General features: G+C 61.5%; 48 protein-coding genes (2 of these 48 cut by a window edge). 28 read left to right on the top strand and 20 right to left on the bottom strand.

Annotated features, from left to right (window positions below):
- The 3 genes from Q7C20_RS12320 to Q7C20_RS12310 form a co-directional block, all read left to right on the top strand.
- Nucleotides 1–699, top strand: partial view of an efflux RND transporter periplasmic adaptor subunit gene (locus tag Q7C20_RS12320; protein WP_375067663.1) — the 3' portion only. It extends 468 nt beyond the left edge of the window; the window shows 699 of its 1,167 coding nt (coding positions 469–1,167); its start codon lies beyond the left edge, outside the window; the stop codon is at nt 697–699.
- The gene (locus tag Q7C20_RS12315; protein ID WP_375067662.1) at nt 683–2,101 is read left to right on the top strand and encodes an efflux transporter outer membrane subunit; all 1,419 of its coding nucleotides are present in this window, start codon (nt 683–685) and stop codon (nt 2,099–2,101) included. The genes Q7C20_RS12320 and Q7C20_RS12315 overlap by 17 nt, the downstream gene beginning before the upstream one ends.
- A 222-nt stretch (nt 2,102–2,323) precedes the next feature.
- A complete protein-coding gene (locus Q7C20_RS12310; protein WP_375067661.1) occupies nt 2,324–2,782 on the top strand; it encodes a transposase in 459 nt (152 codons plus the stop codon).
- A 128-nt stretch (nt 2,783–2,910) separates the two neighbouring features.
- Here the strand turns inward: Q7C20_RS12310 and Q7C20_RS12305 are convergent, their stop codons facing one another.
- Entirely contained in the window at nt 2,911–4,194 is a 1,284-nt protein-coding gene (locus Q7C20_RS12305) for a Zn-dependent hydrolase (protein WP_375067659.1), read from the bottom strand.
- A 167-nt stretch (nt 4,195–4,361) separates the two neighbouring features.
- Complete coding sequence (locus Q7C20_RS12300) at nt 4,362–5,849, bottom strand: NCS1 family nucleobase:cation symporter-1 (RefSeq protein ID WP_375067657.1); 1,488 nt, start codon at nt 5,847–5,849, stop codon at nt 4,362–4,364.
- Nucleotides 5,850–6,440: 591 nt separating this feature from the next.
- On the opposite strand from Q7C20_RS12300, the gene hydA reads away from it, so the two are divergent.
- The 3 genes from hydA (at nt 6,441) to preA (ending at nt 10,675) form a co-directional block, all read left to right on the top strand.
- Nucleotides 6,441–7,880, top strand: a complete 1,440-nt coding sequence (gene hydA / locus Q7C20_RS12295; protein ID WP_375067655.1) for a dihydropyrimidinase — start codon at nt 6,441–6,443, stop codon at nt 7,878–7,880.
- A gap of 153 nt (nt 7,881–8,033) precedes the next feature.
- Nucleotides 8,034–9,401: an NAD(P)-dependent oxidoreductase gene (locus Q7C20_RS12290; RefSeq protein ID WP_375067653.1), complete on the top strand. Its 1,368-nt coding sequence runs from the start codon at nt 8,034–8,036 to the stop codon at nt 9,399–9,401.
- On the top strand, nt 9,401–10,675 hold the full coding sequence (gene preA, locus Q7C20_RS12285; protein ID WP_348060453.1) for an NAD-dependent dihydropyrimidine dehydrogenase subunit PreA: 1,275 nt from the start codon (nt 9,401–9,403) through the stop codon (nt 10,673–10,675). Before Q7C20_RS12290 ends, preA begins: the two co-directional genes overlap by 1 nt.
- 121 nt (nt 10,676–10,796) lie before the next feature.
- Here preA and Q7C20_RS12280 read toward each other — a convergent pair whose 3' ends face one another.
- Nucleotides 10,797–11,417 carry a TetR/AcrR family transcriptional regulator gene (locus Q7C20_RS12280; protein ID WP_375067651.1) on the bottom strand — a complete coding sequence of 207 codons (621 nt, stop codon included), beginning with the start codon at nt 11,415–11,417 and terminating at the stop codon, nt 10,797–10,799.
- Between the two features lie 156 nt (nt 11,418–11,573).
- Between Q7C20_RS12280 and copC the strand changes: the two genes are divergently transcribed.
- From copC to Q7C20_RS12235, 9 genes are all read left to right on the top strand, one after another.
- Nucleotides 11,574–11,939, top strand: coding sequence for a copper homeostasis periplasmic binding protein CopC (gene copC, locus Q7C20_RS12275; RefSeq protein ID WP_375067649.1), 366 nt, complete (start codon nt 11,574–11,576; stop codon nt 11,937–11,939).
- 3 nt (nt 11,940–11,942) lie between these two features.
- Nucleotides 11,943–12,800, top strand: coding sequence for a copper homeostasis membrane protein CopD (gene copD, locus Q7C20_RS12270; RefSeq protein ID WP_375067647.1), 858 nt, complete (start codon nt 11,943–11,945; stop codon nt 12,798–12,800).
- Nucleotides 12,801–12,994: 194 nt separating this feature from the next.
- Nucleotides 12,995–14,257 carry an OprD family porin gene (locus Q7C20_RS12265; protein ID WP_375067645.1) on the top strand — a complete coding sequence of 421 codons (1,263 nt, stop codon included), beginning with the start codon at nt 12,995–12,997 and terminating at the stop codon, nt 14,255–14,257.
- Between the two features lie 230 nt (nt 14,258–14,487).
- Nucleotides 14,488–15,312 (top strand): NAD-dependent epimerase/dehydratase family protein, encoded by an 825-nt coding sequence (locus Q7C20_RS12260; RefSeq protein WP_375067643.1) that lies wholly within the window; start codon nt 14,488–14,490, stop codon nt 15,310–15,312.
- A gap of 30 nt (nt 15,313–15,342) precedes the next feature.
- Complete coding sequence (locus Q7C20_RS12255) at nt 15,343–16,218, top strand: SMP-30/gluconolactonase/LRE family protein (protein WP_375067641.1); 876 nt, start codon at nt 15,343–15,345, stop codon at nt 16,216–16,218.
- Between the two features lie 51 nt (nt 16,219–16,269).
- Nucleotides 16,270–17,232, top strand: coding sequence for a TRAP transporter substrate-binding protein (locus tag Q7C20_RS12250; protein ID WP_375067639.1), 963 nt, complete (start codon nt 16,270–16,272; stop codon nt 17,230–17,232).
- A gap of 64 nt (nt 17,233–17,296) precedes the next feature.
- Complete coding sequence (locus tag Q7C20_RS12245; RefSeq protein ID WP_348058069.1) at nt 17,297–17,824, top strand: TRAP transporter small permease; 528 nt, start codon at nt 17,297–17,299, stop codon at nt 17,822–17,824.
- Nucleotide 17,825: 1 nt separating this feature from the next.
- On the top strand, nt 17,826–19,106 hold the full coding sequence (locus Q7C20_RS12240; RefSeq protein WP_348058067.1) for a TRAP transporter large permease: 1,281 nt from the start codon (nt 17,826–17,828) through the stop codon (nt 19,104–19,106).
- Nucleotides 19,107–19,267: 161 nt separating this feature from the next.
- The gene (locus Q7C20_RS12235; RefSeq protein ID WP_375067637.1) at nt 19,268–20,173 is read left to right on the top strand and encodes an aldose 1-epimerase; all 906 of its coding nucleotides are present in this window, start codon (nt 19,268–19,270) and stop codon (nt 20,171–20,173) included.
- Between the two features lie 72 nt (nt 20,174–20,245).
- On the opposite strand, the gene Q7C20_RS12230 is transcribed toward Q7C20_RS12235, so the two are convergent.
- The 5 genes from Q7C20_RS12230 to Q7C20_RS12210 all read right to left on the bottom strand — a co-directional run bounded on the left by Q7C20_RS12230 (nt 20,246) and on the right by Q7C20_RS12210 (nt 25,640).
- Complete coding sequence (locus Q7C20_RS12230) at nt 20,246–21,388, bottom strand: HlyD family secretion protein (protein WP_375067635.1); 1,143 nt, start codon at nt 21,386–21,388, stop codon at nt 20,246–20,248.
- Nucleotides 21,385–23,028, bottom strand: a complete 1,644-nt coding sequence (locus tag Q7C20_RS12225; RefSeq protein ID WP_375067633.1) for an MFS transporter — start codon at nt 23,026–23,028, stop codon at nt 21,385–21,387. Before Q7C20_RS12225 ends, Q7C20_RS12230 begins: the two co-directional genes overlap by 4 nt.
- 175 nt (nt 23,029–23,203) lie before the next feature.
- Nucleotides 23,204–24,010: a sulfite exporter TauE/SafE family protein gene (locus tag Q7C20_RS12220; RefSeq protein WP_375067631.1), complete on the bottom strand. Its 807-nt coding sequence runs from the start codon at nt 24,008–24,010 to the stop codon at nt 23,204–23,206.
- The gene (locus tag Q7C20_RS12215) at nt 24,011–25,255 is read right to left on the bottom strand and encodes an FAD/NAD(P)-binding oxidoreductase (protein ID WP_375067629.1); all 1,245 of its coding nucleotides are present in this window, start codon (nt 25,253–25,255) and stop codon (nt 24,011–24,013) included.
- 49 nt (nt 25,256–25,304) lie between these two features.
- Nucleotides 25,305–25,640: a helix-turn-helix transcriptional regulator gene (locus tag Q7C20_RS12210; protein ID WP_005789341.1), complete on the bottom strand. Its 336-nt coding sequence runs from the start codon at nt 25,638–25,640 to the stop codon at nt 25,305–25,307.
- A 94-nt stretch (nt 25,641–25,734) separates the two neighbouring features.
- On the opposite strand from Q7C20_RS12210, the gene Q7C20_RS12205 reads away from it, so the two are divergent.
- A complete protein-coding gene (locus tag Q7C20_RS12205) occupies nt 25,735–26,598 on the top strand; it encodes an MBL fold metallo-hydrolase (protein WP_375067627.1) in 864 nt (287 codons plus the stop codon).
- Nucleotides 26,599–26,728: 130 nt separating this feature from the next.
- Here Q7C20_RS12205 and bkdR read toward each other — a convergent pair whose 3' ends face one another.
- Nucleotides 26,729–27,217, bottom strand: a complete 489-nt coding sequence (gene bkdR, locus Q7C20_RS12200; RefSeq protein ID WP_375067626.1) for a Bkd operon transcriptional regulator BkdR — start codon at nt 27,215–27,217, stop codon at nt 26,729–26,731.
- 195 nt (nt 27,218–27,412) lie between these two features.
- Here bkdR and Q7C20_RS12195 point away from each other — a divergent pair, with 195 nt between their 5' ends.
- The 5 genes from Q7C20_RS12195 (at nt 27,413) to Q7C20_RS12175 (ending at nt 33,474) form a co-directional block, all read left to right on the top strand.
- Nucleotides 27,413–28,648 carry a 3-methyl-2-oxobutanoate dehydrogenase (2-methylpropanoyl-transferring) subunit alpha gene (locus Q7C20_RS12195; protein ID WP_375067624.1) on the top strand — a complete coding sequence of 412 codons (1,236 nt, stop codon included), beginning with the start codon at nt 27,413–27,415 and terminating at the stop codon, nt 28,646–28,648.
- Nucleotide 28,649: 1 nt separating this feature from the next.
- Nucleotides 28,650–29,708, top strand: a complete 1,059-nt coding sequence (locus Q7C20_RS12190) for an alpha-ketoacid dehydrogenase subunit beta (protein WP_375067622.1) — start codon at nt 28,650–28,652, stop codon at nt 29,706–29,708.
- Complete coding sequence (locus Q7C20_RS12185; RefSeq protein ID WP_375067620.1) at nt 29,709–30,968, top strand: dihydrolipoamide acetyltransferase family protein; 1,260 nt, start codon at nt 29,709–29,711, stop codon at nt 30,966–30,968.
- Between the two features lie 3 nt (nt 30,969–30,971).
- Nucleotides 30,972–32,348 (top strand): dihydrolipoyl dehydrogenase, encoded by a 1,377-nt coding sequence (gene lpdA / locus Q7C20_RS12180; RefSeq protein WP_375067619.1) that lies wholly within the window; start codon nt 30,972–30,974, stop codon nt 32,346–32,348.
- A 106-nt stretch (nt 32,349–32,454) separates the two neighbouring features.
- The gene (locus Q7C20_RS12175) at nt 32,455–33,474 is read left to right on the top strand and encodes a branched-chain amino acid aminotransferase (RefSeq protein WP_375067617.1); all 1,020 of its coding nucleotides are present in this window, start codon (nt 32,455–32,457) and stop codon (nt 33,472–33,474) included.
- A gap of 142 nt (nt 33,475–33,616) precedes the next feature.
- Here the strand turns inward: Q7C20_RS12175 and Q7C20_RS12170 are convergent, their stop codons facing one another.
- The 5 genes from Q7C20_RS12170 to Q7C20_RS12150 all read right to left on the bottom strand — a co-directional run bounded on the left by Q7C20_RS12170 (nt 33,617) and on the right by Q7C20_RS12150 (nt 38,913).
- The gene (locus Q7C20_RS12170; protein WP_375067615.1) at nt 33,617–34,510 is read right to left on the bottom strand and encodes a GNAT family acetyltransferase; all 894 of its coding nucleotides are present in this window, start codon (nt 34,508–34,510) and stop codon (nt 33,617–33,619) included.
- Between the two features lie 137 nt (nt 34,511–34,647).
- The gene (locus Q7C20_RS12165) at nt 34,648–35,481 is read right to left on the bottom strand and encodes a TIGR03915 family putative DNA repair protein (RefSeq protein ID WP_375067613.1); all 834 of its coding nucleotides are present in this window, start codon (nt 35,479–35,481) and stop codon (nt 34,648–34,650) included.
- Nucleotides 35,478–36,698, bottom strand: coding sequence for a putative DNA modification/repair radical SAM protein (locus Q7C20_RS12160; RefSeq protein ID WP_375067611.1), 1,221 nt, complete (start codon nt 36,696–36,698; stop codon nt 35,478–35,480). The genes Q7C20_RS12165 and Q7C20_RS12160 overlap by 4 nt, the downstream gene beginning before the upstream one ends.
- A gap of 66 nt (nt 36,699–36,764) precedes the next feature.
- The gene (locus Q7C20_RS12155; protein WP_375067609.1) at nt 36,765–38,102 is read right to left on the bottom strand and encodes a lysine N(6)-hydroxylase/L-ornithine N(5)-oxygenase family protein; all 1,338 of its coding nucleotides are present in this window, start codon (nt 38,100–38,102) and stop codon (nt 36,765–36,767) included.
- A 328-nt stretch (nt 38,103–38,430) separates the two neighbouring features.
- Nucleotides 38,431–38,913: a sigma-70 family RNA polymerase sigma factor gene (locus Q7C20_RS12150; RefSeq protein ID WP_348058035.1), complete on the bottom strand. Its 483-nt coding sequence runs from the start codon at nt 38,911–38,913 to the stop codon at nt 38,431–38,433.
- Between the two features lie 256 nt (nt 38,914–39,169).
- Between Q7C20_RS12150 and Q7C20_RS12145 the strand changes: the two genes are divergently transcribed.
- The 4 genes from Q7C20_RS12145 to Q7C20_RS12130 all read left to right on the top strand — a co-directional run bounded on the left by Q7C20_RS12145 (nt 39,170) and on the right by Q7C20_RS12130 (nt 44,574).
- Nucleotides 39,170–40,342, top strand: a complete 1,173-nt coding sequence (locus tag Q7C20_RS12145; RefSeq protein WP_375067607.1) for an efflux RND transporter periplasmic adaptor subunit — start codon at nt 39,170–39,172, stop codon at nt 40,340–40,342.
- Entirely contained in the window at nt 40,326–42,317 is a 1,992-nt protein-coding gene (locus Q7C20_RS12140) for a MacB family efflux pump subunit (protein WP_375067605.1), read from the top strand. Before Q7C20_RS12145 ends, Q7C20_RS12140 begins: the two co-directional genes overlap by 17 nt.
- The gene (locus tag Q7C20_RS12135) at nt 42,310–43,710 is read left to right on the top strand and encodes an efflux transporter outer membrane subunit (RefSeq protein WP_375067603.1); all 1,401 of its coding nucleotides are present in this window, start codon (nt 42,310–42,312) and stop codon (nt 43,708–43,710) included. The genes Q7C20_RS12140 and Q7C20_RS12135 overlap by 8 nt, the downstream gene beginning before the upstream one ends.
- A 102-nt stretch (nt 43,711–43,812) precedes the next feature.
- Nucleotides 43,813–44,574, top strand: coding sequence for an alpha/beta fold hydrolase (locus Q7C20_RS12130; protein WP_375067601.1), 762 nt, complete (start codon nt 43,813–43,815; stop codon nt 44,572–44,574).
- A 745-nt stretch (nt 44,575–45,319) separates the two neighbouring features.
- Here the strand turns inward: Q7C20_RS12130 and Q7C20_RS12125 are convergent.
- The 5 genes from Q7C20_RS12125 to Q7C20_RS12105 all read right to left on the bottom strand — a co-directional run bounded on the left by Q7C20_RS12125 (nt 45,320) and on the right by Q7C20_RS12105 (nt 51,014).
- Nucleotides 45,320–45,697: a hypothetical protein gene (locus Q7C20_RS12125; protein WP_375067600.1), complete on the bottom strand. Its 378-nt coding sequence runs from the start codon at nt 45,695–45,697 to the stop codon at nt 45,320–45,322.
- 2 nt (nt 45,698–45,699) lie between these two features.
- Nucleotides 45,700–46,689: a hypothetical protein gene (locus Q7C20_RS12120; protein WP_375067599.1), complete on the bottom strand. Its 990-nt coding sequence runs from the start codon at nt 46,687–46,689 to the stop codon at nt 45,700–45,702.
- 138 nt (nt 46,690–46,827) lie between these two features.
- On the bottom strand, nt 46,828–47,892 hold the full coding sequence (locus tag Q7C20_RS12115) for a lipocalin-like domain-containing protein (protein WP_375067597.1): 1,065 nt from the start codon (nt 47,890–47,892) through the stop codon (nt 46,828–46,830).
- Nucleotides 47,882–50,344, bottom strand: coding sequence for an FtsX-like permease family protein (locus Q7C20_RS12110; RefSeq protein ID WP_375067595.1), 2,463 nt, complete (start codon nt 50,342–50,344; stop codon nt 47,882–47,884). The genes Q7C20_RS12115 and Q7C20_RS12110 overlap by 11 nt, the downstream gene beginning before the upstream one ends.
- Before the next feature lies 1 nt (nt 50,345).
- The gene (locus tag Q7C20_RS12105) at nt 50,346–51,014 is read right to left on the bottom strand and encodes an ABC transporter ATP-binding protein (protein ID WP_348059789.1); all 669 of its coding nucleotides are present in this window, start codon (nt 51,012–51,014) and stop codon (nt 50,346–50,348) included.
- A 273-nt stretch (nt 51,015–51,287) separates the two neighbouring features.
- On the opposite strand from Q7C20_RS12105, the gene Q7C20_RS12100 reads away from it, so the two are divergent.
- The 3 genes from Q7C20_RS12100 to Q7C20_RS12090 all read left to right on the top strand — a co-directional run bounded on the left by Q7C20_RS12100 (nt 51,288) and on the right by Q7C20_RS12090 (nt 55,354).
- Nucleotides 51,288–51,962 carry a histidine phosphatase family protein gene (locus tag Q7C20_RS12100; protein WP_375067594.1) on the top strand — a complete coding sequence of 225 codons (675 nt, stop codon included), beginning with the start codon at nt 51,288–51,290 and terminating at the stop codon, nt 51,960–51,962.
- A gap of 191 nt (nt 51,963–52,153) precedes the next feature.
- Nucleotides 52,154–53,809: a lipid IV(A) 4-amino-4-deoxy-L-arabinosyltransferase gene (gene arnT / locus Q7C20_RS12095; RefSeq protein ID WP_375067592.1), complete on the top strand. Its 1,656-nt coding sequence runs from the start codon at nt 52,154–52,156 to the stop codon at nt 53,807–53,809.
- Nucleotides 53,810–53,836: 27 nt separating this feature from the next.
- Entirely contained in the window at nt 53,837–55,354 is a 1,518-nt protein-coding gene (locus Q7C20_RS12090; RefSeq protein ID WP_375067590.1) for an ArnT family glycosyltransferase, read from the top strand.
- Between the two features lie 417 nt (nt 55,355–55,771).
- Here Q7C20_RS12090 and Q7C20_RS12085 read toward each other — a convergent pair whose 3' ends face one another.
- On the bottom strand, nt 55,772–57,671 hold the 3' end of the coding sequence (locus Q7C20_RS12085) for an amino acid adenylation domain-containing protein (RefSeq protein WP_375067588.1). It continues 4,370 nt past the right edge of the window; 1,900 of the gene's 6,270 nt are visible here — the last part of the coding sequence; its start codon lies off the right edge, out of view; the stop codon is at nt 55,772–55,774.

Here is a 57,671-nt window from a genome sequence, read left to right as displayed (position 1 = left end):
GATGAAAAAACCTCCAACGCCGCCGCTGCCAAGGCTAACGCCGAAGCCGCCGCTGCCGACTACGCGCGGCTGTCGGCGCTGGAAAGCTACAAGACGATTCGCGCGCCGTTCGCCGGCACCATCACCGCGCGCAACACCGACATCGGCCAGTTGATCAAGGCCGATACCGACAGCGACCCGGAGCTGTTCAACATCGCCGACACCCACCAACTGCGCCTCTACGTACCGGTGCCGCAGAACTACGCGGCCGTTATCCACCCAGGCCTGGAGGCCGAGCTGACCGTGCCCGAGCACCCCGGCGAGCACTTCAAAGCGCGCTTGATTGGCGATTCCACCGCCATCGACCGGCGCTCCGGCACCTTGCTTGCGCAGTTCGTCGCCGACAACCCCAACGGCGAATTGCTGCCCGGCGATTACGCCGAAGCCACCCTGCCGATTCCGGCGGACACCCACGGCGTGAGCATCCCCGCCAGCGCGCTGATCTTCCGCGCCCAAGGCACTCAAGTTGCGGTGCTGGACGCGCAGAACCACGTGCACCTGCAAGACATTCACATCGGCCTCGACCTGGGCGAACGCCTGGTGATCGACCAAGGCCTGAAACCCGCCGACCGCGTGGTCGATAACCCGCCGGATGCGCTGCGCGAAGGTGACCCCGTGCAACTGGCTGACGCCGGAGGTGCGCATGCGCCCAAGGCTTAAACCCCTCGCGGCGTTGATGCTGCTCGCGTTGCAAGGCTGCTCGATGGCGCCCACCTACAAGGTGCCGACGGTCAACCTGACGGCGGGCTATCGCGAACAGACCAGCGATGGCCCGTGGCACAGCGCGCAACCGTCCGACCAGCTGGCGCCCGACTGGTGGAAGCTCTACAACGACTCGCGCCTGAATGACCTGCAACAGCAACTGCTCAAGGCCAACCCGGATTTGGCGGCGGCGCTGGCGCACTTCGATGCGTCCCAGGCGTATGCCAGCCAACTGCACGCCGGGTTGTTCCCGCAGATTACCGCCGGCGTACAGCCGTTACGCCAGCGGCAATCGGATTCACGGCCGTTGCGCGGTAATACGCAGCCCTCGGTGTACAACAGCAACACGGCTCAGTTTTCGTTGAGCTACGACCTGGACCTGTGGGGCAAAATCCGCAATCAGGTGGCGGCCGGAGATGCCCAGGCGCAAGCGTCCGGGGATGATCTGGCGGTGGCGCGCTTGAGTCTGCAGCACCAGTTGGCAACGCTGTATGTGCAGCTCAACGGGCTGGATGCGCAGAGCCGCATTCTCAACAGCTCGCTGGATGACTTCAGCCAGGCCCTGCAACTCACGCGCAGCCGCTATGAAGGCCAGATTGCTTCGGAGCTGGACCTGACCCGCGCGCAAAATCAAGTCGCCGAAGCCAAGGCCCAACTGGATGAAGTGCGCGCGCAACGCAACCTGACCGAGCACGCAATTGGCGAGTTGGTGGGTGTATCGGCGAGCGATTTCTCCGTGCCGCCAAGCCAGCATTTGATCGCGCTGCCCGGCATTCCTTCGCAGTTGCCAAGCCACCTGCTGCAACGTCGACCCGACATCGCGGCGGCAGAACGGCGGGTGTTTGCGGCCAACGCAAACATCGGCGTGGCCAAGGCGGCGTGGTACCCGGACTTCAGTCTGACCGGCTTGATTGGCGGGCAAACGCAGGGCGTCGGCAATCTGCTTTCAGCGGGCAATCGCTATTGGGCGCTGGGGCCTTTAGTCAATCTGCCGATCTTCGATGGCGGCCGCTTGAGCGCCAATGAGCGCCAGGCCAAAGCCGAGTTTGAAGAAGCGTCGGCGCAATACCGCAGCCATGTGCTCAAAGCCATCCGCGAAGTCGAAGACAACCTGGCGCAACTGCGCGACTTGCAGCAGGAAGCACAGGACGAACAAGCGGCGGCGGATGCGGCGCAGCACACGCAGTCGCTGGCGATGAACAGCTATCAGGCGGGGGCAGTGAGCTATCTGGATGTGGTGACCGCGCAGACAGCGGCGTTACAGGCGCAGAGGACATTGCAGGCGGTGCAGACGCGGCAGTTGCAGGCGAGTGTGGGATTGGTCACCGCCCTCGGCGGCGGCTGGCAACCCGGCGCCTGACATCCGTCTCAAACACAGCCCAAGTCTAAATGTGGGAGGGGCTTGCCCCCTCCCACACTGACCCTGCGCAAGACACACATTGTATGAACACCGGAGAACCCCTGTGGGAGGGGGCTTGCTCCCGATAGCGCCCTTCCAGACACATCCTGCCAAAAGTCAGCGGACCCACTCAAGGAATCCCGACCTAGCCTCTCAATACCCCCACAGGAGAGAGGCCAGGGAATGCCTGATCTACCCGCGTCACACCGTCTGCGCATCGGTCGATACAGCGAACCGAATCGCATCTACCTCATCACCACCAATACTCACGAACGCCTACCGATATTCAGCGACTTCCACCTCGGTCGCCTGGTTGTCTGGCAGCTTCGATTGGCCCAATACCAAGGGCTGGCGAACTCCCTGGCATGGGTGATCATGCCCGACCACTTTCATTGGATTGGCGAACTACAGAAAGGCTCGCTCGCGGACCTGATGTGCCAAGTAAAATCCAAGAGCACGCGGACTGTTAACGGCGCATGCGGCCGCCGGGGACGGCTTTGGCAGGAAAGCTTCCATGACCGGGCACTGCGTAAGGAAGATGATCTGGTAAAAATGGCCCGGTATGTGGTGGCCAATCCATTGCGGGCAGGGCTGGTGGAGCGGATTGGTGACTATCCGTTGTGGGATGCGATTTGGGTGTAGATTTCAGGCTGGAACAACTCAGTCAAATGGGGGAGGGCTTGCTCCCGATAGCGGTGGGTCAGTAGATCCTTGTGTCGCTGACCCACCGCTATCGGGAGCAAGCCCCCTCCCACATTTTTAAGCGCATTTCAGGCAGCGAGTTTGCCGCTGGCGATTGCGGCCGAAGCCGCCACCATCGCCCGCAACAACACCGCACACCCGGCGGCCAGGTCATCCGGCGCGGCATTCTCGATTTCGTTATGGCTGATGCCGCCTTCACAGGGTACGAAGATCATCCCCGCCGGGCCCAGCTCCGCGACGAAGATTGCGTCGTGCCCTGCCCCGCTGACGATGTCCATGTTCGACAGGCCCAGCCCATTTGCCGCATCGCGCACGGCGTCCACGCAGCCTTTGTCGAAATACAGCGGCGGGAAGTCTGCCGTCGGTTCCATCTCAAAACTCAACCTGTGTTTGGCACAGGTGTCGTCGATGACCTTGCGCACCTGGGCAATCATCGAGTCCAGCCGCGCCGGTTCCAGATGGCGGAAATCCAGGGTCATGCGCACTTCGCCAGGAATGACATTGCGTGAGCCGGGATAGGCTTGCAGGCAACCAACGGTGCCACACGCATGGGGCTGATGACCGAGCGCCGCCGCATTCACGGCTGCCACAACCGCTGCCGCACCCACCAGGGCGTCCTTGCGCAGATGCATGGGCGTCGGCCCCGCATGCGCCTCGACACCGCGTAATTTCAAGTCAAACCACTTTTGCCCAAGGGCGCCCAACACCACGCCGATGGTTTTTTTCTCGTCCTCAAGAATCGGGCCTTGTTCGATATGCGCTTCAAAGTAGGCGCCCACCTTGTGCCCACTCTCGGCCCGCGTGCCCGCGTAGCCAATGGCATTCAGCGCATCGCCCACCGAGACACCGTCGGCGTCCACCTTGGCGAGTGTCTCCGCCAGTGTGAATTTCTCGGCAAACACCCCCGAGCCCATCATGCACGGTGGAAAGCGCGAGCCTTCTTCGTTGGTCCACACCACCACTTCCAGCGGCGCCTCGGTCTGGAGGTTGAGGTCATTGAGGGTGCGCAGCACTTCCACACCGGCCAACACGCCAAAGCAACCGTCAAATTTGCCGCCGGTGGGCTGGGTGTCGATGTGGCTGCCGGTCATCACCGGTGGCAGGTCGGGATTGCGCCCAGGGCGGCGGGCGAAGATGTTGCCGATGCCGTCAATGGTAACCGTGCAACCGGCTTCTTCGCACCACTTCACAAACAGGTCACGCGCCTTGCGGTCTAGGTCAGTGAGGGCCAGGCGACACACGCCACCCTTGGGCGTGGCGCCGAGTTTGGCCAGGTCCATGAGTGACTGCCAGAGGCGGTCGCGGTTGATGTGCTGATCGGTGGATTGCAGAACGTCAAGGGCAGCGTTCATGGGGATCTCCTCAGGCTGAGTTTCTTATGTTGAAACTGGCGCAACTCGGTCCAAATGTGGGAGCGGGCTTGCTCGCGAAGGCGGTGTATCAGTCACCAAAAATGTTGCCTGAAAGACCGCTTTCGCGAGCACGCCCGCTCCCGCATTTGGATTGCATTCCACTTGCGTCACAACGGTGATTTGGCGGCGACGGGGCTGATGCGGCGCTTGGCATTCAGGCCGTAGTACAACAACCCGCCCAACGCCGAACCGGTAAACCAGCCGTAGCTGTAGAACCAGCTGAACGCATCACTGCCCAGGGACAGCAAGGTCAGCACCACCGGTACGCCGAAGGCGATAAAGCCGCTCCAGTTCCACGCCGGGTACACGTCGTCGCGGTACAAACCGGCCAGGTCGAGTTGCTGTTTGCGGGTGATGAAGTAGTCCACCACCATGATCCCGGCGATCGGCCCCAGCAGGCTTGAGTAGCCCAGCAACCAGTTGGAATAGACGGTTTCCAGGCTCACATCGGAAACGATCAGCCCCAGTTTTTTCAGCAGTTCATGGCCCATCAGTACCAACCCCACCACGCCGGTGAGAATCACCGCGGTGGTGCGGTTGATCAGCTTGGGCGCGATGTTCTGGAAGTCGTTGGTCGGCGAAACAATGTTCGCCGCGGTGTTGGTGGACAAGGTGGCGATGATGATCAGCGCCATGGCGATGGCCACCCATACCGGGCTCTGGATATGCCCGATCAGGGTGACCGGGTCGGACACGCTGACGCCCACCAGTTTCACCGACGCGGCGGTCATGATCACGCCGAGTGCAGCGAACAGGAACATGGTCAGCGGCAGGCCGAAAATCTGCCCGAGTATCTGGTCTTTCTGGCTTTTGGCGTAGCGGCTGAAGTCCGGAATATTCAGCGACAAGGTGGCCCAGAAACCCACCATCGCGGTCAGGCCTGCCATGAAATAACCGGTCAGGCTTGCGCCTTCGGGGCGTTTGGGCGGGATCGCCATCAACTCGCTGATCGACACGTTGGGCATCGCCCACACCAGCAGGCCGATGCCGACGGCCACCAGCAACGGCGCCGAAAGGGTTTCCAGGCGCTTGATCGACTCGGCGCCACGCAGTACCACCCACAAATTCAGGCACCAGAAAATCATGAAACCGATCACTTCACCGGTGCCGCCGAGGGATTTCCACCCGTCGAAAATCGAACCGAGGAACAGGTGAATCGCCAGCCCGCCAAACATTGTTTGGATACCGAACCAGCCGCAGGCCACCAGCGCCCGAATCAAGCACGGCACATTTGAACCGAGAATGCCGAACGAGGAGCGCAGCAACACCGGAAACGGTATGCCGTACTTGGTGCCGGGGAACGCGTTGAGGGTCAGCGGAATCAGCACGACGATGTTGGCGAGCAGGATCGCCATCAGCGCCTCGCCCACCGACAGCCCGAAGTACGCAGTAAGCACGCCGCCCAGGGTGTAGGTGGGCACGCAGATCGACATGCCGATCCACAACGCGGTGATGTGCCATTTGTTCCAGGTTCGTTCGTGCACCCTGGTCGGTGCCATGTCGTGGTTGTAGCGAGGGCTGTCGAGGACGTCGGGGCCGGCGTCGAGTTCGTACAGGCCGTTGCGCTCAATGACTTGCGATCTGTTCTGTTGCATGGCCGCTCCACGGTTTTTTCGAATTATTGTTGCTCATCCAACGCGATGCGCTGGATGGCCGGAGTACCTCGTAAACAACATGACATTACGGGCCCGGCCAGCCGCCACTGCACTCAATAACCGTGCCGACAAACTGGCTTGAACCCTCACCGCTTAACTAAGGTGCTGATGTTAATCAGCTTTCCGATTGCGCCTGCGGTACTTGCCACGTTAATCAGGCTAATTAACGTGGAAGTTATCCGAACCGTCAGGACTCAATCTGGTGCAACACAATTATTTTTATTTCCCGCCCCCGTCAAGAGGCACGTCTCAAGCATCTGATTTGCAATAAGAAATGTTGCTCAGTTTAAGAACCTGTCAAGTGCGTCAAAATGGTGAGGCGCCGCTACATTTTGGGGATTTATAATAATTATCCATATTTATCAGTAATTTGATCACGCTATAAGCTTATAAAAAATCTGCTTGCTCAATCTAAAAACTCGGGCTAGCTTCTATTCCTGTCACCGATGACAGGTTTTAATCCATCATCGGCAAGAGGCATTACAACACTTAGAACTGGCACAAGCCGGTCAAGCCTGTGAGGAATTCGACATGTCGCTGTTGATCCGTGGCGCCACCGTTATTACCCATGATGAAAGTTACCGCGCCGATGTTTTATGCGCAGGCGGTCTGATTCGCGCTATTGGTACGGAGCTGGATGTTCCCGCCGGCACACAACTACTCGACGGCAGTGGCCAATACTTGATGCCCGGCGGCATCGATCCCCACACCCACATGCAACTGCCCTTCATGGGCACCGTGGCCAGTGAGGACTTTTTCAGCGGCACGGCGGCAGGTTTGGCGGGAGGCACCACATCGATAATCGACTTTGTGATTCCCAACCCGCAGCAATCCTTGATGGAAGCGTTTCATCAGTGGCGCGGCTGGGCTGAAAAATCCGCATCCGACTACGGTTTTCACGTGGCGATCACCTGGTGGAGCGAGCAGGTACGCGAGGAAATGGCCGAGCTGGTCAGCCATCACGGCATCAACAGCTTCAAGCATTTCATGGCCTACAAGAACGCGATCATGGCGGCGGATGACACGCTGGTCGCCAGTTTTGAACGCTGCCTCGAGTTGGGCGCGGTGCCCACGGTGCATGCGGAGAACGGCGAGTTGGTGTATCACCTGCAGCGCAAGTTGATGGCCCAAGGCATTACCGGGCCGGAAGCGCACCCGCTGTCTCGCCCGTCCCAAGTGGAAGGCGAAGCCGCCAGCCGCGCGATTCGGATCGCCGAGACCATTGGCACGCCGCTGTACCTGGTCCACGTGTCGACCAAGGAAGCCCTCGACGAAATCACCTACGCCCGGTCCAAGGGCCAGCCGGTATACGGCGAAGTGCTTGCCGGCCACCTGTTGCTGGATGACAGCGTATACCGACACCCCGACTGGCAAACCGCCGCCGGCTACGTCATGAGCCCGCCCTTCCGCCCGCGCGGGCACCAGGAAGCGCTGTGGCACGGCCTGCAATCGGGCAACCTGCACACCACCGCCACGGATCACTGCTGCTTCTGCGCCGAACAAAAGGCTGCTGGGCGTGACGACTTCAGCAAGATCCCCAATGGCACCGCTGGTATCGAGGACCGCATGGCGCTGCTGTGGGATGAAGGCGTGAATACCGGGCGCCTGTCGATGCAGGAATTCGTCGCGCTGACCTCCACCAACACCGCGAAGATCTTCAATATTTACCCACGCAAAGGCGCGATTCGCGTGGGCGCGGATGCCGACCTGGTGCTGTGGGACCCCGAGGGTACACGGACTATTTCCGCCAAAACCCATCATCAAAACGTCGACTTCAACATCTTCGAAGGCAAGACCGTACGCGGCGTGCCGAGCCACACCATCAGCCAGGGCAAACTGGTTTGGGCGGACGGCGACCTGCGCGCCGAGCGCGGTGCCGGGCGGTACGTGGAGCGGCCGGCGTATCCGGCGGTGTTTGAGCAGTTGAGCAAGCGGGCGGAGCATTCCAGGCCTGCTGCTGTGAAACGCTGAAACCGCTATCGCGGGCAAGCCCGGCTCCCACAGTTTTGATCTGTGAACACGCTCAAATGTGGGAGCTGGCTTGCCTGCGATGAGGCCCGAACAGACCACACAAAAACCAGTGCCCATCAGAGGCAACACCTCAACCACCGTGAGGCCAACACCGTGATCCAGACCCTGACCCATCTCCCCCATCCCACCGAGGACGGGGCCACGCTCGCCAGCCATTTCACCGACCTGGCGCCGCCCCTCAACGCTCGCCAGGCCCAACTGGAAGCCTCGCGCTGCCTGTATTGCTACGACGCGCCGTGCGTGAATGCTTGCCCCAGCGAAATCGACATCCCCTCGTTTATTCGCAACATTCACACCGACAACGTACAAGGCGCCGCGCAGAAAATCCTCTCGGCCAACATCCTCGGCGGCAGTTGCGCCCGGGTCTGCCCCACCGAGATCCTGTGCCAGCAAGCGTGCGTGCGTAATAACAGCGAAGAATGCGCCCCGGTGCTGATCGGCCTGTTGCAACGCTACGCCATCGACAACGCCCACTTCAGCGAACACCCTTTCCAACGCGCCGCGCCTACCGGCAAGCGCATCGCCGTGGTCGGCGCTGGCCCAGCCGGGTTGGCCTGCGCCCACCGCAGCGCGCTGCATGGCCACGACGTGGTGATTTTTGAAGCGCGGGAAAAAGCCGGCGGCCTGAATGAATACGGGATCGCCAAATACAAACTGGTCGACGATTTTGCCCAGAAGGAACTGGATTTCCTCCTGCAAATCGGCGGCATCGACATCCGTCACGGCCAACGCCTGGGCGACAACCTGACCCTGAGCGAACTGCACCAGCAATTCGATGCCGTGTTCCTCGGCCTGGGCCTTGCCGCCAGCAAACAGCTCGGCCTGCCCCACGAAGACGCCCCCGGTTTGCTCGCCGCCACCGACTACATTCGCGAACTGCGCCAGGCCGATGACCTGACCCAACTGCCTCTGGCCGACCGCTGCATCGTGCTCGGTGCGGGCAATACCGCCATCGACATGGCCGTGCAAATGGCTCGCCTCGGCGCGCGCGACGTGAACCTCGTCTACCGCCGTGGCTTGGCGGACATGGGCGCCACTCACCATGAGCAGGACATTGCCAAGGCCAATCAGGTGCGCCTGCTGACCTGGGCCCAGCCCGAAGAGGTCTTGCTCGACGACAAAGGCCACGTACGCGGCATGCGCTTCTTGCGCACGCGCATGGAAAACGGCCTTCTGCACCCCACCGGTGAAACCTTCGAACTCGCCGCCGATGCCATTTTCAAGGCCATCGGGCAAGGCTTCGATAACGAGGCGTTACACGACCCGTTGGCCCAGCAACTGCACCGCGTGGGCGAACGGATTTTCGTCGATGAGCAACTGCGCACCAGCATTCCCGGCGTGTATGCCGGCGGCGATTGCGTCAGCCTCGGCCAGGACCTCACCGTGCAAGCGGTGCAACACGGCAAGCTCGCCGCTGAGGCCATGCACGCCCAACTCATGCTGAATGTGGAGGCTGCGTAATGGCCGATCTCTCGATTGTATTTGCCGGTATCAAAGCCCCCAACCCGTTCTGGCTGGCGTCCGCGCCGCCCACCGACAAGGCTTACAACGTGGTCCGCGCCTTTGAAGCAGGCTGGGGCGGCGTAGTGTGGAAAACCCTTGGAGAAGACCCGGCGGCGGTGAATGTGTCATCGCGCTACTCGGCCCACTACGGCGCCAACCGCGAAGTGCTGGGTATCAACAATATCGAGTTGATCACCGACCGTTCCCTGGAGATCAACCTGCGGGAAATCACTCAGGTCAAAAAGGATTGGCCGGACCGCGCACTGATCGTGTCGCTGATGGTGCCGTGCGTTGAAGAATCCTGGAAAAACATCCTGCCGCTGGTGGAAGCCACGGGCTGCGATGGCATCGAGCTGAACTTCGGCTGCCCCCACGGCATGCCCGAGCGTGGCATGGGCGCGGCGGTCGGCCAGGTGCCGGAATACGTGGAACAGGTGACGCGCTGGTGCAAGACGTACAGCTCGCTGCCGGTGATCGTCAAGCTCACGCCCAACATCACCGACATCCGCGTGGCCGCGCGCGCGGCCTATCGCGGTGGCGCGGATGCGGTGTCGCTGATCAACACGATTAACTCCATCACCAGCGTGGACCTGGAGCGCATGGTCGCCCTGCCGGTGGTCGGCACGCAAAGCACCCACGGCGGCTATTGTGGCTCGGCGGTCAAACCGATTGCGCTGAACATGGTCGCCGAAATCGCCCGCGACCCACAGACTCAAGGGCTGCCGATCTGCGGGATTGGCGGCATCGGCAACTGGCGCGATGCGGCGGAGTTCGTCGCGTTGGGCTGCGGCGCGGTGCAAGTGTGCACAGCGGCCATGTTGCACGGGTTTCGGATTGTGGAAGAGATGAAGGACGGGCTGTCGCGCTGGATGGACAGCCAGGGCTACACAAGCCTGCAGGAATTTTCCGGGCGGGCGGTGGGCAATACCACGGACTGGAAGTACCTGGACATCAACTATCAGGTGATTGCGAAGATTGATCAGGCGGCGTGTATTGGCTGTGGGCGTTGCCATATTGCCTGTGAGGACACGTCGCACCAGGCGATTGCGAGTGTGAAACAGCCAGACGGGACGCACGTTTACGAAGTGATTGATGATGAATGTGTGGGGTGCAACTTATGCCAGATCACCTGCCCGGTGGCGGATTGCATTGAGATGGTGCCGGTGGACACGGGCAAGCCGTTTTTGAACTGGACGCAGGATCCGAGGAATCCTTATCGGGAGGCTGTGTAATCCTTTAGACCGCTTTCGCGAGCAAGCCCGCTCCCACATTCGACTGCATTCCTTCAGACAAAGCGCGGTCAACTGTGGGAGCGGGCTTGCTCGCGAAGAGGCCCTCAGCCCCACCAAAAAATCAGGGCTCCAACCCAATCCCGCGCAAAATCACCCCCGTCACCGTTTGAATCGCCTTCTCGAACTGCATGTCCGACAACGGCTGGTGATCATTCAAAATCTTCACCTGGTGATCAAAGTCCGCATAGTGCTGGGTCGACGCCCAAATCATATACAGCAGGCTCGACGGTTCCACCGGCAGGATGCGTTTGTCCTCCACCCACTGGCGAATTTTCGCTTCCTTCATCTTGGCCCAGTCGTACAGGCTTGCATCCAGCGCCTCACCGAGCGTCGGCGCGCCGTGGATGATTTCATTCGCCCACACCTTGGACCCATACGGCCGCGTGCGCGAGCGCTGCATCTTGGCGCGGATGTAGCTGCTGAGCACCACACGCGGGTCATCGAAGGTTTCGAAGCTCAGGGCATCCTGCTTCCACACCTCCAGCAGGTCGAACAGCACCGCGCTGTATAGCTCGCTTTTGGTGGTGAAGTAGTAATGCAGGTTGGAGCGCGGCAGTTGCACTTCTTCAGCGATGTCGGCCATGGCAGTGCTGCCATAGCCTTTTTCAGCGAAGACTTTCTCCGCCGCCAGCAGGATTTTCTCGACGTTGGTGCGACGAATTCCGATCTTGTGATTGCCCATGAGGGCTCCCTGACAACAACTTGGGTAAGAGACTACCATCGGCTCCAGATCGCGGCGACAGGCCATAATGAAACTTCCTGCGCGAACCTTCCCCACGCAAATCGGATTGGTTAGCATCGCGGCGCTACCGACTCCTTAACCTGAAGGTATTGAACCATGCGGATCAAGAACACCCTGACCACCGTCGCCCTGCTCGCGTCCCTGTTCGGCGCTTCGGCGGCGTTTGCCCACGCTCACCTCAAAAGTTCGACGCCTGCGGCTGACAGCACCGTGGCTGCGCCCGCCGACTTGCGCCTGACCTTCAGCGAAGGCGTCGAGGCCACTTTCACCAAGGTCTCCCTGAGCAAGGACGGCACCGAAATCGCAATCAAGGGCCTGGAAACCCCGGACGCCGACAAAAAGGTGCTAGTCGTCACCCCTGCCGCGCCACTGGCCGCCGGTAACTACAAAGTGGTGTGGAACGCGGTGTCGGTCGACACCCACAAGAGCAACGGTGAATACAGCTTCAAGGTCGGCCAATAACCCATGGCGACCCTGCTGGTGCTGTGCCGCTTCCTGCATTTCATCGTCGTGCTGCTGATGTTCGGGGCCTGTGTGTTCAGGCCCCTGCTGCTCGGCGCTGAAGTGCAGCCGGCGCTGGACCGGCTGCTGTTGCGCGTCACTCGCGGCCTGGCCTGGATTGGGCTGGGTTCCGGCGTGGCGTGGTTGCTGTTGATCACCGCCAGCATGGCAGGCAGTTGGGACGCGGCGCTGCAACCGCCCACGGTGCAGTTGGTACTGGGCAAAACCTTTTTTGGGCAAGTGTGGGTCTGGCACTTGGTGCTGAACCTGTTGCTGGTGATCACACTGATCAAACCCTGGCCGGCCCTGCGTCTGCCGTTGATCGCAATGTTGCTGGCCACACTCGCGCCGGTGGGGCATGGCGCCATGCTCAACGGGTTGAGCGGGCAACTGCTGATCCTCAATCAAGTGGTGCATCTGGTCTGCGTCGGCGCCTGGCTGGGCGGGTTGTTGTTGCTGGTGTTGATCCTGCGCGAGCCCGCAAGGTATGCGCTGGAGCCGGTGTTGCGGCGTTTCAGTGGCGTCGGTTATGGGCTGGTGGTTGGGTTATTGGTGACCGGGTTGATCAACGTGCGCGTACTCACCGGGCAGATATGGCCCACGCCGTTGTTTGAAGGTTTTGCGTTGATCCTGCTGATCAAGGTGATGCTGGTGCTGGGCATGTTGGCGTTGGCGCTGTTGAACCGCTTGCGGATTGATCACTGCGAAGAGCGCCGGGGCAGTTTGAAGGCCAGCGTGATGCTGGAATGGTTACTGGGTATTTCCGCAGTGGCGGCTGTTTCCCTGCTTGGCACCCTGCCACCGATGCTCGTGGCTAACTAAAATTCCCCCGGCCTAAACACGCTCAACTATGGGAGCTGGCTTCCCCATTAAGCGTGCCCGCTTCTGAATGATGACGAACAAGTCATCGTATAACTTCTACTTGACACCCCGCCAAAACCCCGCAAATATCCGCTCAATGTTGTACGACGACGTACGACAAATAATAAAAACAACAAACGAAAGGGAGCTTCACTGTGAGTCAATTCGCCCGCAATTCCTCCTCGCGTCTCGGCCTTATCGGCCTCAGCAGCCTGGCGTTCACCCTGCCCCTCAGTGCCCAGGCCGACGGTTTTGTCGAAGACGCCACCGCCACGCTCAACCTGCGCAACGCCTACTTCAACCGCAACTTCACCAACCCGACCTTTGCCCAGGGCAAGGCTGAAGAGTGGACACAAAACTTCATCCTTGATGCCAAGTCCGGTTTCACTCAGGGCACCGTGGGTTTCGGGCTGGATGTGCTGGGGCTATATTCGCAAAAGCTGGATGGCGGCAAAGGCACCGGTGGCACGCAGTTACTGCCGATCCACAGCGACGGCCGCCCTGCCGACAATTTTGGCCGGTTGGGCGTGGCGCTGAAAACCAAGTTGTCGAAGACCGAGTTGAAGGTCGGCGAGTGGATGCCGGTGCTGCCGATCCTGCGCTCCGACGACGGTCGCTCGCTGCCACAGACCTTCCGTGGCGGCCAGGTGACCTCGAAGGAACTCGACGGCTTAACCCTCTACGGCGGCCAGTTCCGTGGCAACAGCCCACGCAACGACGCGAGCATGGAAGACATGTTCATGAACGGCAAAGCCGCGTTCACCTCCAACCGTTTCAATTTCGGCGGCGGCGAATACACCTTCAATGACAAACGCACTCAAGTGGGCGTGTGGTACGCCGAGTTGAGCGACATCTACCAGCAACAGTATTTCAACCTGACCCACAGCCAACCCGTCGGTGACTGGACCCTGGGCGCCAATCTCGGCTACTTCACCGGCAAGGAAGACGGCAGCGCACTGGCCGGCGACCTCGACAACAAGACCGCCTTCGCCCTGCTCTCGGCCAAATACAAGGGCAATGCTTTCTACGTGGGCCTGCAAAAGCTCACCGGCGACAGCGTCTGGATGAGGGTCAACGGCACCAGCGGCGGCACCCTGGCCAACGACAGTTACAACGCCAGCTACGACAACGCCAAAGAAAAATCCTGGCAGGTGCGGCATGACTTCAACTTCGTGGTGCTGGGCATTCCGGGGCTGACCATGATGAACCGCTATATCAGCGGCAATAACGTGCACACCGGCGCGATTACCGACGGCAAGGAATGGGGCCGCGAGTCGGAATTGGCCTACACCGTGCAGAGCGGCGCGCTGAAGGATTTGAACGTGCGGTGGCGCAACGCGACCATCCGTCGAGATTTCAGCAATAACGAATTTGACGAAAACCGGATCTTTGTCAGCTACCCGATTTCGTTGTTGTAAGGTTTCGCGCCAAACAGGGGACTCGCAGCAGACGCAAATCCCCTGTGGGAGCGGGCTTGCTCGCGAATGCGGTGGGTCGGTAAGACATCGGGTGATTGACCCACCGCATTCGCGAGCAAGCCCGCTCCCACAATGAACTCATTCGTCTTAAGTAGCGTTGACAACCTGGGGAATCAATAACGATACTTCGAACAAGTCATACGACAACTTACAACAATAATGGAACCCTCATGACCACCACCACCGCCACGCCTGTTCCATTCACTCGCCTGCTGCTCACCGGTGCCGCTGGTGGCCTGGGCAAAGTCTTGCGTGAACGCCTGCGCCCTTACGCCCAGGTGTTGCGCCTGTCGGATATCGCCGACATGGCGCCTGCTGCCGATGAGTCCGAAGAAGTGCAGGTCTGCGACCTCGCCGATAAGCAAGCCGTGCACCACCTGGTAGAAGGCGTCGACGCCATCCTGCATTTCGGCGGCGTGTCGGTTGAGCGCTCCTTCGAAGAAGTCCTCGGTGCCAACATCAGTGGCACCTTCCATATCTACGAAGCCGCGCGCCGTCATGGCGTGAAGCGCGTGATCTTCGCCAGTTCCAACCATGTCATCGGCTTCTACAAGCAGGGCGAAACCATCGACGCCCACTCCCCGCGCCGCCCGGACAGCTACTACGGCCTGTCCAAATCCTACGGCGAAGACATGGCCAGTTTCTACTTCGATCGCTACGGCATCGAGACCGTGAGTATCCGCATCGGCTCCTCGTTCCCGGAACCACAGAACCGCCGGATGATGCACACCTGGCTGAGCTTCGATGACCTGACCCAACTGCTCGAATGCGCGCTGTACACCCCGAACGTCGGCCACACCGTGGTCTACGGCATGTCGGATAACCTCGACACCTGGTGGGACAACCGCTACGCCGCGCACCTGGGCTTCGTGCCCAAAGACAGCTCCGAAGTGTTCCGCGCCCAAGTTGAAACCCAGCCACCCGTGGCCGCCGATGACCCGGCCAAGGTCTACCAGGGCGGCGCGTTCTGCGCAGCGGGCCCGTTCGGTGACTGAGCGCCCACCAACCCAAGGGAATGAGTTGCCATGACCGCAGAATTGATCGTTGACGCCCGCAATGCCGTGGGCGAATGCCCGGTGTGGGTGCCCGAGGAAAACGCGCTGTACTGGGTGGACATTCCTAACGGCGGCCTGCAACGCTGGAGCGCCGCCACCGGGCATATCGCCGCCTGGAAAGCCCCGCAGATGCTCGCCTGCATTGCCCGCACCGACGCAGGCAATTGGGTCGCAGGCATGGAAAGCGGGTTTTTCCAGCTTACCCCGCACAACGACGGCAGCCTCGACACCACGCTGCTGGCCGGTATCGAGCACCCCCGTGCGGACATGCGCTTGAACGATGGTCGCTGCGATCGCCAGGGCCGTTTCTGGGCCGGCAGCATGGTTTTGAACATGGGCCTGAACGCGGCCGACGGCACGCTTTACCGCTACGCCTCAGGGTCGGCGCCTCACGCAGCACTGAGCGGTTTCATCACCCTCAACGGCCTGGCCTTCAGCCCTGACGGCCGCACAATGTACGCCTCGGATTCGCACCCGCTGGTGCAGCAGATCTGGGCCTTTGATTACGACATCGACACCGGCACACCGACCAATCGCCGCGTGTTTGTAGACATGCACAACTTCCTCGGCCGCCCCGACGGCGCGGCGGTGGACGCCGACGGCTGCTACTGGATCTGCGCCAACGACGCCGGCTTGATCCACCGCTTCACCCCCAACGGGCGCCTCGACCGCTCCCTCACCGTCCCGGTAAAAAAACCCACCATGTGCGCCTTTGGCGGCGATCGCATGGACACTCTGTTTGTCACCTCGATTCGCGATGACAACAGCGACCAGTCGCTGTCCGGCGGCGTATTCGCCCTCAACCCCGGCGTACAAGGAATGGCCGAACCCCGCTTCACCCTTTAACTGCATCGCTGTGCCTTGAATACAACAATAAAAACACAGGAGAGACACCCCATGGACTTCAAACGCACCTTGCTGGCCGCTGCATTCTTCACCCTCTCCGGCGCCGCTCACGCGCAGGTAATCAAATTCGCCGACATCCACCCCGCCGGCTACCCCACCGTCGTCGCCGAAGAAAACATGGGCAAGGCCCTGACCAAGGAAAGCAATGGCGAGCTGACCTTCAAGTATTTCCCGGGCGGTGTACTCGGGTCAGAGAAAGAAGTCGTTGAGCAGGCTCAGGTCGGCGCGATCCAGATGACCCGCGTCAGCCTCGGCATCGTCGGCCCGGTGGTGCCGGAAGTAAACGTGTTCAATTTGCCGTTCGTGTTCCGTGACCAGGCGCACATGCGCAAAGTCATCGACGGCGAGATTGGCGATGAGATCCTCGCCAAAATCACCAACTCCGAATTCGGCCTGGTAGCGCTGGCCTGGATGGACGGCGGCACGCGCAACCTCTACACCAAAAAACCGGTACGCAAAATCGAAGACCTCAAGGGCATGAAGATTCGCGTGCAAGGCAACCCGCTGTTCATTGAAGCCTTCAATGAAATGGGCGCCAACGGCATCGCGATGGACACCGGCGAGATCTTCAGCGCCCTGCAAACCGGCGTGATCGACGGTGCGGAAAACAACCCGCCCACCCTGCTTGAACACAACCACTTCCAGAACGCCAAGTTCTACACCCTCACCGAGCACCTGATTCTGCCCGAGCCCATCGTGATGTCGAGATTCGCCTGGGACAAGCTCACCCCTGAGCAGAAAGTGATGGTGAAAAACGCCGCCAAGGTGGCTCAGGCTGAACAGCGCGTGCTGTGGGACGCCAAGTCCGCCAGCAGTGAAACCAAGCTGAAGGCGGCGGGCGTCGAGTTCATCACCGTCGACAAAAAACCCTTCTATGACGCGACGGCTCCCGTTCGCGCGAAATACGGTGCGGCCTACGCCGACATCATCAAGCGCATCGACGCCGTCGAGTAATCACCCTTCCCTCCAGTAAGGCCCGGCGCGGTCGGCATCGACGCGCCGGGTTACGGTGAACGCCATGAAGAATTTAGTGTTGCGCATCAACGACCGCATCTACATGACCTGCATCTGGGTCGCTGGCCTTTCAGTGTTGGGGGTCGCGCTGATCATCCCCTGGGGCATCTTCGCCCGCTACATCCTCGGCACCGGCTCCAGCTGGCCGGAGCCCACTGCCATCCTGTTGATGCTGGTGTTCACCTTTATCGGCGCAGCAGCCAGTTACCGTGCCGGGGCGCACATGTCGGTGGCGATGATCACCGACCGCCTGCCCGACCAACAGCGGCGCATCGTCGGGATTTTTTCCCAATTGCTGATGGCAACCATCTGCCTGTTCATGACGATTTGGGGCAGCAAGCTGTGCCTGTCGACCTGGAACCAGTTCATGAGCGCCATTCCCACCCTGCGCGTGGGCATCACCTATATGCCGATCCCGGTTGGCGGCTTTCTGACGCTGATCTTCGTGGTGGAAAAACTCTTGCTGGGCGACCAGAGCAACCGGCGCGTGGTGCGCTTCGACCTGGTAGAAGAAAGCGAAGGGGCTGCCTGATATGGACGCATTGATTCTGTTGGGCAGCTTTATCGCTTTGATCCTGATCGGCATGCCGGTGGCCTACGCCCTCGGGTTGTCGGCGCTGATTGGCGCGTGGTGGATAGACATTCCGTTCCAGGCCTTGATGATTCAGGTCGCGGGCGGCGTGAACAAGTTTTCGTTGATGGCGATTCCGTTCTTCGTACTGGCCGGGGCGATCATGGCCGAAGGCGGCATGTCGCGGCGGCTGGTGGCGTTTGCCGGTGTGCTGGTGGGCTTTGTGCGCGGCGGCTTGTCGTTGGTCAACATCATGGCATCCACGTTTTTCGGGGCGATTTCCGGCTCGTCGGTGGCCGACACCGCTTCGGTGGGCTCGGTGCTGATCCCGGAAATGGAACGCCGCGGCTATCCCCGCGAATTCGCCACGGCTGTGACCATCAGCGGCTCGGTGCAGGCGCTGCTGACCCCGCCCAGCCATAACTCGGTGCTTTACTCGCTGGCGGCCGGCGGCACGGTGTCCATCGCCTCGCTGTTCATGGCCGGTGTGGTGCCGGGCTTGCTGATGAGCGCGTGCCTGATGGTGCTGTGCCTGATCTTCGCCAAGAAGCGCGACTACCCCAAAGGCGAAGTCATCCCGCTCAAGCAAGCGCTGAAAATCTGTGCCGACGCGTTGTGGGGCCTGATGGCCATGGTGATCATCCTCGGCGGCATTCTCTCGGGCATTTTCACCGCCACCGAATCCGCCGCGATTGCCGTGCTGTGGGCGTTTTTCGTGACCATGTTCATCTACCGCGACTACAAATGGAGCGAGCTGCCCAAGCTGATGCACCGCACGGTGCGCACCATTTCCATCGTGATGATCCTGATCGCCTTCGCCGCCAGCTTCGGCTACATCATGACGCTGATGCAGATCCCGGCGAAGATCACCACGATGTTCCTGACCCTGTCGGACAACCGTTACGTGATTCTGATGTGCATCAACGCCATGCTGCTGTTGCTCGGCACGGTGATGGACATGGCGCCGCTGATTTTGATCCTCACGCCGATTTTGCTGCCCGTGGTGCTGGGCATCGGCGTGGACCCGGTGCATTTTGGCATGATCATGCTGGTGAACCTGGGGATTGGCCTGATTACCCCGCCGGTGGGCGCCGTGTTGTTTGTGGGCGCGGCGGTGGGCAAGGTCAGCATCGAGAAAACCGTGAAGGCATTGCTGCCGTTTTACGCGGTGTTGTTTCTGGTGCTGATGGCGGTGACCTACATTCCCGCGCTGTCGCTGTGGCTGCCGGGCGTGGTCTTGTAAACACTATTTATCGCGCAATGGAGATCTAATGTGGGAGCGGGCTTGCTCGCGAATGCGGTGTGTCAGTAAATACTTACTTAACAGGTACACCGCTTTCGCGAGCAAGCCCGCTCCCACATTTTGATCCCTGGCGTTTGTTCTATTGCACACGGCGGGACACCATGCCTTCTGAATTCATCGAACTCAACGATCAACTCACCCGCCTCACCCTGGCTCCAGCCGTGGGCGGCAGCATCGTCAACTGGACGGTCATCGCCACGGGCCAGCCGCTGTTACGCCACAGCGACGAGCAGGCCGTGAACACCGGTTTGCCGGGCAAACTCGGCTGTTATCCGCTGGCGCCCTGGTCCAACCGGATTGCCGAAGGCGGTTTCAACAATTCTGACGGTTGGCTGCCACTGGCGCCGAACAGCCTTACCGACCCGCTGCCGATTCATGGTTCGGCGTGGCAACAGGCGTGGCAGGTGCTCAGCCAGGCGGCGGACGAAGTGGTACTGGCGGTGGAGTGTGAGACGCCGTTTGCCTATCGCGCCGAACAGCGGTTTCGGTTGAGCAATGGCCAGTTGAGTATTGCCTTGAGCGTGACTCATCTGGCTGAACACCCGGCGTGGCATGGAGTGGGATTGCATCCGTATCTGCCGCGTCGGCCCGGTACACGGCTGCAGGCGAAAGCCTCGCAGGTGTGGATGAGTGACGCGTCGAAGCTGCCCACGGGCCTGGCGCCGCTGCCGATGGAATGGGACTTCCAGCAACTCAAAGGCCTGCCGGAGGGGTTGGTGGACAACGGGTTTTGCCAGTGGGACGGGCATTGCCGGATTGAACAGCCGGAGCTGGGGTATGCGCTGGAGTGTCAGGCCAGCGGTGCCGATTACTTTCTGTTGTACTGCCCGCCAGGGTTGGGGTTCTTTTGTATTGAACCGGTGAGTCATCCGGTGAATGCCCACCATTTGCCGGGAAGGCCCGGGCTGAAGCTGTTGAAGCAAGGCCAGTCGACTCAGCTGGAGTTCAGCCTGAAATACATTCCAACTGTGGGAGGGGGCTTGCTCCCGATGGCGGTGGGTCAGTAACACATCTCCTGTCTGACACACCGCCATCGGGAGCAAGCCCCCTCCCACATGTTGATCTGCATTGTGTCAGTGTCAGGGTGGTGAATTTTTGAGGCGCCCGGCGGTGTCGATGCTCACCACCACCGACAACCCCGGCCGCAGCCGCTCGCTCTCGGCCTGGTCCGGGTCCACCGTGATCCTCACCGGCACACGCTGGGCGATCTTCACGAAGTTGCCGGTGGCATTGTCTGCCTGCAACAGGCTGAACTCCGACCCGGTCGCCGGGGAGATATGCTGCACCGTGCCGTGAAACTTGCGGTGGTTCAGCGCATCCACGGTGAAGGTCACCGGCTGGCCGACCTGCACATTGTCCATCTGGGTTTCTTTCATGTTCGCGATCACCCACAGCTGATGCGGCACCAGCGCCATCAACTGCGCGCCGGAATTGACGTAAGCGCCCAGGCGCACGCCAATCTGGCCCAACTGGCCGTCACGTGGCGCGGTGATGCGGGTGTTGGAGAGGTCAATGCGCGCCAACTCAACGGCCGCATCGGCGCTCGCGACGGAGGCTTCCAGTGAACCGCGATTGACGATCACCGTTTGCAGGTCCTGCCGTGCGATGTCCAGATTGGCTTGAGCCTGGGCAACCGCGGCGATCGTCTGCGCGTTGGCGGCACGGGTCACGTCCAGCTCGCGCCTGGATACCGAACCGTCGCTGATCAGCTCTTCATTGCGACGCAAATCTGCGGTGCTCTTGCGCGACTGCGCTTCGCTGTCCGCCAACGCCGCCTGACGCAACTTGATGGTGGCTTCGGCACTGTTGCGCTGCTGCACCACATTGGCCAACCCGGCCTTCTGCACGGCCAATTGCGCCAGCGCCTGATCAAGGCGTTGCTTGTAAATGCGGTCATCCAGACGCACCAGCAAGTCGCCGGCCTTCACGTACTGGAAGTCCTGCACCGGCACCTCAAACACATAGCCGCTGAGTTGCGGGCCGATGATCGTCACCTGGCCGCGCACCAGGGCGTTTTCTGTGGTTTCAACCGCACTGCTGAACGGCGGCAATTGCCAGGCATACAGCACGATCAGCACGCCGACGATCGCAATCGCGGCAAAGCCCATCGAAGAAATAACGCGCACCCGCAGTGAGCGCGGTTCAGTCACGGTTGACCCTGCAGGTGTCGTGCCTTCAGGGGTGGACGCGACGGCATTAGTGGTCGTGGTCGTTTCAGTCATTGAGTTACGCCGCTGGGTTGAACGGGAGTGGCTGCTTTGGTGGTACTCATCAGCCACAGGCTGCGGATAAAGATCCAGATCATGGTCAGGATCGCGATGATCGCGATCAGCATGAAAACATCGTTGTAGGCCATCACGTTCGCCTCACGGGTCGCCGCCGTGGCCAGGCTGCGGATGCCCATCAGGTTGCGCAACTCCGGGTCGGCAATGATGCCGCCGTAGGCCGAGCCGCCGCTCTGCACGCGCGCGGCCACACGCGGGTCGAGCAGGGTCAGGTGTTCGACGATCATGCTCGAATGGTACTTCTCGCGCACGATCTGGAACGTGCCCAGCAATGCTGCGCCGATCAGGCCGCCGAGGTTCTGGCAAATCCCGAACATCACCGAAAAACTCACCAGGTTGCGCGGGTTGGTCAGCACGTTTCGCGTGCCCAGCACCATGGTCGGCCCGAGGAAAAAGGTGCCGCCAAAGCCCAGCAGAAACTGGCTGATGTAGAGGTTCTGCGGTCGGGTCAGGTTGCTGGAGAAACTGTCCATCACCGAACCCGTCGCCATCAGCGCCAGGGAGATGATCAACGGCATCAGCAAGTGCGCCGGGTTGATCGTCAGCGCACTGACCACCAGCCCGGCAATCGCCCCGGCCAGCATCACCACGTACAGGGTGTGCATTTGCTGGTAACTCATGTTGAGCATTTGCATGAACCCCACGGCGCCAGTGGATTGCTCCGACAGCACCATGCGAATCAGCACCACCGCCAGTGCCAGGCGAATCATCACGCCGCTGCCGAGCCAGCGCGTCATCAACAACGGGTTGGCGCGGTTATGCTCGATGGCCAGGCCGGCCATGATCAACACCAGCGAGAGCGCCGACGCCACGCCGATCCACGGCGCCTCCAGCCACCAGTCGATACGCCCCAAAGACAGCACCGCGCACAACAGCGCGACCCCGCTGGCGAGGATGGCGAAGGTCAGGAAGTCGAGCTTCTCGAAGGTTTTGAAGCGGTCGCCGGGCGGCAGCTTGAGCAGGAACACGCAGCCCAGGCAGATCAGCGCCATGCCCAATTCGAACAGGTAGAGGCCGCGCCATTCGGCGATTTGCAGCAAGTCCTCGGAGAACAGCCGCGCCAGCGGCAACGCGAGTTGCGCTGTGCCCAGGCCCAACACCAACGCCTTCAACCGCCACTTCGCCGGGAACGCCTGGATCATGTAATACAGGCCCAGCGAACTCAGCGCCGCGCCGACCATGCCGTGGGCCGCGCGCACCGCAATCGCTGAGCTGAGGTCGTTGACGAACAAATGGCCGAAGGTCACCAGTGCATACAGCACCAAAAATACCTCGGTAAACGCGCGCAAACCGAACTGCTGGCGAAACTTCACCAGCAGCAGGTTCATGCACACGTTGGTCATCACGTAGGAGGCGGGCAGCCAGGCCATTTCGGCGGTGGTCGCACCGAGTGCGCCTTGCAGGTATTGCAGGTTGGCGATAACCAGCGCGTTGCCCAGGCCCCCGGTAATCGCCACCAACACGCCCACCAGCGCAAACAGCCAGCGCTTGGGCGTGGAATGCAGCGGCGTCGACGGCGAGCCGGGCAGGCTCGGTCGCTCGTGGGGCTGCCAGGTGTGGGGGCTGTATTTATCCATTTGGGAGTAGTAGACCTGAGCGGCGTTCAACTTGCCAAGCCTAAGGCGGCCACGGTGAAAACTGTGGGAGCGGGCTTGCTCGCGAAAGCGGTGGGTCAGGCGACTAATTCGGTGCCTGGCACGCTGCCTTCGCGAGCAAGCCCGCTCCCACATTTGAGCTGTATTCCAACCGGAATCAGAGGGCAGCCTTGAACAGCATGCCGGCGGCCACCAGCACGCACAGGCTGGCGAAACCAACTTGCAGGACGCGCGCCTTGATCACGGTACACAGGCGACGCCCAAGCAACATGCCGAGGATGCTCGCGCCGATAAACACCCAGCCCATGGGCTCGATGCTGATACCGGCACGAAACGCGCCGACCACGCCCACCAACGAGATCAGGCTGATCACCATCAGTGAGGTGGCGACGATGCCGCGCATCTGCACGTCGGTGAGTTGCTTGAACGCCGGCACGATCAAAAAGCCGCCGCCCACGCCGAGCAGGCCCGACACCGCGCCGGTCACCGCGCCCAACGCCGCCAGGGTGGCGCTGCATTTGGCGGTCCAGTCGAAGCGACCGGTCTGCTGATCCAGCATGCAGTTCTTCTGGCCCCAGGACGCAGTGCCATGATCACTCGGACCGGCTTCAACCTTTTCGCGCTGCAACATGCGCCAGGCCACCAGCACCATCAGCGCGCTGAACAGGCCCATCAGCAGTTTTTCCGGCAACTGATGGGCGACATACACTCCCAGCGGGGAAAACAACGCGCCCAGCAGCGCGATCAACAACGCCGCGCGATAACGCACCAGGCCATGGCGCAAGCCGTCGATCGCTCCGACCGCCGCCGCCGCGCCCACCGCGAGCAATGACACCGGCGCGGCCTGGGTCATGCTCAAGCCCAACCCCAGCACCAGCGCCGGCACCCCGAGGATGCCACCGCCCGCGCCGGTCAGGCCCATGACCAGCCCCATCAATAATCCCAACACACCTGCCAGCAGCATTTAATCCACCTTGCTCAGGCGCGTCAGCCATTCGCGGCCCTTGAGCATGCCGTTCCAGTAGAACCACGGCAGCAGCGTGGCCTTGAGGAACCACATCGAGCGTCGCGCTATGGTCGGGTCAAGGGGAAAAGTCGGCAGCAGCTTGCCGCCGTAGCCGAACTCGGCCAGTACCACCTTGCCCTTCTCTACCGTCAGCGGGCAGGAACCGTAGCCGTCGTATTTGAGCGGCAGCGGCGCCTGTTTACGCAGGGCCAGCAGGTTTTCGGCAACCACCACAATTTGCTTGCGCACCGCCGCAGCGGTTTTCGCGTTGGCGGTGCCGCACACATCACCCAGGCCAAAAATGTGCGGGTAGCGCAGGTGTTGCAGGCTTTGCGGGTTCACTTCACACCAGCCGGCAGCATCGGCCAGCGGGCTCTGGCGGATGAAATCCGGGGAGACTTGCGGCGGGACCACGTGCAGCAGGTCGAAGGATTTTTCTTCGACGGCAACGTTGCCCTCGGCATCCTTCACCTCGAACCACGCCTTGCGCGCCGGGCCGTCAACCTTGACCAGGTTGGAATTGAACGCCAGGTGCGCGTTGTATTTCTCGACGTACTTCATCAAGGGCGGCACAAAGGTCGGCACGCCGAACAGTGCGGCGCCGGCAAGGTTGAATTCCACATTGATGTCTTTCAGAACGCCCCCTTTGAGCCAGTGATCGCAGGAGAGGTACATCGCTTTTTGCGGTGCGCCCGCGCATTTGATCGGCATGGCTGGCTGGGTGAAGATCGCCTTGCCGCCCTTGAGTTGCTGCACCAACTGCCAGGTGTACGCCGCATGCTGGTAGCTGTAGTTGGACGTGACGCCGTTTTGGCCGAGGGTGTTTTCCAGGCCTACGACCTTCTCCCAGGCCAGGCGCAGACCGGGGCACACGATCAGGTTTTTCCAGCTGACCCGCTGGCCGCTGTCGAGCACCAGGCTCTGTTCGTCGGGCAACAACTCGCTGACAGCGGCCTGCACCCAGGTCACGCCATTGGGCAGCACATCCGCCAGGGCGCGTCGGGTCTTTTTCAGGTCGTAGGCGCCGCCACCCACCAGCGTCCAGGCCGGCTGGTAATAATGAAATTCGTTGGGTTCGATCAGGATGATGTTGAGGTGAGCGTCGCGCTTGAGCAGGCTGGCCAGCAGGCCGATGCCCGCCGAGCCGCCGCCGATGACTACGATATCGCCACTGATGGTCGGTCCACCGTGTTGCTCATTCATGGTCAGTCGCCTTTCTTATCGTGCACACAAGGGTCGCTGCCGGATGGCGTCACGCCCAACTTTTAATAACCGCGCCGCAGTAAAGCCCGGACAGGGTTTTCATTACTTGAATCACTTCGTGGCTGGCCAGCCCGTAGAAAATGTATTTGCCTTCCCGACGGGTGGCGACCAACCCTTCATCCCGCAAGATGCCCAACTGTTGAGACAGCGTGGGCTGACGTACGCCGGTGAGCGCTTCGAGCTCGCCAACGTTGCGCTCGCCCTGCGTCAACTGGCAGAGGATCAGCAAACGGTCTTCATTGGCCAGCGCCTTGAGCAGGGAACAGGCCTTGGACGCCGACGCCCGCAACTGGGCGACTTCGCCTTCACTCAGAGTAGATTCCATTTGCTTCGGGTCCTTTGTGTCACTTAAGCTCAAAACATTATGTGTAAACGTAAACTGATTGTAACCACTTTTTTCGCTATCGGGGACAGCCGCCATGCCAGCGTTGATTCAAGCTTTTCTGGACGAGGCATCGTCGACCTATACCTATGTCATTTATGAACACGACAGCGGCCCGTGCGCCATTGTCGATTCAGTGCTCAATTACGACCCGGCTTCCGGGCGCACCGAGACGACCGGCGCAGATAAAGTCATCGCGTTTGTGCATGAGCACGGTTTGCAGGTGCAGTGGCTGCTGGAAACCCACGCCCACGCCGATCACCTGTCGGCGGCGCCGTATTTGCGCCGCGCGTTGGGCGGCAAGATTGCGATTGGTCAGTCGATCAGCAAGGTGCAGGGTGTGTTCAAGAGGTTGTTCAATCTGGAGCCGGAGTTTTGCGTGGACGGCTCACAGTTTGATCACCTGTTTGCGCCGGATGAGGTCTTTCACATCGGAAATTTGAAGGCTCAGGCGCTGCATGTGCCGGGGCATACGCCGGCGGACATGGCCTATCTGATTGAGGATCGGTTGATTCTGGTGGGCGACACGCTGTTTATGCCCGATGTGGGAACGGCGCGTTGCGATTTCCCCGGCGGCGATGCGCGGCAGTTGTATGCGTCGATGCGCAAGTTGCTGGCGTTCCCTTTGGAAACCGAGCTGTACGTGTGCCATGACTATCCCCCCGAGGGCCGTGAGGCCAAGTGCCTGACGACGGTGGCCGAGCAGCGGGCGGGGAATATTCATGTGCATGACGGGGTGGATGAGGCGGCGTTTGTCGAGATGCGCACCAACCGTGATGCCGGGCTGGGAATGCCGACATTGTTGTTGCCGGCGATTCAGGTGAATGTGCGGGCGGGACATATGCCGCCAGCAGAAGACAACGGTGTTGTTTACCTCAAGATCCCACTCAACCAACTGTGAAAATGTGATTTAACTGTGGGAGCGGGCTTGCTCGCGAATGCGGTTTGTCAGACCCACATGAATCGACTGACACACCGCATTCGCGAGCAAGCCCGCTCCCACAGTTTGGATTGTGTGAACCTGTTGGGTTTCAGGTGCCCAGGTTGATGCCATTCGCCGGCAGTGGCAGCGCGGTTTTGTAGCGCACTTGCTTGAGCGCGAAGCTGGAGCGGATGTTGGCCACGCCGGGCACCTTGGTTAAAAAATCCATCATGAAGCGTTCCAGCGACTGGATCGTCGGCACCAGTACCCGGATCAAATAATCCGGGTCGCCCGCCATCAGGTAGCACTCCATCACTTCCGGCCGGTCCGAGATCGCGCCTTCGAACTGCTGCAGCGCCAGCTCGTTCTGCTTTTCCAGGCTCACATGGATGAACACGTTAACGTGCAGCCCCAGCAAATCGGCGTCGAGCAGCGTGACCTGTTCGCGGATCAGGCCCAATTCCTCCATCGCCTTCACCCGGTTGAAACACGGCGTGGGCGACAGGTTGACCGAGCGGGCCAGGTCGGCGTTGGTGATGCGCGCGTTCTCCTGCAAGGCGTTGAGAATGCCGATATCGGTACGGTCCAGTTTGCGCATGAGACAAAATCACCTGTTTATTATGTTTATGCAGTTTTTTTATCCGCAAATGATCCACAGCGCAATGAAACAGAGATAAATATTCTTCTACGCCACGCCTATGATTGTTGTAGGACAAGATTTCTTCTACCCGAAGACGGACTGTCAGCTAGCGCGCCCACTACAAGAAATTCACAAGATAGAGCGTAGAAAGCCATGACTCAGCAGTACGAACCACTGCGCCTGCACGTCCCCGAACCCTCGGGCCGCCCAGGCTGCAAAACCGACTTTACCTACCTGCGCCTGACTGACGCAGGTACGGTGCGCAAACCCGCCATCGACGTAGAACCCGCCGACACCGCCGACCTGGCCAAGGGCCTGATTCGCGTGCTCGACGACAAGGGCCAGGCCCTCGGCCCGTGGGCTGAAGGCGTCAACGTCGACATCATGCGCCGTGGCATGCGCGCCATGCTCAAGACGCGGATCTTCGACAACCGCATGGTGGTCGCCCAGCGTCAGAAGAAAATGTCGTTCTACATGCAAAGCCTTGGCGAAGAAGCCATCGGCAGCGCCCAGGCGTTGGCCTTGAACATTGACGACATGTGCTTCCCTACCTACCGCCAGCAAAGCATCCTGATGGCACGCGAAGTGCCGTTGGTGGACCTGATCTGCCAACTGCTGTCCAACGAGCGCGACCCGCTCAAGGGCCGCCAGTTGCCGATCATGTATTCGGTCAAGGACGCCGGCTTCTTCACCATTTCCGGCAACCTTGCCACCCAATTCGTACAAGGCGTGGGCTGGGGCATGGCCTCGGCAATCAAGGGCGATACCAAAATTGCCTCGGCCTGGATCGGCGACGGTGCCACGGCTGAATCCGACTTCCACACCGCCCTCACCTTCGCCCACGTCTACCGCGCGCCGGTCATCCTCAACGTGGTGAACAACCAGTGGGCGATTTCGACGTTCCAGGCCATCGCCGGTGGTGAAGCCACCACCTTCGCCGGACGCGGCGTCGGGTGCGGCATTGCTTCCTTGCGGGTGGACGGCAACGACTTTATCGCGGTGTACGCCGCTTCCGCCTGGGCTGCCGAGCGCGCGCGCCGCAACCTGGGGCCAACCTTGATTGAGTGGGTTACCTACCGCGCCGGCCCGCATTCCACCTCGGATGATCCTTCCAAGTACCGCCCTGCCGATGACTGGAGCCACTTCCCCCTCGGCGACCCGATTGCCCGTCTCAAACAGCACTTGATCCAGATTGGCCAGTGGTCCGAAGAAGAACACGTGGCGGTCAGTGCCGAACTTGAAGCCGAAGTGGTCAAGGCGCAAAAAGAAGCCGAAACCTACGGCACCCTCGCTGGCGGGCAGATTCCAAGCGCCGCCACCATGTTCGAAGACGTCTATAAAGAGATGCCGGAGCACTTGAAGCGCCAGCGTCAAGAGTTGGGGATCTGACATGAACGATCACAACAACAGCATTGAAGTGGAAACCGCCATGACCACCACGACCATGACCATGATCCAGGCGCTGCGCTCGGCCATGGATGTGATGCTCGACCGCGATGACAACGTGGTGGTGTTCGGCCAGGACGTGGGTTACTTCGGCGGCGTGTTCCGTTGCACCGAAGGCTTGCAGACCAAATACGGCAGCTCGCGGGTCTTCGACGCGCCGATCTCCGAAAGTGGCATCGTCGGCGTCGCGGTAGGCATGGGTGCCTACGGTTTGCGCCCGGTCGCCGAGATTCAGTTCGCCGACTACGTGTACCCCGCCACCGACCAGATCATCTCCGAAGCCGCTCGCCTGCGTTACCGCTCGGCGGGCCAGTTCACGGCGCCCTTGACCATGCGCATGCCGTGCGGCGGCGGCATCTATGGCGGCCAGACCCACAGCCAGAGCATCGAAGCGGTGTTTACTCAGGTCTGCGGCCTGCGCACGGTGATGCCGTCCAACCCTTACGACGCCAAAGGTTTACTGATCGCCTCCATCGAAAACGATGACCCGGTGATCTTCCTTGAGCCAAAACGCCTGTACAACGGCCCGTTCGACGGCCATCACGACCGCCCCGTTACGTCGTGGGCAAAACACCCGCAAGCGCAAGTGCCGGACGGCTATTACACCGTGCCGCTGGACGTGGCCGCCATCGTGCGTCCGGGCTCGGCCGTGACCGTGCTGACCTACGGCACCACCGTGTACGTGTCACAAGTCGCCGCTGAAGAAACCGGCATCGACGCCGAGGTCATCGACCTGCGCAGCCTGTGGCCGCTGGACCTGGAAACCATCGTCAAGTCAGTCAAAAAGACCGGCCGTTGCGTGGTGGTGCACGAAGCCACGCGTACCTGCGGCTTCGGTGCCGAGCTGGTGGCGCTGGTGCAAGAGCATTGCTTCCATCACCTGGAAGCGCCGATCGAACGCGTCACCGGTTGGGACACCCCCTACCCGCACGCGCAGGAATGGGCGTATTTCCCAGGGCCGACCCGAGTGGGCGCGGCGTTGAAACGGGTTATGGAGGTCTGAATGGGCACGCACGTTATCAAGATGCCGGACATTGGCGAAGGCATCGCAGAAGTTGAGCTGTCGGTATGGCACGTAAAAGTGGGCGACCTGGTGGTTGAAGACCAGGTGCTGGCGGATGTGATGACCGACAAGGCGATGGTGGACATTCCCTCGCCGGTGCACGGCAAAGTGATTTCCCTAGGCGGCGAGCCGGGTGAACTCATGGCCGTGGGCAGTATTTTGATCAGTATTGAAGTGGAAGGCGCGGGCAACGCCAAGGATGCGCCGGCGGTGGCTGAACCTGTGAAGGCAGCGCCGGCTCCCGTGGTTGAGGCCAAACCCGCTCCGGTGGTTGCGGCTCAACCCGTGGCCAAACCTGCTGCTGCTCCAGTGGCCCGTGAAGCCGACGAACGCCCACTGGCCTCGCCTGCCGTGCGCAAACACGCATTGGATGCCGGCATTCAACTGCGCCTGGTCCAGGGCTCTGGTCCAGCGGGCCGGATTCTGCACGAAGATTTGGACGCTTTCTTGCTCCAGGGTCCGGCGAAAAATTCCGCGACTACCAACCCCTACGCCGAACGCAACACCGAGGAACAAATCCCGGTGATCGGCATGCGCCGCAAGATTGCCCAGCGCATGCAGGACGCGACCCGCCGCGCCGCGCATTTCAGCTACGTGGAAGAGATCGACGTCACCGCCCTCGACGAGCTGCGCGTGCACCTCAACGAGAAACACGGCGCCACACGCGGCAAGCTGACCCTGTTGCCATTTATCGTGCGCGCCATGGTTGTGGCGTTGCGCGACTTCCCGCAGATCAACGCGCGTTACGACGACGAAGCTCAGGTCATCACTCGCCTTGGCGCCGTGCATGTGGGCGTCGCCACCCAAAGCGATATCGGTTTGATGGTACCGGTGGTGCGTCACGCCGAAGCCCGCAGCCTGTGGGGCAATGCCGAGGAAATCGCGCGTTTGGCGACTGCCGCGCGCACGGGCAAGGCCAGCCGTGACGAGTTGTCGGGCTCCACAATCACCCTGACCAGCCTGGGCGCCTTGGGCGGTATCGTCAGCACGCCGGTGCTGAACCTGCCGGAAGTGGCCATCGTCGGGGTCAACCGCATTGTGGAACGGCCGATGGTGATCAAGGGCCAGATCGTGATCCGCAAGATGATGAACCTCTCCAGCTCCTTCGATCACCGCGTGGTCGATGGCATGGACGCGGCGCAATTCATCCAGGCCATTCGCGGCCTGCTCGAACAACCCGCCAGCCTGTTCCTGGAGTAAGTCATGCACACCTTGAATACCAAACTGCTGATTATCGGCGGCGGCCCTGGCGGCTATGTGGCAGCGATTCGTGCCGGCCAGCTGGGCATTCCGACCATTTTGGTCGAAGGTCAGTCGCTGGGTGGCACCTGCCTGAATATCGGCTGCATTCCCTCCAAAGCCTTGATCCACGTGGCCGAGCAGTTCCAGCAAACCCTCCACCACAGCCAGAACTCTCAACTGGGCATCAAGGTGGATGTACCGACGCTGGACATCGGCAAAAGCGTGGAATGGAAAGACGGCATCGTCGATCGGCTGACTACCGGCGTTGCGGCATTGCTGAAAAAACACAAAGTCCAGGTGATCCACGGGTGGGCCAAGGTCGTGGACGGCAAGACTGTTGACGTCGGCGACCAGCGCATTCAGTGCGAACACCTGTTGCTCGCCACCGGCTCGAAAAGCGTCAACCTGCCGATGCTGCCGATTGGCGGGCCGATCATCTCCTCCACTGAGGCCTTGGCGCCGAAAAGCGTGCCCAAGCACCTGATTGTAGTGGGCGGCGGTTACATCGGCCTGGAGCTGGGCATCGCCTACCGCAAGCTGGGCGCCGAGGTCAGTGTGGTCGAGGCGCAGGATCGCGTTCTGCCCGCCTACGACGCCGAGCTGACTCAACCGGTCAACGAATCCCTCAAGCACTTGGGCGTGAAACTGTACCTCAAGCACAGCGTGACGGGCTTCGAGAACAACTGCCTGCAGGTGCGTGACCCGAATGGCGACACCCTGACCCTGGAAACCGATCAGGTACTGGTAGCCGTCGGCCGCACACCCAACACCCAGGGCTGGAACCTCGAAGCGCTGAACCTGGACATGAACGGTGCGGCCATCAAGATCGACAGCCGCTGCCAGACCAGCATGCGCAACGTGTACGCGATTGGTGACCTGAGCGGCGAACCGATGCTGGCGCACCGGGCCATGGCCCAAGGTGAAATGGTGGCCGAACTGATCAGCGGTGAAGCCCGTGAATTCAACCCGGCCGCCATCCCGGCGGTGTGTTTCACCGACCCGGAACTGGTGGTGGTCGGCAAGACGCCGGACGACGCCAAGGCGGCAGGCCTGGATTGCATCGTCTCCAGTTTTCCGTTTGCGGCGAATGGCCGGGCGATGACCCTGGAGTCGAAAACCGGCTTCGTGCGCGTTGTCGCGCGGCGTGACAACCACCTGATCGTCGGCTGGCAAGCCGTGGGCGTTGGCGTCTCGGAACTCTCCACCGCGTTCGGCCTAAGCCTGGAAATGGGCGCACGCCTGGAAGACGTGGCCGGCACCATCCACGCCCACCCGACCCTCGGCGAGGCCGTGCAGGAAGCAGCGTTACGGGCATTGGGCCATGCGTTGCACCTGTAAAACCGCGCTCCCACATAAAGCAAGAATGAAGTATTGTTGCGCCCATCCAGTAAAAAACCGACAAGCCTGCCTTCGACCAGGCGGTTGACCAGAGATAGAGGGTGTCATGGGTAACGAAAGCATCAATTGGGACAAGCTGGGTTTTGACTACATCAAGACCGACAAGCGGTTTCTCCAGGTCTGGAAAAACGGCGAGTGGCAAGAAGGCACCCTGACCGACGACAACGTGCTGCACATCAGCGAGGGCTCCACCGCCCTGCATTATGGTCAGCAATGCTTCGAAGGCCTCAAGGCCTACCGCTGCAAGGACGGCTCGATCAACCTGTTCCGCCCGGACCAGAACGCCGCCCGCATGCAACGCAGCTGCGCGCGCCTGCTGATGCCGCATGTGCCGACCGACGTGTTCATCGACGCCTGCAAACAAGTGGTCGCGGCCAACGAGCGGTTCATTCCGCCCTACGGCAGCGGCGGCGCGCTGTACCTGCGCCCGTTCGTGATCGGCACCGGTGACAACATCGGCGTGCGCACTGCGCCGGAATTCATCTTCTCGGTATTCGCCATCCCGGTCGGCGCCTACTTCAAGGGCGGCCTGGTGCCCCACAACTTCCAGATCTCCACCTTCGACCGCGCCGCGCCACAAGGCACCGGCGCCGCCAAGGTCGGTGGCAACTACGCCGCCAGCCTGATGCCGGGTTCGGAAGCGAAGAAAGCCGGTTTCGCCGACGCGATCTACCTGGACCCGATGACCCATTCGAAAATCGAAGAAGTCGGCTCGGCCAACTTCTTCGGGATCACCCACGACAACCAGTTCATCACGCCGAAATCGCCTTCGGTGCTGCCCGGCATCACTCGCCTGTCGCTGATCGAACTGGCTCAGTCCCGCCTGGGCCTGACCGTTGTCGAAGGCGAAGTGTTCATCGACAAACTGGACCAGTTCAAGGAAGCCGGTGCCTGCGGCACTGCTGCCGTGATCTCGCCAATTGGCGGCATTCAGTACAACGGCAAACTGCACGTGTTCCACAGCGAGACCGAAGTCGGCCCGATCACCCAGCGGCTCTACAAAGAGCTGACCGGCGTGCAGACCGGTGAAGTTGAAGCGCCGGAAGGCTGGATCGTCAAGGTCTAAACAACAGCGCCCAACCCGTCTTGGGAATGGGCTTGTGTGGGAGCGGGCTTGCTCGCGAAAACGGTGGGTCAGTCACAAGGTTTATTGACTGACCCAGCGCTTTCGCGAGCAAGCCCGCTCCCACATTTGTTCTCTAGTGGTCTCACGAACCAGTAGGGATATTCACCGCAACCTTCTTCCCCATACTGATCCTCGGCTCCACCCCATACCCCAACGCTTCATAAAACCCCACCACCGCATCATTGCCGCCGGTGATCTGCAGGTTAATCTTCATGCAGCCCAGCGCACTCAACGCTCCCTCCGCATGCCGCACCAATGACGCGCCCAATCCCCTGCGTCGATAATCAGCCTGCACCGCCACCGAATACAGCCAGCCACGATGCCCGTCGTACCCGGCGAGGATGGTGCCGATCACGGTTTTCTTGTCCGTCGCCACAAAGAACAGCCCGTCGTTGACCGCCAACTTCTTGTCAATCGCCAGGGTCGGCACATTGTGCGCAGTCTCGTAGCCAAAAGCCTCCTGCCACAAGGCAACCACCTGCGCCCGGTGCTGTCGGTCGCGGTACGGCCCAATGGGGTGCCGGGATGACAAAGGTTTCTCCATCACTAAAGTACGCTCGTTGCCGTGATACACATCGCGCACGGTGTTAAACCCCAGCTTCGTGTAGAACGGCTCGGCGGTCAGCGAAGACGGCACACTCAACACCGTGACGCCCGCCTCACGGGCACGCAGTTCGATTTCGATCATCAACAGCCGCCCAATCCCCTGCCCTTGCAACGCCGGGTTGACGAACACCGAACGCACCACATTGCCATCCAGCGCCGCCGTGGCAACCACCCGCTGATCCTGAACCGCCACCAGCACCACACGGCGCGTCATCAAGGCCAGCACCGCCTGCGGGGTGAAATTGCTCGCCACCCGGGCAATCACATCCGCCGGGTAATCCCGCGCATTGCTGCTGTGCAACGCCGCGAGGATGACCTGACTGATGCCCTCGGCATCGGCGGTTTGAGCGAGACGAATGGCGGTAGACATGAATCCTCCAGGCTGACGGCGCAATAACAGCCCCAACCATACCAATGTGGGAGCGGGCTTGCTCGCGAATGCGGTGAGTCAGTCAGCAGGTTCAATACTGATTCACCGCATTCGCGAGCAAGCCCGCTCCCACATTGTTAACCATGCCCGCTCAAGATTCTCTTCCCAGGCCGGGCGCCCACCAGCTTCGCCTGCCCATCCTTCTGTTTCCCCGTGCGCGCCTCGCTGATCAACCCAGGGATCAACTTGCCCTCGGGCAAATTCTTCCAGAATCGGCTCGGCAAGTGCCCTTCCATCACCTTGGGGTTCAACCGCGCCGGGTTGAAGATGTGGCTGTAGTAGGTCAACCACATGGCACTGTGCGGGTCTTCAACATTCTGCGCCAGTTGCCGCCACGCCTCGGGGCACTCACGCTGATGAATCAATTGCTCGCCGTCGTAATACACCCCGTCCAGCGGCGTGGCGATCATCCAGCGATGACGCCCCATGCGCCCTACAAAATGCTGGCTGGCCGACTTTAAAATATCGTGGGCCGGCTCGTGCCAGGCCACGTACTCCGGCAACTCCGGGCCCGCCCCAGCCGGCAAGGCGATAAACCGCACGAACGCATGCAAATGGTGAGCTTCACGGCTCACCTGCTTGATCCGCCGCTGCAACTCGCTGCCCAACTTGTCGCCGGCCAGCATCGCGGTGCGGTCGCCGTGGCTGACCCGCCACAACACCTCGTACAGCAGGCTCCAGCGCTGATGGCCGTGATAACACGCGGCCGACTCCAGCAACTCCAGCAGCGCTTTGGGAATCCGTGCCTGGAACGGGCCAAGCCCCTCGGGAACAGACTCGTCGGTAGCGAACAGGTCGGCCACTTCGGCCTCGCCCCAGCTCACCTGGCTGGGGTCGACCTGATGGCTGAGCAGCCAGCGCGCTTGTTCGCGCCAGGTACTGAACAGGTTGTCGCATTCAAGACTGATCATCCCCAAAGGCCCATTTGCTGCGGCGCCGGGCGATCGCGCAGTTGCTCACGCAGCAACACGCTGGTGCTTTCCGCCTGTTGCGGGTGGTAGTCGCTGGTGATGAAAAATGGTTTGGCCTTGGCCAGTACGCACCGCATGCGCGCCAGGTCTTCGAAGCGGATCTTGCGCTCACGGCGCAGGTCGACCAGGCGCTGGGTGGTGCGCAGGCCAATGCCGGGAATACGCGCGATCAGCGTGGGTTCGGCGCGGTTCAGGTCGAGCGGGAACACCTCGCGATGTTCCAGCGCCCAGGCAAGCTTGGGGTCGATATCCAACGCAAGATGGCCTGGGCCTTCAAACAGCTCGTTGGCACTGAAGCCGTAGCTGCGTAGCAGAAAGTCCGCTTGATACAGGCGGTGCTCGCGCATCAGCGGCGGCGCGGCCAGGGGCACGCTTTTAGGGCTGTTGGGAATGGGGCTGAACGCGGAGTAATACACCCGACGCAGCTTGAAATTGCCATACAACGCTTCGGCACCGTGAAGAATGGTGCTGTCATCGGTGTCGTCGGCGCCGACGATCAGTTGGGTGCTCTGCCCGGCCGGGGCGAAACGCGGCGCGCGCGGTTCATTAAGCACCGTCTGCTCGCCGGTGTAGATGGTTTGCATGGCCTGCTTGATGGACACGATGGTTTTTTCCGGGGCCAACGTTTGCAGGCTGGTCTCGGTGGGCAGTTCGATGTTCACGCTCAACCGGTCGGCATAACGCCCTGCCTCGGCGATCAGCGCCGGGTCGGCATCGGGAATGGTCTTGAGGTGGATATAGCCGCGAAAATCGTGCTCTTCGCGCAGCAGCTTGGCCACACGAACCAACTGCTCCATGGTGTAGTCGGACGAACGAATGATGCCGGAACTGAGAAACAGCCCGCTGACGCAATTGCGCCGGTAGAAATCCAGGGTCAGGGTGACCACCTCCTCCGGGCTGAACCGTGCGCGGGGCACGTCGCTGGAGCGGCGGTTGACGCAATATTGGCAGTCGTACAGGCAGAAGTTGGTGAGCAACACCTTGAGCAACGACACGCAACGCCCGTCAGGCGTGTAGCTGTGGCAGATGCCCATGCCGTCGGTCGAACCCAGCCCGGCCTTGCCCTCGGAGCTGCGCTTGGGCGCACCACTGCTGGCGCAGGAGGCGTCGTACTTGGCGGCGTCGGCGAGGATGCTGAGTTTTTCGATCAACTGCATGAGGTTCTACCGATACTGGTTTTTTGTACAGTATCAGTCGAACCCTCTGGTCACAAGTGCAGCCTGTCAGCTGGCCGTGGCCAGCAGCAGGTCCTGCACCGAACGTCCCTGGCCACGATGGCGGTCGTGTTCATAGAGTGACGCGGCAATCTCATCGGCGCGAATCGGCAGAATCGACAGCAAGGTATCGCTCAAACCATGGCTGGCCTGGCTGAAACCCTGAATGTAGATACCGGCCTTGCAGCGCTCGTCGGTGACGATGCGGTAGTCACGGCTGACCTCGAAGTCGCCCATGTAGGCGTCCAGCGGCGCGAGCAGCTCGCGGTGCATCTGGCGCTCGTAACCGGTGGCCAGCACCACGGCGTCGTAATGCCCCAGCGTGGTTTCGCCGGTTGCGTTGTTGCGCAGGGTCAGTTCGATGCCCAGCGAGCCCGCGGCGGCTTTTTCCACCACGGTCATGGTGCGGAACCCGTGACGGGCGATGCCGGAAACTTTCTGGCGATAGAAAATCCCGTAGATGCGCTCGATCAAGTCCAGGTCCACCACCGAATAATTGGTGTTCTGGTACTCGGCGACCAGGCGCTCACGCTCGGCACCGACTTGCTGGAAGACCAGGTCGGTAAACGCCGGCGAAAACACTTCATTGACGAACGGGCTGTCATCGGCGGGCTTTAGTGCCGAACCGCGCAGGATCATGTCGACCTGCACCGACGGGAAGCTGTCGTTCAGGTCGATAAAGGCTTCGGCCGCGCTCTGGCCACCGCCGATGATCGCGATGCGCATCGGCTTGCCGTCAACACAAGGCTGCTGAGCCATGCGCGCCAGGTACTGGGAATGGTGGAACACCCGCGCGTCATCCTTGAGGCCCTTGAACGCCAGCGGCACACGCGGCGTGCCGCCGGCGCTGACCACCACCGAGCGGGTGGTGCGCACATGCTGCTCGCCCTGCGCGTCACGGGAAATCACCCGCAGCGCCTCGACCTGTTGCTGATGCAGGATCGGCTCGATGGCCAGCACTTCCTCGCCATAGCGGCCCTGGGCCTGGAACTGGCCGGCGACCCAGCGCAGGTAGTCGTTGTACTCCATGCGGCACGGGTAGAAGGTGCCCAGGTTGATGAAATCCACCAGTCGGTCGTGGGCTTTCAGGTAATTGACGAAGGAGTACGGGCTGGTGGGGTTGCGCAGGGTCACCAGGTCCTTGAGGAAGGAAATCTGCAGTTCGCTCTGGGTCACCAGGGTATTGCCGTGCCAGCGGTAGTCGGCCTGCTTGTCGAGAAACAGCACGTCCAGTTTGCCCTGGGCCTTCTCGCGCTCTTGCAGCGCGATGGCCAGCGCCAGGTTCGACGGGCCGAAACCGATGCCGATCAGGTCATGAACGGCGGGCGAAGCAATTGCCTGTGTCATTCCAGTGTCCTCTGGATAAGCCCCGTGGCGGTGGGGCGGGAATGCCTTCGAGACCTGAAGGCTGATCAACAGGTCATGTGTTGATAGGAAACGAGGACAATGAAATAAAATTTAATCAATGAGCGCTCATCGTGGCGAGCGGGCTTGCCCCGCGTTGGGTTGCGGAGCAGCCCTAAAACCATTCGCCACGGAATTTCTGACACCCCGCGCACATCTCTTTTGGGGCTGCTTCGCAACCCAACGCGGGGCAAGCCCGCTCGCCACAGGCTGTGTGTTACCTGGGTCAGCTCGAGGGCTTGGCACAAAGACCTTGAAAAACGGCGCACGCTCAGTGCGCATCCCACTCGCGCAGGCGCACCCGGCAATGCTTCATGGCGTTGACGATGTGTTTCTCCACCAGGCTGCGGGAAATGCTCAAGCGCTCGGCGATTTGCAGGTGGCTCAAGCCGTCGAGTTTGCGCAGCAGAAAACTGTCGCGGCACGCCGCCGGCAATTCTGCCAACGCGCGCTCGAGCATTTCCAGGCGCTGCACCTGATCGTGGCTGGCGTGGGGCGAACCGTTGGAGAAGCGCCCTTCGCTGTCGAGCACTTCCAGTGGCTCGAACTGGCGCAAGGCGTTGCGCCGATGGCCGTCGATCACCAGGTTGAGCGCAGTGCGGTACAAAAATGCGCGGGGTTGTTCGATCGGCGTATCGCTGGAACGCTCCAGCACCCGCACATAGGCGTCATGCACCACATCCTCGGCAACCTGGCGGTTACCCAGCTTGGCGTTGATGAAACACACCAGCTCGCGATAGTAGTTTTCCAACATGACTCCCGACCGTCTGGAGAGACGGTATCCAATCCCTGAGTGCTAAAGAAGACAGCCCATCGATGATGGCAGTTTGAGTGCGTGCAATTTATAGTAATTCTCATCTAGTTTTAAGAAGTCTCGCATCAACTGTCGATTTTTTTATCCCGCGTAGCTGTTACCGATTGTGTAACGGCCTAAATCCCCCGGCGATTTCCTCGTTTACCTGTCAGCTCTGCGCAACTGCGCTCCGAACTTTTTCCGCTGGAACCTAAGCATGAAACGCTCTCGACCTGCCCGACGTGCCCTGCTTGTGGCGGCGTGCCTGATGCCTGTGATAGCCATCGCCGCTTGGCAAGTTCTGCCACAGGGCCGCGACACCCTGGCGACCGTCACTGTCACGCGCGGCAACATTGAAAGCAGCGTCACCGCACTCGGCACCCTGCAACCACGGCGCTATGTAGACGTGGGCGCGCAAGCGTCGGGGCAAATCCAGAAGATTCACGTCGAGGCCGGCGACCAGGTCAAGGCAGGCCAATTACTGGTGGAGATCGACCCGTCCACGCAAAAGGCCAAGCTCGACGCCAGCCGCTACGCCATCGAAAACCTTCAGGCCCAGTTGCAGGAGCAAAAGGCCCAACACGAATTGGCCCGCCAGAAATACACGCGCCAGCAACGCCTGGTGGCCGGCAATGCGACCCGCGAAGAAGACGTGCAAACCGCCAAGGCGCAGCTGAGCGCCACCCAGGCGCGGGTTGATATGTTCCAGGCGCAGATCCGCCAGGCCCAGGCCAGCCTGCGCAGCGACGAAGCCGAATTGGGCTACACGCGCATCTTCGCGCCGATGGACGGCACGGTGGTCGCGGTGGACGCACGGGTCGGCCAGACCCTCAACGCCCAGCAACAAACGCCGTTGATTCTGCGTATCGCCAAGTTGTCGCCGATGACCGTGTGGGCCGAAGTCTCTGAAGCCGACATCGGCCACGTCAAACCCGGCATGAACGCGTATTTCACCACCCTCAGCGGCGGCAGCCGGCGCTGGACCAGCACTGTGCGGCAGATTCTGCCCATCCCGCCCAAGCCGCTGAACGAAACCGCCCAGGGCGGCGGCAGCCCCAACAGCTCCAGTAAAAGCGGCAGCGGCCGCGTGGTGCTGTACACCGTGCTGCTGGACGTGGACAACGCCGACCATGCGCTGATGGCCGAAATGACCACTCAGGTATTTTTCGTCGCCAGCCAGGTCAAGGACGCCCTCACCGCCCCCGTCGCCGCGCTGTTGAACAGCCATGGCGCGGATAAGCCAATCGCGCGCGTAGTAGCCAAAAACGGTGCCATTGAGGAGCGCGAAGTGCGCCTGGGCATCAGCGACCGCCTGCGCGTCGAAGTGCTCGGCGGCCTCAACGAAGGCGATCACCTGCTGATCGGCCCGGTCGATGGCAGTGGAGGTTGAGTTGACCACGCCGCTGATCGAACTCAAGCACATCCGCAAATCCTACGGCGGCGGCGACAGCCCGCAGGTCGATGTACTGCGCGGCATCGACCTGTCGATCCATGCCGGGGAATTCGTCGCCATCGTCGGCGCTTCCGGCTCCGGCAAGTCCACGCTGATGAACATTCTGGGTTGCCTGGACCGCCCCACCGAGGGCGACTACCTGTTCGCCGGTGAAAACGTCGCGCACCTGGGCAGCGACGAGCTGGCATGGCTGCGCCGTGAAGCCTTTGGGTTTGTGTTTCAGGGCTACCACCTGATCCCCTCCGGCTCGGCCCAGGAAAACGTCGAAATGCCGGCGATTTATGCCGGTATCAGCGCCGCCGAGCGCCACGCCCGCGCCAACGCCTTGTTGACCCGCCTGGGCCTGGCCGAGCGCACCGGCAACCGTCCGCACCAACTCTCCGGCGGCCAACAACAGCGCGTCTCGATTGCCCGGGCGCTGATGAACGGCGGCCATATCATTCTCGCCGATGAACCCACCGGCGCCCTCGACAGCAGCAGCGGCGCCGAAGTCATGACGTTGCTGGACGAGTTGGCAAGCCGGGGCCATGTGGTGATCCTGATCACCCACGACCGCGACGTGGCGGCGCGGGCCAACCGCATCATCGAAATTCGCGACGGTGCCATCGTCAGCGATTCGGCAGAGGGTGACGCCCATGTGCCAGCAGTTGCCGGCAGCACGGCCTTGCAAGCCGTCGACTTGCGCCAGCGCCTGGCCGACGGCGCCGAGCACAACGGCGCGTGGAAGGCCGAGCTGGTGGACGCCGTGCACGCCGCCTGGCGCGTGATGTGGATCAACCGCTTCCGCACGGCGCTGACGCTGCTGGGGATCATCATTGGCGTGGCGTCGGTGGTGGTGATGCTCGCAGTGGGCGAAGGCAGCAAGCGCCAGGTGATGGCGCAGATGGGCGCGTTCGGCTCCAACATCATCTACCTGAGCGGCTCCTCACCCAACCCGCGCACGCCGCCGGGCATCATCACGCTCAACGACGTCGCAGCGCTCGCGGGCCTGCCTCAGGTCAAGCGCATCATGCCGGTCAACGGTGCAGACGCCGGCGTGCGCTTCGGCAATGTCGACCACATGGCCTACGTGGGCGGCAATGACACTAACTTCCCGGCGATTTTCAACTGGCCGGTGGTCCAGGGCAGCTATTTCACCGAGGCGGACGAGCGCGCCGGGGCCACGGTCGCCGTAATCGGCCATCGCATCCGCGAAAAACTGTTCAAGGACGTGGCCAGCCCGATCGGCGAATACATCCTGATCGAGAATGTGCCGTTCCAGGTCATCGGCGTGCTGGCGGAAAAAGGCTCCAGCTCCGGCAGTGAAGACAGCGACGACCGTGTCGCCATCCCCTACACCGCCGCCAGCGTGCGCCTGTTCGGCACCTATAACCCCGAATACGTGGTGATTGCCGCTGCAGATGCACGCAAGGTGCATGAAACCGAACAGGCGATTGATCAGCTCATGCTCAACCTGCACAACGGCAAGCGCGACTACAAGCTGACCAACAGCGCAGCCATGATCCAGGCCGAAGCGCGCACGCAGAACACGCTGTCGTTGATGCTCGGTTCGATTGCCGCGATTTCCCTGCTGGTGGGCGGCATCGGCGTGATGAACATCATGCTGATGACCGTGCGCGAACGCACCCGCGAAATCGGGATCCGCATGGCCACGGGCGCGCGCCAGCGCGACATCCTGCGCCAGTTTCTCACCGAGGCGGTGATGCTCTCGGTGGTCGGTGGCCTGTGTGGCATCGCCCTCGCCCTGCTGGTGGGCGGCGTGCTGGTGCTGGCAGACATCGCTGTGCAGTTCTCGCTGGTGGCGGTGCTTGGCGCATTTGGCTGTGCGTTGGTCACCGGTGTCGTATTCGGCTTTATGCCGGCCCGCAAAGCTGCCCGGCTCGACCCGGTTAAGGCCCTCACCAGTGAATAAACGACTGACTTTGCTCAGCCTGTGCCTGCTGCTCAACGCCTGCGCCGGCAACCCGCCCGCCCTCGACAGCGGCGTTGCGCCGCCTGCGGCCTGGCAATACGCCGAGCGGGACGCCACCCAGGCCATCAACAAGCGTTGGTGGACGCACTTTGGCAGCCCGCAACTGAACCGCCTGATCGATCAGGCACGCCGTGACAGTCAAGACGTGGCCGCCGCCATGGCGCGGGTGCGCCAGGCCCAGGCAAGCGCCGTGATCGCCGGTGCGCGGTTAAGGCCCGAGGTGAATTTCAACCTCACCGCCAGCCGTGAAAAGCTGCTGCGCGGCAGCGGTAATTCGGACCTGGACGCCACCGACAGCAACAAGACTGTCGACAGTTTTGGCGCCACCCTCAGCGCCAGCTACGAGCTGGACTTTTGGGGCGGTCGGGCCGCCTCCCGGGACAGCGCGCTGCACAGCCTGCGCGCCAGTGAGTTCGACCAGGCCACCGTGGAGCTGACCCTGCTTGGCAACGTGGCGGACCGCTACGCACAAACCCTTGCCGCCCGCCAACGCCAGCAGATCGCCGAACTGAACCTTGCCAATGCGCAAGACGTGCTCAACCTGGTACAGACCCGCTACGACGCCGGCTCAGCCACGGCGTTGGAGCTGGCCCAACAGAAAAGCCTGGTGGCAGGCCAGCAACGGCAGTTACCGCTGATCCAGCAACTGGCCGAAGAATCCCAAATCACCCTCGCCGCCCTCCTCGGCCAGCCGGTGCAGGCACTCGACCTGGGCAACGAACCTTTCCAGACGCTGTCCTGGCCTACCATTGGCCCCGGTGTACCGAGCCAGCTGTTGAGCCGACGCCCCGACCTCGCCAAGGCTGAAGCGCAGCTCTCTGCGGCCAGTGCCGACGTCACCGTGGCCCGTGCGGCGATGCTGCCCACCGTCACCCTGGGCGCTACATTCGGCTCGGGCGCGTACAAAGCCGAAGAGATTCTGCGCAGCCCGTTCTACACCCTGACCTCGGGGCTGGTGGCGCCCATCTTCAACAGTGGCCGTTTAAGCGCCGAACGCGACAAGGCCCGCGCCCGCCAGGACGAGTTGCTGCACACCTATCGCGGCGCGATCATCAACGGCTTTGCCGATGTGGAGAAATCCCTGAGCAGCATCACGCGCCTGGACGAGCAACGCCACTGGCAAACCGAGGAATTGCAACAGGCCCAGAGCGCGTTCCAGATTGCCGAAAGCCGCTACAAGGCAGGCGCCGAAGACTTGCTGAGCGTGCTGGAAACCCAACGCACGCTGTACGCCGCCCAGGACGCGAATGTGCAACTGCGGCTATTGCGTTTGCAAGCCAGTATTGCCCTGTACAAAGCCCTGGGTGGCGGCTGGGAAGTCGATATCCGATAACAAAACTCCATTTCCTTACACAGGACGTTTATTCGTCCTACATTCCTTGACCCCGGGTCCTTGGTAAAAAGCCGTCCTCATACGGCTGCCCGGACCCTCATGATGAAAACCAGCGCTTTCTTGCAACGCCTGGCGTGCGGTTGCCTTTGGCTGATCGCACAGCTGAGCGATGCCAAGCCCCTGATCGCGCCCACGGCGATTGACTGGCTGCTGGACTGTCCGTTTCCCGCGGCTGCCCGACAAGACCCCGAAGTACTCGACCGCACCCAATGCGGCACCGTGAGCGTGCCCCGCGACTATGCTGCGCCGGCGCGCGGCAAAGTGCGCCTGGCCGTAACCCGCGTCGGCGCGCGGGATCCGCTGAGCCGCGAGGGCGTGGTGTTTGTGCAGTCCGGCGAGCAGCCCAAAACCCAGGTCGCCACGTTCGCCCTTCACTTGGTCAGCCGCTGGGAGTCCTACGCCACCCCGGCGTATCGCACGCTGGCAAACCGGTATGACGTGATCGAGCTGAGCCCCCGCGACCTCGATCAGGACAACGGCATAGAGCAGGCCGCGCAGGACATGGAATTTGTGCGCGGGCAGTTGGGCGAGGCGCAACTCCACTACCTCGGCAACGCCGACGCCACACGCCTCGGCGGCCGTTATGCCGCACTGTTTCCCGAGCGCGTGGCCCGCATGGTGCTGGTCAACACCGAGCACGGTGAACCGCTCGCCTCCGGCGTCGAGCTGTTATTGCTCAAAGAGTCGACCCGGCCCAACGCAGTCGCCACCGGATGCATCAACCAATGGGTGGGGGATTTCCTGATCTACGGCAAACAGCCGCCCGTCTCCACCCGCTGTCTTGATGTGGGCAGTTGGGAATAATCACCGCGTTTACGACCCCTTTGCTCGATCACAACCACTGAGCTCCATATGAAAACCCGACCACTGTGGGAGCTTGCCCGCGATAGCGGTGGCTCAGTCAGCCCATTTGCTGCGGATACACCGCCATCGCAGGCAAGCCAGCTCCCACAGAGAAGCAGATTTGTGCAGATATTGAAGTCTTGCTCGGTCAGAAATGTGGGAGCGGGCTTGCTCGCGAAGACGGTGTGTCAGTCAGCACATGCATTGACTGATTCACCGCATTCGCGAGCAAGCCCGCTCCCACATTTGGATCTCCATTTGTCTGAAGAACCGCAATCTGCTCTAGAAAAACCAGCGCCTTTGATTCAACCACTCAGGTCGGCTACTAGGCCGCCGTGCTTTTGATCTTGCTTTTGATTTTGATCTAAGGCGCCCCGTTAACCACGCTGGCCGAACGCAGGCTTGAATCCGTGGGTAACCCGGCAGGACGCCGGGTTAGCCGCGCTGGGCCAAGGATGGCCCATCGCGGCGGCCCACGGATTCAAGCCTGCGTGCGGGCATGCCGAGCCACAGCGAGGCACCTAGTGGTGGGGCGAAGACCTTTTGGTTACTTTTGGGGCGTTTGCCAAAAGTGACCCGCTGTAAGAGCGGAACCCATATCAGCCTTCACTCAATAACGGATATGTACTCGCCCACCCCCCCACCAACTAAGCTCAAACCCCAACAAAAAAAACACCGTGCGCCCCAAATCCCCCACCCGACCGAGTCAGATTACGATGCCGCACCACCAACGCCATACGGACCACACCACCGTTGCGATAAGCCAGATAAACCCAAAATAGTAGGGCCACAATACCCAGCGTTTGAGCGCCAAAGGCACAGAGGCGAGCTCGGCCTCAGTCACAAAACCTGCTTTTAAATAAGGCTTTGGAATCCACAGAATCTCAACCATCAATAGCATTCGGAACAGCCTGTCGATCCGCTGCCCTCCTCCCCAAAATCGCTTATTGGCGAGAACCTTTTCGTTTTTGCTGAAGTAGCTTTCCACCTCATCAAGCTTTGTATATTCAGCAAATAGCATCAGCCCCAAAAGGATAAACATTCCAACTACCCACACAATGGTATAAGCGAGGAAATAATCCATGGCTAAGCACCTTCCGGTTGGAATATCACATCACCGTTGACCTCGAGGATTTTTCCACCTAGAAGCGCACCGCCATAACCACCAATATCGCCGCCTGTATACCCTGCCCCAGCACCACCGATAACTGCGCAAACCAATTCTCCTCGCCCTTTAGTCGCAACCCCCAAAACAAGCGTACAGAACTTGCGAGCCAGTGCAGCACCCAATGTTCCAAAGGAAGCCGCCCCTGTCGCGCTAACTGCCAACCGCCCAGTTTCCACATACTTTGCGCGCCTGCACTGCGCCTCCCTGCCCGTCACACACGCTTCCTTGATCTCCAACCCCGCCGCCGCCGTATCCATCACCAGCCCCACGTACGTTCCTCTTCCCAACCATTTCGACGCCTGCGCAATCCCTTTCATCCGCTGCGCATACCCCACAATCTCCCCCTTATGCAGGTAACTCTTGGTCGAAACCCCCAGCACCTTCTTCAACGACTGATTCCCCCGCAGCCCACTCCCAAACCGTGCAGCCCCTTGCAACTGCGTGTCCAGTTGCCCAAACAACACCTGGCGCTGCCGAACAAATTCGCCCCGGTCCAACCCACCGCCTTTCAAGCGCTGGTGCAGGTGCTCGATCGCCTCCAACGTAGCCGCCACGTCCTTCAAGTGCCGCCCCCAGGCAGAACTCGCACTGCCCACACCGATCGAGCCATACGTCAGAAAGCTCTGTAACAAGTCATAGTTATTGATGACTGCCGAACCCGCCGATGCATCCAGATCCCGTCGAACCTCTTGGGCATACCGCATCAACCAGGCTTCCTCCAGCGAACAACTCACGCTGTAGGTATCCGGAACAATCACCAACTGCCCCGGCGTCACCAACCCTGGCCGCAGATGCCGGTTCAATGCATCAAAGTGCTCAGCCCGCTGCCGGTTTGAGGCGCTGTCGATCAGCCTGGACTTTAAACTGAGGTAGTCCGTTGTGCGGTCATTTACGAATCCCTGCGCCATGCCTTGCATCCCGAATGCAATGAAGATGGCGTCGGAATATAGGCAAGCGACCACGCCCCGGACACAAGCCCGGGAGGCGGAAATCACATTTAGGAAGTTGCCTACATGGCAGAAGACAAGCGCCTACAAAAAGGCGCCTTAATACCCGGTCATCTCCAAATACCCCACCCCACCGTCAAACTTCACCGGCCCTTCCCAGTAGGGAATGCTGAGGTTCATCCACGCGTTCGGGTTGACGGCTTCGGTGGTGATATCCAGCTGTTTGCCGGGAATTTTCAGTGACCACCGCGTAGGAATGTGGCGCCCGTCAATGTCGGTAGTCGCCAGCGGTGTCAGCTGAATATCGGCATTGTGCAGGGTCTCGGTGTGGCCTTCCTTATCGATCCAGGTGCCGGTCAGGTAACCCGCGCCATCCTTTTGCCGCACACGAAACAGCATCAGCTGTTCGCCCCGGTCCAGGTGCAGGGAAAACCAGTCCCAACCGGTCTGGCTGGCTGCCAGGGGTTGGCTGCTCCATTCACGGTCAAGCCACGCCGGGCCGCTGACTTGATAGGTTTTGCCATCAATACTCACACTGCCGGCCGCCGTGAAAAACGGCTGGCTGTAGTAGTAAGACGCCTGCCCCTGATCGGACTTGCGGCTGTAACCCTTGTCGCCTTGCAGCACCAGCGGCCGGGTCGATGTCAGGTGCAGGTCGTAGGCGAATTGCGGCCCGCCGGCCTTGAGCTGCATGTCTGCCAGGGGGCTTACGGCGCCTGGCCGAGTGGCGAAATTCCAGTCGTCGATCCAGGCACTGAAAGGCTGCGCCTGCGCACCCGCCTGGCCGACGCCGCCACGCGCAAAGCGTTCAGCAGCGTAGTGCCGGGTCGCCGAGGTGACGGCGGCGTGCCCGAGCCACACGGTCGAGTCGTGCCAGCCGGGCTGCGTCGCGCCCGCCTTCAAGGCGTTGCGAAACAGCGTCCATTGCACGCCGAACACATTGCCTTGCGCATCCTTGAGGTTGGCGGTGACGTACCACCACTCGATGCGAAAGCCCGCGTGAGCGCCGTGGTCTTCGGGAAAGCTGAAGACCCTGCCCGGCACTACTTGGGCAAAGTCCGCCGCATCGCTGCCCAGCCCGGCGAAACTCGCTTCAGGCGCGGGCGCTTTGTCGCAGGCACTGAGCAGCAACAGGGCGGCCCACACCATCGCTTTAATCCTCATTGGCAAACGTCCTCAACAGATCCGCCGGGCGGCTGCGGTACAACTGCCACAGCGGCCAGGCCGAAGCCAGTAGCGTGGCGAGCGTCGCCAGCCCCAACAATTGTGCGAGCTGCCACGGGAACACCTGCAACGGCAGGCGCCAGCCAAACGCCTGCACATTGATGACCGCGTCCAGGCACCACGCCAATAACAGGCCCAGCGGCAGTGCGAGGACCAACGTGAGTACGGCCAACAACCAGGTCTGGCCGAGGTTAAGCAGCATCAGTTGCCGACGCGTCACCCCCAACGCCCACAGCGGGGCGAGTTGGCCGAGGCGGCTTTGGCTCTGGGTCAGCAAGCTGATAAACAGCGCCACACCGGCGACGCCGAGGGTCAGGCTGTTCAGCGCGGCAGTGGCGGCAAACGTGCGCTCGAACACTTGGCTCGACCAGCCCTTGAGTTGCTGTTGATCCACGATGCGGCTGTCTTCCAGGGCAAACGCACGCTGCACCTCGCGCACCAGCGCTGGCACGTTTTGCGGCAATACCCGCAGGTTGAAGCGCGCCGGTGACAGCGTCGGCCAATGCGTCAGCAGGTGCCGGGAATTAACCAGCACGTGGCCCTTGGGGTTGCCATAGTCGGCGTAGATGCCAACCACGCGCGGCGACCAGACACCTTCAGGCGTGGGGATGTTGACCGCCTCGCCCAACTGCACCTTCAGCCGTCGGGCGAGCTGTTCGCTGAGCATCACGCTGTCGTCATTGAGCATTCTGTCCCACGGCGCACTGGCAGCCTCAAGCAACGGCCAGTGCTGGCGATACGTCGGGTCGTCGACCACGCCAAACACGTCCGCCGGCCAGCCCTGTAATTGCACCGCGACCTGCCAGGTGGGCAGTACGGTTTGCACCCGTGGCTGTTGCGCCAGCCACGTGCCCAGTTGCTCTGCCTGCGCAGGGTTTTGCGGGTTTATGTACAGCTCGGCGGTGAGGCGTTGCTCAAGCCAGTTGGTAAAGGTCTGGCGAAAGCCCGAGGTCATTGAGCCCGCGCCGATATTCGCCGCCAGCGCCAGCAGCAACGCCATGAGCGCCAGGCTCAAGGCAGGCAATTGTTGGCGGCAATCCGCGAGAAACCATTGGCCGAGCACCGAACGGCTGCGCCCCAGCACCGCTTTGAGCAAGCCATCGAGTACCACCGGCAAACCCAATGCCGCGCCCAGCAGCAGCGCGGCCATCAACACAAAACCGGCGGCCAGGCTGTCGCCCAGCCACAGCGCCAGTAGCGCGATGACCAGCGCCGTCGCCGCGACCCAACCCTGGCGTCGCAGCCAGCGCCCGTGGGCCTCATGCCAGGCCTGCGCGTTGGCCAGTGCCAGCAAGGGCAAACGCGCTGCCCGCCACAAGCTGCTGGCGCCGGCGAGCAGCGCGCCCAGCAGGCTCAGGCCTAAACCGGCGAACCACCACCACGGGCTGAGGCTCAGTTGGCCGGGCACTTCGGCGCCGTATAAACCACGCAGGCTGGCGGCCACATCCGGCAGCAACAGGCTGGCGAGCAGGTAACCGCTGGCGACGCCCAGCACACCGCCCAGCAACGACAATGCGCCCAGCTCAACGCCCAGGCTGAGGATCAGCAAACGCGCGCTGACGCCACAGGCGCGCAAGGTGCGCAGCAACCCACGGCGCTGTTCCAGGGCCAGGCCGATCGCGGCATGCACGATAAACAGCCCCACCACAAACGACAGAAAACCCAGGGCATCAAGGTTCAGGTGAAAGCTTTCGGTGAGGCGCGCCAGGTTATTGTCTTCGCCGCTCTTGAGCTGCAGCCCGGCCGGTGGCACCGGATGGGTGGCCGCAAAGGCTTTATCCAGCAGCAGGCGCGAGAGTTGTTCGGGCATTGCCAGCAAGGGTTGGGCAAAACCGATGTCCGTGAGCAACAGACCGGGAGCCATGTCTTGCTGAACCTGCAACGGCGGCAAGGCGTCTCCAGTTGCCGTCAGCGGGCGCTCACCCTCATGCAGCCCGAGCGCCTGCAAGGTTTGCGGGGCGATCCAGGTGCGCCCCGGCGGCTCGAAAAACGCGAGCATCTGCGCCTGGCTCAACCGCTGCCCCGCCACGGCGCCGGTGCCGGGCAGCGACAGCGGCTCGATGCCCATCAGTTGCAGGCGTTGATCTTCATGCCCCTTGAGTGCCAAGCGGCCCTGCACCACCGGCGACACCGGCCAGCCGGCGCGGCGCAATTCGGCGAACACCGCTTGCGGGAAGCTGGCCGCATCCGGCGCACTCAGGCTGGCTTGGGGTTCACCGCCGATCAACTGGCTGGCGCGCGCGTAGCTGTCGCGCGCCTGACTGTTGAGGGCCTGCACACCGGTCAGTAATGCAGTGGCGAGCCACAACCCGGTCAGCACACTGAAAAACTGCACAGGGTGACGCCGCCAGTGGCTCAGCAGCGCGCGCAGGGTCCAATAAAACACCGCCATCTCAGCGCGCGTCCGCAGGCACGACACGCCCGCGATGCAACACCACCTGCCTGTCCAGCCGCGCGGCAATGCGTGGGCTGTGCGTGACCATCAACAGGCTGGTGGCGCTGTCGCGCAACAGGTCGAGCATCAGTTGCAGCACTTCATCGCTGGTGGCTTCGTCGAGGTTGCCGGTGGGCTCATCCGCCAGCAGCAAGCCGGGGCGCGAGGCCAGCGCGCGGCCTACTGCGACGCGTTGCTGTTGGCCACCGGATAGTTGTTCAGGATAGCGCTTGAGCAAGTCGCCCAGGCCCAGACGTTCAACCAATTGTGCCTGCCACTGGGGATCGAAGCGCCCGGCCAGGCGCGCCTGGAACGCGAGGTTGTCGTCGACGCGCAAACTGCCGATCAGGTTGAACTGCTGGAACACCAAACCGATTTCGGTGCGGCGCCAGTGCGCCAGTTGCGCCTCGTTCAACTGATCCAGGCGCTGCTCACCGACTTGAATACGGCCGCCGTCTACCCGGTCAAGTCCAGCCACCAGGTGCAGCAAGGTGCTTTTGCCGCTGCCCGACTCGCCCATCAGCGCCAGGCTGCTGCGCTCACCCAGCTGCAAGTCGACACCCGCCAACACCGTCAGCGGGCCTTGGGGGGTGGCGTAGTTTTTCAGGACACCGTGCACCTGCAACATAAGAACGCTCGCGTGAAGGACTGCAAACGAGAATAACGGCTGACCGCGCCGTCCACGCAAATTTTTCACATCGATTTCACCGCTTGCCCACCCACCACCCTCTAAATTGCCGGCCAAGCGTCGGTTATCGGCAACTCGTTAGTTGCGGGTCTCGACAACTTCTACCCGCTGGATGTTCAGCGAAAAGACAGCAGCCCTGTGACAGCCTTTCTCTTAATTGCGAACGTCCGTCAACGCGTTGCGCCTACTTAATAAAAAATGCAGACAGTACCCATGGTGAAAGATGTGGTTGACCTTACCCTGACTAAACCGAGCTCGCGCCGCGCCACTATCAAACGCTGGCGAAAGTGGGGCGCAGGCTTTGTCGTTGTCGGTCTGCTGCTGGCCGGTTTCATGGTGTGGCCCTCCTCGCCGCGTGACCTGAGCGTGGGTGACCGATTGCTGACATCGAAGGTGCTGCCCGCCTGGCACGATGGCGATGTGATCGTCCTGGTGCGGCACGAAGAGCGCTGCGACCGTTCGCCCAACCCCTGCCTCGGCCCACTGGAAGGCCTCACGGTAATTGGCAACCAACGCGCCGGGGAATTGGGCAAAGCCTTCAAGGCACTTGGCATGCAGAGCACTGACGTAGTCGCCAGCCCCGTGGTTCGCACCAGCCAGACCGCCCACGCCATGTTCGGTAATACCGAGTTGACCTCCAGCCAGCAAGCCATCTGCGGCGCGGCCATCGGTGAGGAATTACTCAACCGAAAACAGGCCGGGCGCAACCTCATATTTGTCACCCACAGTGGCTGCATCGCCGACTTCGAAAGCACCCTCGGCTACCCCCGCGCCCACTTTTCCGAATACGGCAGTGCCTTGTTTGTGCGCGTGCTCCCGAACGGCAAGTTCGAGACGTTGGGCATTATGAAAAGCCAGGCATGGCTGGATGTTCTGAAGAAGTTCTAGACACTTTTTTACCTGTACTTTCTTTCATGTTCAGCAAAACGACAGGCCTCTTCTGGCATGTTTAACTGCGCCCGTTATTTAGCGGCGTCATGAATACTTTCAGCGACTTAGTGAACTTTTGTGACTCTTTCTTCTATTATTACTTCGCATCGCCAATGCCCTCCCATTGAACGTCAAGGAGCGACGTTTACATGACCCGTTTAAAACCCCTGCATCTATTGTTGCTAGCCTTTGCCGTGTTTTATCTACTGCCCCTGGGCCTGCACGGTTTATGGGTTCCGGATGAGGCCCGCTACGCCCAGGTCAGTCAGGAAATGCTGATGAGTGGCAACTGGGTCGCCCCGCACTTTATGGGTGTGCGTTACTTCGAAAAACCGGCCGCTGGCTATTGGCTGATTGCTCTCGGCCAGGCCGTGTTTGGTGAGAACCTGTTCGGCGTGCGCATCGCCTCGGCGCTGACCAGCGGCCTCAGCGTGTTGCTGGCCTACGTTATCGCCCGGCGCCTGTGGAACGACCCGCGCAAGAGCTTCACCAGCGCCCTGCTCTACATGAGTTTCGGGCTGGTCGCGGGGCAAGCCGGGTATTCCAATCTCGATCCGCAGTTCACCTTTTGGGTCAACCTCAGCCTGGTCGCGCTGTGGTTCGCCCTCGACAGCCGCACGTCTCGCCACCGGCTGGGCGCCTGGGCATTGCTGGGGTTGGCCTGTGGCATGGGCTTTCTGACCAAGGGTTTTCTGGCGTGGCTGTTGCCGGTGCTGATTGCCCTGCCCTACGTGCTGTGGCAGCGGCGTCTGGGCGAGTTGCTGCGCTATGGTCCGCTGTCGATTCTGGTGGCGGCCATGATCTGCCTGCCCTGGGCGTGGGCGGTGCATCTGCAGGAGCCGGACTTCTGGCGCTTCTTCTTCTGGCACGAGCACATTCGCCGCTTCTCCTCCGACAACGCGCAACATGCGCGGGCCTGGTGGTTCTTCCTGCCGATCATGGCAGTGGCCTGCCTGCCGTGGGCCGCGCTGTTGCCGGCCACACTGCTCAAGGCCTGGAAAGACAAAGGCCAACCGGCGGTGATTTTTCTAGCGCTGTGGCTGCTGCTGCCACTGGTTTTTTTCAGCATGAGCCGAGGCAAGTTGCCGACCTACATCATGCCGTGCCTGCTGCCCCTGGCGCTGCTGATGGGGCATGCCCTGACCGACCTGATTAACCGCGGCAAAACCGCCACCTTGCGCGCCAACGGCCTGCTCAACCTGGTCCTCGGCGTGGCCGCGATGGCGAGCTTGATGTATCTGCAAATCGATCGGCCGGTGTACAGCAACAGCCACGCCGAGATGTTCAGCCTGTCCATAACCTTTATCGTGCTGCTCGGCTGGATCCTCGCCAACCTGCTGCAAGCCTTCCGCCCGCTGACGCTATGGGCAATGCCCGCATTGGCCATCGGCTTGCTGATAGCCCTGCTGCCTGCGGGCATGCCGGAGGAAATCACCGACACCGAAATGCCCGACCAGTTTGTGCTGGCGCATCTGGATGAACTGCAACAAACCCATGCTCTGATCAGCAACGAGCTGGGCAGCGCATCGGCCTTGTCCTGGCGCCTGCGGCGTGCGGACGTGGCGTTTTATGACACCAAAGGCGAGCTTCGCTACGGCCTCAATTATCCGGACGCGGCCCATCGCACAGTCACCGTGGAAAACGTCCAGCCGTGGTTGAGCGAAGCCCGTAAACACGGCTCGGTCGGTGTGTTGATGCACGTGCGCAGCACCAGCGAGCACCGTGAAGAAGGGCAATTGCCACTTGGCGGCACGCGCTACCGCAAAGGCCCCATGCTCATGATCATTTACCCGCAACTTCCCTGACGTCAGGCCTGCCACAGGAAAACCCCGATGAGCTTCTGGAAAACCGAACGTGGCGCGTTGGTGTTACTGCTGGGGGTCTCGGCGCTGCTCCTGCTGCTGGGCCTGGGCAGTCGCGACTTGTGGGGGCCGGAAACCCGCTGGGCGAACATCGCGCTGCAAATGCTGCAAAGCGGTGACTACTTCGATCCCTACCTCAAGGGCGCGCCGTACTACGACAAACCCCTGCCCTCATACTGGCTGATCACCGGCTTCGCCAACCTGATGGGTGGGCTCGGCCCGTGGTCGTTGCGCCTGTCGTCGGTGATCGCGGCCTGGCTGAGCATCTGGCTGGTGTACCTGATTGGCGAGCGCCTGTTTCGCAAAGGCACCGGGCTGATTGCCGGCTGGATGCTCGCCACCAGTTTCTACTTTCTGTTCTGGGCGCGAGTGTCCACCGCCGATGTGCTGACCGTGTGCGGTGTACTGGCCTCGGTCTGGTGGTATTGGCGCGGGCCGGACGACACGCGTCTGGGACGCTACAGCGTGTTTTTCCTGCTGTTGGCAGCAACGTCACTGTTCAAAGGCCTGATCGGTTTTGTGCTGCCGGGCCTGGTGCTGCTGCCGCACCTGCTCAGCGAGCACCGCTACAAACGCCACCTCAACTTGCGTCTGCTGCTGGCCATCGTGATCGCTGCGGCGTTCTATTCGATTCCCTTCGTGCTGTCGCATTTATACGGCGCACCGACCTACGGCGAGAGCGGCCTTGAACTGGTATTCAAGGAAAACGTCGTGCGCTTTTTCGACCCTTTCGACCACATGGGGCCGATCTACACCTACCTGATCTACCTGCCCGCCTACACCCTGCCATGGGCGCCGTGCTGGATGCTCGGCGTGTGGCTGGCGCTGCGCAACTGGCGCCAAACCCCGCCCAACGTACGCTGGCTGGTGTGGAGCCTGGGCCTGCTGTTTGTCTTCTTCACCGCCAGCGGCAGCCGTCGCAGTTACTACGTGCTGCCGCTGGTGCCGTTTGCCCAACTGCTGGCAGCCTGGTGGCTGAGTGAGCGCCTGCAGAAAAACCCGGCCAGCGTGCCGCGCTGGCAAAAAGGCTTCGGCCTCACCGCCGGGTTGTTGCTGCTGGTGCTGGGAGTGATCTACCCCTGGACCACCGGCAACGGCGGTGTGACCCGCTTCGCCGAAGACGTGAAAGCCCAAGCGCAAAAAACCGCGCCGTGGCAAGACTGGCAAATGGTGCTGGTGGAGGTCGACAACAAACTGCCGATGTACCTGCAAAATGGCGGCAAGGCGTTCTATTACGTCAGCGAAACCCAAGACTTCCCCCGCCAGGGCAACAGCGCCGCCCTGATGGCCTGGCTGGACAAAACCAGCGGCCAACACTTCGACCCGCTCCACACAATAATCGTCGCGCAGTGGTCCAAAGAAGACCCAACGCCATTCGCCTACCTGGGCGCGGATCATCAAGTAATCACCACCCAGCCGGATAACGGCGAGCGGTTATTTCAAAAGCGCGAGGCCGGCAGCGTGGCGTTCATCCCCGCGGCGCGCTGACTTCCACAGAGAAACAGATTTGTGCAGGTATTGAAGCTGTACTCGGTAAAAAATGTGGGAGCGGGCTTGCTCGCGAATGCGGTGTACCAGCCACCAAATCCATCAACTGACCCACCGCTTTCGCGAGCAAGCCCGCTCCCACAGTTGGACCGAGTTCGGCTCTGCATTTCTGTGAGAGCTGGCTCGCCTGCGAATGCGATGGCTGATACCAGCCCGATGAGGCCGAACACTATCCCTGTGGCGAGCGGGCTTGTCGAATCGTCGCACCGCCCGCGTTGGGTTGCGAAGCGACCCTAAAAGGAGGAATGCGGTGAGTCAGGCACTCTTCGGCTGCTGATTTTGGGGCTGCTCTGCAGCCCAACGCCGGGCAAGCCCGCTCGCCACAGGGAACGGATATTCCCCCCATCCCTCTCAAGATCAAATCCTGCGACGCCGGTCAAGCTGAGGAATCGCCGCCTGCGGCACCTCCACACGCTGCACCTGCGTCACCGTCCTGGCCGCCAACTGCGCCAGCGTCGGCTGGCTGAACAACGTCCGCGCATCCACATCCAGCCCCGCCTTGCGCATCCGCGCCACCAGGCTCACCGCCAGCAACGAATGCCCACCCAGCTCAAAAAAGTGGTCATGCCGCCCCACCCGCTCAACCTTCAACACCTCGGCCCAAATACCCGCCATCAATGTTTCCACCTCCCCCACCGGCGCCTCATACGCCCGGCTCACTACCGCGTCCAACCCCGGTTCCGGCAACGCCTTGCGATCCAGTTTCCCCGCAGGATTGAGCGGCAACGCCTCCAGCTGCACAAAGGCCGCAGGCACCATGTATTCCGGCAATTGCTCCAGCACATAAGTGCGCAACGCCTCCAGCCCCGGCGCCTCCCCGCGCAGAGTGAAGTAAGCGACCAACCGCTCATCACGAATCAGTACCGCCACTTCACGCAACGCCGGGTGCGACGCCAGCCGCGATTCAATCTCGCCCAACTCCAAACGCACGCCACGCAGCTTGACCTGGAAGTCATTGCGCCCCAGAAACTCCAGGTTGCCATCCGGCAAGTAACGCACCAGATCCCCGGTGCGATACAAACGATCACCCGCCACAAACGGGCTGTCGATAAACCGCTCAGCCGTCATCTGCTCCAACCCGAGATAGCCCCGCGCAACCCCAACCCCACCAATATGCAACTGCCCGCTGACGCCCATCGGCACCGGCGCATCCTGTTCATCCAGCACATACAGGCGGGTATTGTTGATCGCCCGGCCAATCGGCAATTGCAGCGCAGGCACCGGCGCGCCCGGCTCCAACGTCCATGCGCTGCTGTCCACCGTGGCCTCGGTAGGGCCATAGACGTTGTGCAAGCGCACCCCGGGCAGACGCGCCTGCACACCACGGGCAATCGCTTCGGTCAGCTCACCGCCGCCACACAGTACGTCGGTAAGGCTGGTGCACAGCGCCGACTCTTCCAGTTCAAGGAACTGCTGCAACATGGCCGGCACAAACTTGATCACGGTGATCTTCTGCTCGCGGATCACCTGCGCCAGGTACGCCGGGTCGCGATGCCCATCCGGCCGCGCCAGCACCAGACGCATGCCATTGGTCAACGGCCAGAACAGCTCCCACACCGAGCCGTCGAAGCTGAACGGCGCACGTTGCAACAGCGCGCCACCTTCAGCATTCGGGCACAGTTGCGAGCCCCAGTGCATCAGGTTACCGAGGCCGCGGTGTTCGATCATCACGCCCTTGGGCGTGCCGGTAGAACCCGAGGTGTACATCACGTAGGCGAGGTTGGCGACGTTCAAGCCCGGCACCAACGGGTTGCCGCTAGGCGCATGGCGCCAGGTGCAGTGGTCGAAGTCGATCACCGGCATGGCAACGTCGCCGGGCAGGTCACGGGTGGCAGCGTGCACCAGCAGCGCCACGGGCTGGCTGTCGCTCAGCATGTAGGCCAGGCGCTCGCGCGGGTAGCCGGGGTCCAACGGCACGTAGGCGCCGCCGGCTTTGAGAATCGCCAGCAGGCCCACCACCAAATCCAGCCCGCGCTCGACGCACAGCGCCACCCGTGAATCCGGCCTCACGCCGCGCTCACGCAAGTGGAAGGCGAGCCTGTTGGCGCGTTCGTTAAGGTCGCGGTAGCTCAGTTGCAGCTCACCGGCCTGCACCGCGATGGCGTGGGGAATATGCCGCGCATGCGCTTCGAACAGCGCCTGTACGGTGAGTGTGTCGGGGTAATCGGTTTCGGTGGCGTTGAAGTCCAGCAACAGCGTGTGCCGCTCACTGGAAGGCAGCACTTGCACATCACGCAGTGGCATATTCGGGACATGC

This window comes from Pseudomonas sp. AMR01, assembly GCF_041946035.1.
Classification (GTDB): Bacteria; Pseudomonadota; Gammaproteobacteria; order Pseudomonadales; family Pseudomonadaceae; genus Aquipseudomonas; species Aquipseudomonas antarctica_B.
Note: the sequence above shows the minus strand (reverse complement) of the source record. Positions and strands in the feature narration are given on the sequence as shown.

What these genes read in the sequence shown, in the direction of transcription:
- Q7C20_RS12255 (WP_375067641.1), top strand. Translation starts at nt 15,343, where the DNA reads ATGACCGCAGAATTGATCGTTGACGCCCGCAATGCCGTGGGCGAATGC.
- Q7C20_RS12245 (WP_348058069.1), top strand. Translation starts at nt 17,297, where the DNA reads ATGAAGAATTTAGTGTTGCGCATCAACGACCGCATCTACATGACCTGC.
- Q7C20_RS12220 (WP_375067631.1), bottom strand. Translation starts at nt 24,010, where the DNA reads ATGCTGCTGGCAGGTGTGTTGGGATTATTGATGGGGCTGGTCATGGGC.
- Q7C20_RS12120 (WP_375067599.1), bottom strand. Translation starts at nt 46,689, where the DNA reads ATGGCGCAGGGATTCGTAAATGACCGCACAACGGACTACCTCAGTTTA.
- Q7C20_RS12145 (WP_375067607.1), top strand. Translation starts at nt 39,170, where the DNA reads ATGAAACGCTCTCGACCTGCCCGACGTGCCCTGCTTGTGGCGGCGTGC.
- Q7C20_RS12165 (WP_375067613.1), bottom strand. Translation starts at nt 35,481, where the DNA reads ATGATCAGTCTTGAATGCGACAACCTGTTCAGTACCTGGCGCGAACAA.
- Q7C20_RS12310 (WP_375067661.1), top strand. Translation starts at nt 2,324, where the DNA reads ATGCCTGATCTACCCGCGTCACACCGTCTGCGCATCGGTCGATACAGC.
- Q7C20_RS12170 (WP_375067615.1), bottom strand. Translation starts at nt 34,510, where the DNA reads ATGTCTACCGCCATTCGTCTCGCTCAAACCGCCGATGCCGAGGGCATC.
- Q7C20_RS12215 (WP_375067629.1), bottom strand. Translation starts at nt 25,255, where the DNA reads ATGAATGAGCAACACGGTGGACCGACCATCAGTGGCGATATCGTAGTC.
- Q7C20_RS12260 (WP_375067643.1), top strand. Translation starts at nt 14,488, where the DNA reads ATGACCACCACCACCGCCACGCCTGTTCCATTCACTCGCCTGCTGCTC.
- Q7C20_RS12205 (WP_375067627.1), top strand. Translation starts at nt 25,735, where the DNA reads ATGCCAGCGTTGATTCAAGCTTTTCTGGACGAGGCATCGTCGACCTAT.
- Q7C20_RS12190 (WP_375067622.1), top strand. Translation starts at nt 28,650, where the DNA reads ATGAACGATCACAACAACAGCATTGAAGTGGAAACCGCCATGACCACC.
- Q7C20_RS12155 (WP_375067609.1), bottom strand. Translation starts at nt 38,102, where the DNA reads ATGACACAGGCAATTGCTTCGCCCGCCGTTCATGACCTGATCGGCATC.
- Q7C20_RS12195 (WP_375067624.1), top strand. Translation starts at nt 27,413, where the DNA reads ATGACTCAGCAGTACGAACCACTGCGCCTGCACGTCCCCGAACCCTCG.
- Q7C20_RS12210 (WP_005789341.1), bottom strand. Translation starts at nt 25,640, where the DNA reads ATGGAATCTACTCTGAGTGAAGGCGAAGTCGCCCAGTTGCGGGCGTCG.
- Q7C20_RS12125 (WP_375067600.1), bottom strand. Translation starts at nt 45,697, where the DNA reads ATGGATTATTTCCTCGCTTATACCATTGTGTGGGTAGTTGGAATGTTT.
- Q7C20_RS12150 (WP_348058035.1), bottom strand. Translation starts at nt 38,913, where the DNA reads ATGTTGGAAAACTACTATCGCGAGCTGGTGTGTTTCATCAACGCCAAG.
- Q7C20_RS12240 (WP_348058067.1), top strand. Translation starts at nt 17,826, where the DNA reads ATGGACGCATTGATTCTGTTGGGCAGCTTTATCGCTTTGATCCTGATC.
- Q7C20_RS12315 (WP_375067662.1), top strand. Translation starts at nt 683, where the DNA reads ATGCGCCCAAGGCTTAAACCCCTCGCGGCGTTGATGCTGCTCGCGTTG.
- Q7C20_RS12305 (WP_375067659.1), bottom strand. Translation starts at nt 4,194, where the DNA reads ATGAACGCTGCCCTTGACGTTCTGCAATCCACCGATCAGCACATCAAC.
- preA (WP_348060453.1), top strand. Translation starts at nt 9,401, where the DNA reads ATGGCCGATCTCTCGATTGTATTTGCCGGTATCAAAGCCCCCAACCCG.
- Q7C20_RS12235 (WP_375067637.1), top strand. Translation starts at nt 19,268, where the DNA reads ATGCCTTCTGAATTCATCGAACTCAACGATCAACTCACCCGCCTCACC.
- Q7C20_RS12130 (WP_375067601.1), top strand. Translation starts at nt 43,813, where the DNA reads ATGAAAACCAGCGCTTTCTTGCAACGCCTGGCGTGCGGTTGCCTTTGG.
- Q7C20_RS12160 (WP_375067611.1), bottom strand. Translation starts at nt 36,698, where the DNA reads ATGCAGTTGATCGAAAAACTCAGCATCCTCGCCGACGCCGCCAAGTAC.
- copC (WP_375067649.1), top strand. Translation starts at nt 11,574, where the DNA reads ATGCGGATCAAGAACACCCTGACCACCGTCGCCCTGCTCGCGTCCCTG.
- Q7C20_RS12105 (WP_348059789.1), bottom strand. Translation starts at nt 51,014, where the DNA reads ATGTTGCAGGTGCACGGTGTCCTGAAAAACTACGCCACCCCCCAAGGC.
- Q7C20_RS12280 (WP_375067651.1), bottom strand. Translation starts at nt 11,417, where the DNA reads ATGGGCAATCACAAGATCGGAATTCGTCGCACCAACGTCGAGAAAATC.
- Q7C20_RS12250 (WP_375067639.1), top strand. Translation starts at nt 16,270, where the DNA reads ATGGACTTCAAACGCACCTTGCTGGCCGCTGCATTCTTCACCCTCTCC.
- Q7C20_RS12115 (WP_375067597.1), bottom strand. Translation starts at nt 47,892, where the DNA reads ATGAGGATTAAAGCGATGGTGTGGGCCGCCCTGTTGCTGCTCAGTGCC.
- lpdA (WP_375067619.1), top strand. Translation starts at nt 30,972, where the DNA reads ATGCACACCTTGAATACCAAACTGCTGATTATCGGCGGCGGCCCTGGC.
- copD (WP_375067647.1), top strand. Translation starts at nt 11,943, where the DNA reads ATGGCGACCCTGCTGGTGCTGTGCCGCTTCCTGCATTTCATCGTCGTG.
- Q7C20_RS12100 (WP_375067594.1), top strand. Translation starts at nt 51,288, where the DNA reads ATGGTGAAAGATGTGGTTGACCTTACCCTGACTAAACCGAGCTCGCGC.
- Q7C20_RS12090 (WP_375067590.1), top strand. Translation starts at nt 53,837, where the DNA reads ATGAGCTTCTGGAAAACCGAACGTGGCGCGTTGGTGTTACTGCTGGGG.
- Q7C20_RS12225 (WP_375067633.1), bottom strand. Translation starts at nt 23,028, where the DNA reads ATGGATAAATACAGCCCCCACACCTGGCAGCCCCACGAGCGACCGAGC.
- Q7C20_RS12140 (WP_375067605.1), top strand. Translation starts at nt 40,326, where the DNA reads ATGGCAGTGGAGGTTGAGTTGACCACGCCGCTGATCGAACTCAAGCAC.
- Q7C20_RS12230 (WP_375067635.1), bottom strand. Translation starts at nt 21,388, where the DNA reads ATGACTGAAACGACCACGACCACTAATGCCGTCGCGTCCACCCCTGAA.
- bkdR (WP_375067626.1), bottom strand. Translation starts at nt 27,217, where the DNA reads ATGCGCAAACTGGACCGTACCGATATCGGCATTCTCAACGCCTTGCAG.
- hydA (WP_375067655.1), top strand. Translation starts at nt 6,441, where the DNA reads ATGTCGCTGTTGATCCGTGGCGCCACCGTTATTACCCATGATGAAAGT.
- Q7C20_RS12185 (WP_375067620.1), top strand. Translation starts at nt 29,709, where the DNA reads ATGGGCACGCACGTTATCAAGATGCCGGACATTGGCGAAGGCATCGCA.
- Q7C20_RS12110 (WP_375067595.1), bottom strand. Translation starts at nt 50,344, where the DNA reads ATGGCGGTGTTTTATTGGACCCTGCGCGCGCTGCTGAGCCACTGGCGG.
- Q7C20_RS12175 (WP_375067617.1), top strand. Translation starts at nt 32,455, where the DNA reads ATGGGTAACGAAAGCATCAATTGGGACAAGCTGGGTTTTGACTACATC.
- arnT (WP_375067592.1), top strand. Translation starts at nt 52,154, where the DNA reads ATGACCCGTTTAAAACCCCTGCATCTATTGTTGCTAGCCTTTGCCGTG.
- Q7C20_RS12300 (WP_375067657.1), bottom strand. Translation starts at nt 5,849, where the DNA reads ATGCAACAGAACAGATCGCAAGTCATTGAGCGCAACGGCCTGTACGAA.